This window comes from Urechidicola vernalis, from assembly GCF_031846385.1.
Taxonomy (GTDB): domain Bacteria; phylum Bacteroidota; class Bacteroidia; order Flavobacteriales; family Flavobacteriaceae; genus Urechidicola; species Urechidicola vernalis.
The window spans coordinates 749728-807398 of the sequence record NZ_JAVRHV010000001.1 but is presented as its reverse complement, the minus strand read 5'-3'; the positions used below and the strand labels follow the sequence as shown (position 1 = coordinate 807398).

Below are 57671 nucleotides of genomic sequence, written 5' to 3'. Positions count from 1 at the left end.
CCATAAGTCCAAAATCTGAAATGCGTCCATCTTTTATCAGGATAAAAGCATTTTTAATAGTTGGCAAAATTTTCATTTCTGCTCCTGAAACTTTAGATATATTAGATGCTCTAACCTGTAAAAGTTCTTTGATGTTAATTATTAATGTTATCATAGAAAATTGTTTGTTCAAAAGTACAAAAAAGGCGCAATGAATATTCATTACGCCTTTGATTAAGATTTGAATTGAAGTCTTTTATTTAAGACCTCCGGTCATGCCTTCTGGTTTTACCCATGCATCATAGTCTTCGGCAGAAACATAACCTAATCTAATGGCTTCTTCTTTTAAAGTAGTGCCATTCTCGTGTGCGGTATTTGCAATTTCTGCAGCTTTATAATATCCAATTTTGGTGTTTAATGCAGTAACGAGCATTAGTGAATTATTCAATAACTCTTTAATTACTTTGTGATTTGGTTCTATTCCAATAGCGCAATTATCACTAAAAGAAACACAAGCATCTCCAATTAATCGAGCAGATTGTAAAAGATTAGCCGCCATCATTGGTTTAAATACGTTTAGTTCATAATGGCCTTGAGTACCGCCAACAGTAACAGCAACGTCATTCCCCATTACTTGTGCACAAACCATCGTTAATGCTTCACATTGAGTTGGGTTTACTTTTCCAGGCATAATTGAAGATCCTGGTTCGTTTGCCGGAATAATTAACTCTCCAATTCCAGATCTAGGCCCTGATGCCATCATTCTAATATCGTTAGCAATCTTATTTAGTGAAACTGCCAATTGTTTTAATGCACCATGCGTTTCTACAATTGCATCGTGTGCCGCTAAGGCTTCAAATTTGTTTTCTGCAGTTATAAAAGGTTGCCCCGTAAATTCTGCAATGTATTTTGCAACTAACACATCATAACCGGCTGGAGTATTTAAACCAGTTCCAACAGCCGTACCACCTAATGCTAATTCTGATAAATGCTCAAGTGTGTTATTTAACGCTTTTAGCCCGTGATTTAGTTGTGATACATAGCCAGAAAACTCTTGTCCAACAGTTAATGGTGTTGCATCCATTAAATGAGTTCTTCCAATTTTCACTACATCTTTAAATGCTTCTGCTTTTTCTTTAAAAGTATCACGTAATTTTTCTACTCCAGGAATCGTAGTTTCAACCACCATTTTGTAACAAGCAATATGCATTCCGGTAGGGAAGGTGTCATTAGACGATTGAGATTTATTCACATCATCATTAGGTTGAATGGTTTTTTCTCCTTCACCAATAACTTTACCAACAATTTCATGTGCTCTGTTGGCAACAACTTCATTAACATTCATGTTACTTTGTGTTCCAGAACCAGTTTGCCAAATCACTAAAGGAAACTGATTGTCATGTTTACCTTCTAATATTTCGTCACAAACTGCCGCGATTAAATCTCTTTTTTCTGATGGTAATACACCAAGATCACAATTTGTATAGGCCGCAGCTTTCTTTAAAAAGGCGAAACCATACACTACCTCTAAAGGCATAGATGCTTCTGCACCGATTTTAAAATTGTTTCTAGAACGTTCAGTTTGTGCGCCCCAATACTTATTAGCAGGAACATTTACGGTTCCCATTGTGTCTTTTTCTATTCTGTATTCCATCTTAATTATACTAAAAAATTGTGATGCAAATTTAAGGATATTGGAATTAAAAAATTGTAAAAATCTATTGGATTAAATAAAAAATAAATAGTAATTTTGACGCATCATAAAAACGAAACAAATGGACTTTTCTCAATATTCAGGATTTTTACTTTTTTTAGGCATTTTCACGATGGGATTTTGGCTAATGATTTTCTTATTAACTTTTGTAATTCCATATTGGATTATAGGTTATTTAAGAGAAGAGTGGAAATTGAAGAAAACAGAAAAAGCGGTTATTGAAGAATAACTAATATTGAAAAATAATAATAAAAAAAAGGCTCGCAAATGCGAGCCTTTTTTTTATTTCAATTGAATTTAGTTTTTAGATTCTGCAAAATTCTTGAAGTCCTTCAGGAATTTCATTGAATATTTTTTAAAGGTTCCTGGCATAATAAGTGTCATTAACTTTACGATTCCTCTGGCATAGCATTTGTTTTCTGAAATCCACCTTGTTGTATTTTCATCAACTTCAATAAAATAGTTGTTAATATAATTTGTCATTCCTGTTGTTTTATATGATGCAGAAAATTCATCTGGGAAATTATTAACAATAATAGTTTCGACAAGTTCAAATGCTCTTTTCCCGGTTTTATATTTAAGTTCTGCTGTTGACCCGACTTCTCCTGGCACTCCGTCTAATGGTGTAAAACTTATAAAACCTTCTTGCCAGTGCTTCATGTTTTCTGGATTGTCAAAAAGATCTATAACTCTTTTTCTTGGAAGGTTTATTTCGATTTCTATCGTGTATTTCATTTGTTAATATTTTGGACGACACTAAGTTAATCATAAAAAGTGAAAGTTTATGGCATAAAAAAGCCTTCTAATTAAATCAGAAGGCCATTATTCGTTTATGATCACGTTTTTATTCCACAGGGTTCTTACCTTTTTTAATTTTTATGGAAAGTTCATTGCTCTTTTCGTCCAACTCCATAGAAATAATATCACCTTCAGAAAGTTTAGAATTTACTATTTCTTGTGCCAAAGCATCTTCTATATATTTCTGAATTGCTCTATTAAGAGGGCGTGCCCCGTACTGTTTGTCAAATCCTTTATCTGCAATAAAGTCTTTCGCCTTGTCAGATAGATTCAGCGTATAACCAAGACCTGAAATTCGTTTTAATAATTTTTCCAATTCAATATCGATAATGGCATGAATGTCATTTTTCTCTAAAGCATTGAATACAATTACATCATCAATTCTATTTAAAAACTCAGGAGCAAACGATTTCTTTAACGCGTTTTCAATAACACTCTTTGCATGAGCATCTGCTTGCTCTTTCTTCGATGCTGTTCCAAAACCTACACCAGAACCAAAGTCTTTTAATTGGCGTGAACCAATGTTTGAGGTCATAATTATAATGGTGTTCCTAAAATCAATTTTTCTTCCAAGGCTATCGGTAATGTAACCATCATCCAAAACTTGTAAAAGCATGTTAAATACATCTGGATGCGCCTTTTCAATCTCATCTAAAAGAACAACAGCATAAGGCTTGCGTCTTATTTTTTCAGTTAATTGTCCTCCCTCTTCGTATCCTACATAACCTGGAGGTGCACCAATTAACCTAGAAATCGCAAACTTCTCCATATATTCACTCATGTCAATTCTAACTAAAGCATCATCACTATCGAATAATTCTCTTGCTAAAATTTTTGCCAATTGTGTCTTTCCAACTCCTGTTTGTCCTAAGAAAATAAACGAGCCAATTGGTTTATTTGGATCTTTTAGACCAACTCTATTTCGTTGAATTGCTTTTACGACTTTTGCCACGGCCTCATCTTGTCCAATAACCTTCCCTTTAATAAGATTAGGCAATTCGCTTAAACGAGAACTTTCTGCTTCAGCCACTCTATTAACGGGAATACCCGTCATCATTGAAACAACCTCTGCAACATTATCTTCAGTTACAATTTCTCTGTTCAGTTTAGAGGCTTCCTCCCATTCTTTTTGCGCCTTTTGTAAAGTAGTTTCGATACGCTTTTCATCGTCTCTTAACTTCGCGGCTTCTTCATATTTTTGTCCGGTTACAGCACTCGTTTTATCTAAACGAACTTGTTCTAACTGACTTTCTAATTCAAGCACATCTTTAGGGACAACAATGTTGGTGATATGAATTCGAGACCCAGCTTCATCTAAGGCATCTATGGCCTTGTCCGGTAAATAACGGTCTGTCATATATCTATTTGTTAACTTAACACATGCCTCAATTGCATCATCTGTATAATCAACATTATGATGTGCTTCGTATTTGTCTTTTATATTGTGAAGGATTTCTACAGTTTCTTCAACAGATGTAGGTTCGACAATTACCTTTTGGAAACGTCTTTCTAAAGCTCCATCTTTTTCAATATTTGTTCTAAATTCATCTAATGTTGTAGCACCAATACACTGAATCTCACCTCGAGCCAATGCTGGTTTCAACATGTTAGACGCATCGAGTGAACCAGTTGCACCTCCAGCCCCAACAATGGTATGAATCTCATCAATAAATAAAATGATGTCAGAATTTTTTTCCAATTCATTCATTAAGGCTTTCATGCGTTCTTCGAACTGGCCTCTGTATTTTGTACCTGCTACCAAGCTGGCTAAATCTAGAGAAACTAATCGTTTGTTAAATAGTATTCTAGAAACCTTACGTTGCACAATTCTCAAAGCCAATCCTTCAGCAATTGCAGATTTTCCAACTCCTGGCTCTCCAATAAGCATTGGGTTATTTTTTTTACGTCGACTTAAAATTTGAGAAACACGCTCTATTTCCTTTTGTCTGCCAACTACGGGGTCTAACTTGTTTTCTTCGGCTAAGCGCGTTAAATCACGTCCAAAATTATCGAGAACAGGTGTTTTGGACTTGGCTTTGGCTTTCTCTTTCGGTTGCTGTTCAAATGGATTTGATTTTTCTTCTTCAAACTCGTCATCAGAAGGAGTTTCAGCTATTGGTATATCCGGTAAAGTTTCATCTAAAAATAATTGTTGAAAAAGTGCTTTGACTTCTTCATAATCTACTTCAAATTTTTGAAGTAATTTTGTTGTTGGGTCATTCTCGTTTCTTAAAATACACAATAATAAATGCGCCGTGTTTATAGCGTCACTTTTATATAATTTGGCTTCAAGAAATGTAGTTTTTAATGCTTTTTCTGCTTGCTTTGTTAAATGCAAGTTCTTTTTTTCGTTGCCAGATGGTACTATTGGATTAGCCGGACTTAACAACTCTATTTTATTTCTTAAATGTTCCAAATTAACACCAAGAGAATTAAGAATATCAATGGCCTTTCCATCACGTTTTCTTAACAGTCCTAAAACAAGATGTTCTGTTCCTATAAAATCATGTCCCAACCTTAATGCTTCTTCCTTGCTGTATGCAATTACATCTTTAACCTTTTGTGAAAAATTATCATCCATATACCCTCGATTTTATTGTAAATTTAATAGATTTTTTTATTTAATTATTGCAAAAACAATTCCGCTTTTAGTTAGGTACTGAAATTATGTCAGTGAAGTCCTCGGAACCCTTTGTAAATCAAGGGTGTAGGGTTGTTGATTTCTCCTGTCATATTGTTGATAACTATTCCTAAAAAGTGATTCAATTTTATTCGCTAAAAATGCTAAAAAGTGTATCTTGCTGTTCTGTAATTTTGAATTAAAAAACAAAACTTTATATATGACTGACGGAGAAAAACTGATACCGATTAATATAGAAGATGAAATGAAATCTGCTTACATCGATTATTCGATGTCTGTAATTGTTTCTAGAGCATTGCCGGATGTACGAGATGGACTTAAACCTGTTCATAGAAGAGTATTGTTTGGAATGCATGAACTGGGTATTAAAGCAACGGGATCATACAAAAAGTCTGCAAGAATTGTTGGAGAAGTTTTAGGAAAGTATCACCCACATGGTGATACCTCTGTATACGACTCAATGGTACGTATGGCTCAAAATTGGAGTGTTAGGTATATGATGGTAGATGGGCAAGGGAACTTTGGTTCTGTTGATGGAGATAGCCCGGCCGCAATGCGTTATACTGAGGTTAGAATGCAGAAAATATCTGAAGATATGTTGTCAGATATTGAAAAGGATACAGTAGATCAGCGTTTAAATTTTGATGATACATTATATGAGCCAACTGTACTTCCAACACGAATTCCGAATTTATTAGTAAATGGAGCATCTGGGATTGCTGTTGGTATGGCAACGAATATGGCACCTCATAATTTAACTGAAGTCATAAATGGAACAGTTGCTTACATAGATAATAATGCTATTGAGATTGATGAATTAATGCAGCATATCAAGGCGCCAGATTTCCCAACGGGAGGTATTATTTACGGATATGACGGTGTCAAAAGTGCATTTCATACTGGTCGAGGGCGTATTGTTATGCGTGCAAAGGCGACCATAGAGGAAGTTAAGGGGCGTGAATGTATTATCGTTACCGAAATTCCATTCCAAGTGAATAAAGCAGATATGATTAAGAAAACTGCGGACTTGGTTAATGAAAAGAAATTAGATGGTATAGCTAATATTCGCGATGAATCTGACCGTAAAGGAATGCGAATTGTTTATGTGTTAAAACGTGATGCGATTCCGAATGTAGTATTGAATAAATTATTCAAATATACCGCGTTACAAACCTCCTTTAGTGTAAACAATATTGCCTTAGTCAATGGTAGACCAGAGCAATTAAACTTAAAAGAATTAATTCATCATTTTGTTGAGCATAGACATGATGTAATTTTAAGAAGAACGCGTTTCGATCTTAAAAAAGCTGAAGCAAGAGCACATATTTTAGAAGGCTTAATCATTGCTTCAGATAATATTGATGAAGTAATTAAAATTATTAGAGCATCTTCGAATCCTGATGAGGCTAGAGCAAGTTTAATGGAGCGTTTTGAATTAACTGAAATTCAAGCCAAGGCCATAGTAGAAATGCGTTTGCGTCAATTAACTGGACTAGAGCAAAATAAGTTACGTGCTGAGTATGATGAAATAATGATTCGAATTGCAGATTTAAAAGATATTTTAGCAAACGAACCAAGACGCTACAATATTATTAAGGAAGAATTAATTGCAATTAGAGATAAGTATGGCGATGATAGGCGTTCAGAAATAGAGTATGCTGGAGGTGACTTGAGTATTGAAGATATGATTCCAGATTCTAAAGTTGTAGTTACTATTTCACATGCAGGTTATGTAAAGCGTACAAATTTAGATGAATATAAGGTGCAAAATAGAGGAGGACGAGGACAAAAAGGTGTGGCAACTAGAAATGAGGATTTCTTAGAACACCTATTTGTAGGAACGAATCACCAATATATGCTATTCTTTACGCAAAAAGGAAAAGTTTTCTGGATGCGTGTTTATGAAATTCCTGAAGGAGGTAAAACTTCTAAAGGAAGAGCAATTCAAAATCTTATAAACATTGAGCAAGATGATAAAGTTAAGGCGTTCTTAGTTACGAAAGACTTAAAGGATGAGGATTATATCAATAGTCATTTTGTTATTATGGCTACGAAAAATGGTCAGGTTAAAAAGACGTCTTTAGAGCAATATTCTAGACCAAGAACAAATGGTATTAATGCCATAACTATTAGAGATAATGATGAGTTGTTAGAAGCAAAATTAACAACTGGAGATAGTCAAGTTATGCTTGCTCTTAAATCAGGAAAATGTATCAGATTTGAGGAAAGTAAAACGAGACCAATGGGTAGAAATGCTTCTGGAGTTAGAGGAATTACGTTAAAAGATTCTAAAGACGAGGTGATTGGCATGATTGCTGTAAATGACGAAGAGAGCAATGTGTTAGTGGTTTCAGAAAATGGGTATGGAAAACGTTCTAGTCTAGATGATTATAGAATTACCAACCGTGGAGGTAAGGGTGTGAAAACCATTAATGTAACCGATAAAACGGGTGGATTAGTTGCGATTAAAAATGTGACAGATGACGATGATTTAATGATAATTAATAAATCTGGAATCACCATTAGAATGGCAGTCTCTGACTTACGTGTAATGGGAAGGGCAACACAAGGAGTAAAATTAATAAATATAAAAGATTCAGATTCTATCGCTGCGGTTGCAAAAGTAATGCACGAAGAAGATGAAGAAAATGAAGAAATAGTTGAAGGGGCCGAAGGAGAAATTTCTAAAGGAACGGATACTACTGAGAACAATTCAGAAGAAAATCAAGAATAAATTTAAACTACTATAATAATGAATACAAAGATCGCAACGTTGGCAGTATCGATGTTAATGACATTGTCAACAATAGCACAAAAGAATGAAATTAAGGCGGCAGAAAAAGCCTTAAAAAAGAAAGATTATGCAACAGCCTTAACAGAAATTTCTAAGGCAGATGGATTAATTTCGAATGCAGATGATAAGTCGAAAGCAAAGTACTATTACATAAAGGGAATGGCCTTATATGCAGAGGGTAGTGATACGGGAAATATTGATGATGTGATTACATCTTTTAATGCTTTAAAGGCTGCAGAAGAGGCAAGTGGTGTTTCTAAATATTCAATTGAGGTATCGGGAATAATTACTACAATTATCGAAAAAATTAATACAGAATCTTTTGCTGCGTATCAAGCTGGTTTGAATGGCGAGATGGACAAATACGGAGAAGCTGCTGTTGGGTATGATAAAATATATAGATTAATGCCTCAGGACACGTCATTTTTGTATAATGCTGCATTAGTCAATTCAGTAGGCAAAAATCATGAAATGGCGATTAGCCAATACCAAGAGTTATTAGATTTAGGATATACAGGAATTACAACAATCTATACTGCAAAAAGTACTGTAAACAATGAGGTTTTGAATTACAGTTCTTATGGAGATATGATGGGGCAAGTAAAATTAAAAATTGCTAAAGATCCTAAAACTGAGATAACGAAATCTAAGTATATGGATATGATTAAAGCAATCGGATCAAATTATTTGGCATTAGATAACAATGAAAAAGCTCTTGAATTTATTAGACAGGCTCGTGCTGAGAATCCAACAGATTATAATTTAATTATTGAAGAAGGTACGATCTACTTTAAAATGGGAGATAATCAGAAATACATGGAGAAATTGGAGGAAGCGGTGCAAATTAAGCCGGATGAGGCAGAATTACACTATGTAATTGGGACTATTATTTTAGAGTCTGAGGAGAATTTAGACAAGGCAAAGGAGCACTTAGAGAAGGCAATAGAATTAGATCCTAAACATTCAAATGCATATTTAAATATGGGCGCAGTATTTTTTAAAGAATTAAAGCCAATTGAGGATGAGATGAATGCCAATGCTACAAATTTTGCAAAATATGATAAAATTAAGGCTGAAAAATATGATCCAATATTAAAGAAAATGTTGCCATTTATAGAAAAAGCATATGGATTAAATCCATCAGATGATGTTAAAAATCAATTGAATAGTATTTACGAAACTCTTGGAATGGAAAAGAGAGCAGAGTAAGAAAATGTATTTAGAATTCAATTATAAAAAAATCCCGATTTTAATCGGGATTTTTTTATATCACTTTTTTAATAACGCGTAGTTTATGCGTGTGCCGTTTTGTATCGATATTATAAATTCCACTATGATCAATTCGATCTATTCTTACCTTTCCATGGGCATGAATAATATAGTTGTCTCTCATAATAAGACCTACATGAACTATATTTCCATCTCTATCATCAAAAAAGGCCAAATCACCAGGTTCACTTTCTTCAATAAAACTTAAAACTTCACCTTGTGTTGCTTGCTCTGCAGCTCCACGTAATAATTTATAACCACATAGTTTGTAAACCATTTGAGTAAGTCCAGAACAATCAATTCCAAATGGTGTTTTACCACCCCATAAATAGGGTGAGTTTAAGTACATAAATGCCAATTCTATAATTTTTGACTTATGCTTTATTCCAACGGTTACATCACCTTCAAAACTAAAGTCTGTAGTCCCAATTTTTAAAATATTTTTATTTAAATAAGGTAAAGAGGCCCCCAACGGAATTGGAGTCAAGTTTTGATCTGAATCTGAAATAAAATTTATGAGTTCATTAGAGGTTTTAATTTCTGAATTTGAGAGTTCGTCGTATTCTTCGTTAGTTATTTCTATGAATTGTTTATTATCTATCCATCCTTCAAACTTGTCAAAAGCAAGTCTAACCTTGCTCCAATGAGTCCTTCTTTCTAATACCTTAAAAAACTCACCAAACAAAACTTGAGATATTAGTTCGCTTTGATCACTAGGCTCCAAACGAAGTGAAACGATACTTAAATTACAAATTCCGTAAAGCATGAGGTTGTTTTAGTCTTTAATATTATAGGTTTTCGATGACCATTGCCGAAGCACCTCCGCCGCCGTTACATATTCCCGCTGCACCTAATACACCTTTGTTTTGTTTAAGAACAGAAATTAATGACATAATTATTCTAGAGCCTGACATTCCTAATGGATGACCAATAGAAACTGCTCCACCATTTACATTAACGGTTTCTGGCTTTATGTCTAAAAGTTTTATGTTTGCTAAACCTACAACTGAGAATGCTTCATTTAATTCGAAATAGTCAATTTTATCTAGCGTTAAATTTGCTTTATCTAAAGCTTTTGGGACAGCTTTTGCAGGCGCAGTTGTAAACCATTTTGGTTCATGTGATGCATCTGCATAAGAAACAATCTTTGCCAGTGGTTTTAAGTTTAATTCGTCTGCTTTTTCCTTACTCATAAGTAATAACGCTGCAGCTCCATCGTTTAGCGTGGATGCATTGGCTGCTGTAACAGTTCCATCTGCAGAAAACACAGGACGTAAATTAGGAATTTTATCCATCTTCACATTTTTGTATTCTTCGTCTTCTGAAAAAATAATTGGATCACCTTTTCGTTGAGGTATTTCAACAGGAACTACTTCGTTTTTAAATTTTGATTCTCCCCAAGCTTTTGCTGTTCTTTTGTAAGATTCAATGGCGAAATTATCTTGATCTTCTCTTGAAAACTGATGTTCAGTAGCGCATAAATCGGCACATGTTCCCATATGTTTTTGGTCGTAAACGTCAGTTAATCCATCAATTAATAACCCGTCTTCAGATTTGATAGTTCCTAACTTAACACCAGAACGTCCATTTAAGTAATGGGGAACTCTACTCATGCTCTCCATTCCTCCAGCAATCGCTACATCAGCATCTCCACATTGAATGGATTGTGCTGCCAACATTACAGATTTCATTCCTGAAGAACATACTTTATTTATGGTAGTACACGGAACTGTATCTGGAATTCCGGCAAATATGGCTGCTTGCTTAGCAGGAGCCTGTTTTAGTCCAGCAGAAATTACATTTCCCATAAATACTTCATCCACAAGGCTCGGATCTAAATTAATCTTTTCCAATGCACCTTTAATTGCAGTAGCCCCTAATTTTGGAGCAGGAATACTTGCTAATGATCCTAAGAAACTTCCAATAGGAGTCCTTGCCATCGAAACAATTACAACTTCTTTCAACATAGTTTTTGAGTTAATTTATGCTGCGAATTTAATCATTTTTGATGAGAATTATCTCCTTTTGAAACACTATAAATTCTCTATTGTTATCAGTTTTATTTTCCTATTTTTGAATCATGAAGAATTTCCTGAACAAAGTACTGCAGCAACATTCCTTAATTTACAAACTCATATTATATGTTTTGACCGTAGTACTAATTGTATTTCTTTTTCCGAAAGGAGGAAAGTTTAAATATGATTATTTTAAAGGAAAACCTTGGTTGTATGAAAATTATTACGCCCCATTTAATTTTGCCATTCAAAAATCTCAGGAAACGATTGATGCTGAAATTTTAGAAATAGAAAAGAATTCAACCTTGTATTTTAAGTTCGATGAAGCACTAGTACAAGATGTTCGTTCTAATTTTGATGAACGAATTCGACAAGAAAATTATACGTCAGAAATTGTTGAGGAAATATTACCAATCGGTCAAAAAATTATTTCTTCCATTTACGATTTTGGTTTTATTGACTCACAGTCAGAATCAAAATTAACAAGTGAGACATTAGAAATTACGTTGCGAAAAGGGAATTTGGCATTCAATATTCCTCCTGATAAGTTTATTACTTCTACAGAACTGCTGCAATTTATAAGTAGTAGCCTGGCCAATTCTGCCCCGGTAGAATTGCGTTCATCAATGTTAAATATTCTTTCAGAAGTTATTCGCGCTAACATCCATTTCGATGAAGAATTTACAGAGAAGGCAAAGGAAGAAAGGATTAAGAATTTATCATACACTACTGGTTTTGTTGCTGAAAGTGAGTTGGTTATACTAAAAGGTGATATTGTAGAGGGTAAGAAATTGGAGGCGCTGAACTCTATTCGAAGGGAATTAGAATCGCAAGTGTGGTCAGAGTCCAATTACAATTGGGTGGTATTCGGGTATTCGGTTTTAGTAGCATTAGCATTGTTAATGTTATTATTGTTTTTAAGAAAATATAGGAATGATATTTATGAGAATAGTACCAAAACGACGCTTATATTTCTCAATATAGCACTTATGGTGTTTTTGGTGACTGTAGTTGTAAAGATTGATGTTAAGTATGTATATGCCGTTCCTCTTTGTATTTTACCAATTATTTTAAAAGCTTTTTTTGATGCAAGGCTTGGACTGTTTGCGCATGTATTAACGGTTTTATTACTTGGGTTTATTGTGCCGAACAGTTTTGAGTTTATATTTCTTCAAATAATTGCGGGTATTGTCACTATTTTGACGGTTTCTGAATTGTATAGAAGAGTGAATTTATTTATTTCTATTGGCCAGATTACGATGATTTATATGATTGCTTATATCGCATTCACTATAATTCAAGAAGGGAATATTGAAGAGTTGAACTGGTTCTATTTTAGATTGTTTGCTTTTAACGGAGTATTGGCTTTTTTAGTTCCATTCCTTATATTTTTATATGAAAAGGTCTTTGGTTTGGTTTCCGATGTATCCTTATTAGAATTATCGAATACCAATTCTACTTTATTGCGCATGTTGGCAGAAAAAGCACCAGGAACTTTTCAGCATTCGATGCAAGTTGCAAATTTAGCAGAAGCAGCGGCCAATGAAATAGGTGCAAATGCAATGTTAGTTAGAACTGGGGCCTTGTATCATGACATTGGTAAAATGAATAACCCAATGTATTTTACCGAGAACCAATCTACGAATGTGAATCCACATTCGGATTTATCAAATGTCGACAGTGCAGGAATAATTATTAACCATGTTATTGAAGGTATTGAGTTGGCTAAAAAAAATCGTTTGCCAGATAGGATTATAGATTTTATTAGAACACATCATGGTACTAGTTTGGTGTATTATTTTTATATGCAAGAAAAGAATGAAAATCCAGAGCAAGTAGCAATTGAAAAGTTTAGATATCCGGGACCAAATCCTTTTTCAAAAGAAACGGCGATACTGATGATGTGTGACGCTGCAGAAGCGGCATCTAAGAGTTTAAAAGAACCAACTGCACAAGCCATTGATAATTTAATAGAAAAAATAATATCAAAGCAAATGGAAGATGGGCAATTTATGAATGCCGATATTACATTTAAAGATATTGTAGTTGTTAAAAAGGTATTAAAAAAGAAAGTTAAGAATATTTATCATGTAAGAATCGACTATCCAGAGTAATGACTAATTTTATTCTAAAATAATTAAAAAAATGTTGTGAAATAATAAGTATAATCTTACATTTGCACTCGCAAAAATAAGTTCATTGCAATAAAATTAATGGAGAGGTGCCAGAGTGGTCGATCGGGGCTCCCTGCTAAGGAGTTGTACCTTTACGGGTACCGGGGGTTCGAATCCCTTCCTCTCCGCATTATTTTTTATAATTCAGTTTAAAAACTGTTCTCGGGGTGTAGCGTAGCCCGGTTATCGCGCCTCGTTTGGGACGAGGAGGTCGCAGGTTCGAATCCTGCCACCCCGACAGAGAACTTATTTAAATGTACTTCGAATCGAAAGATTTGAAATGGTCGCGTAGCTCAGCTGGATAGAGCATCTGCCTTCTAAGCAGACGGTCAAAGGTTCGAATCCTTTCGCGATCACAAAAAGCCTTAACAATAATGTTGAGGCTTTTTTGTTTAGGTTCTTTCTTCAAAAGGAATAATGATCCCTTTCTCTACATAGTTTTTTAGTCCGTTTAAAAGCATAGCCCAGCAAAAAGAAGATGTTTTAAAGTGCGTGTTACATTTTGACCAATTTAAATGAGAGAATGACAATTGTGTCGAATTCCCATTTTTAATTAATTCAAAACCGAATGTTGTGTCTACCCAATCTGAATCAGCAGTGGTCATTTTAATAAAGAATTGCTTATTTTTTTCAATACTAACTACTTTTCCAAACCAGTTAAATTCTTCCGAAAAGTAAAAATTATAGGTATTATTTAATTCGGGGACACCTTGACATTTTAATGGCCACCAATACATAAGTTCATTAGGATTTGAAATCACATTGAAAACTTTATTTATGGTAGCATCCACAACTAAATCGTGATATATTGAATGTTTAGAACTCATGTTTTAAAGTTTTACTTCCATTGCTTCACATTTTCCTTGTTATAAATGACTTTTCTAAAGTCACCTGGTTTTTTATCATTTAACAATTTTAAAGCCCCTTTTTCCTTTATAAGTTCTTGAAAATGCGTTTCTCGTTTTTCATACTGTTGGTCATTTTCATAGGTAGTAACCAAAATAATATCAAAACCAGTCGAATCAGCAGTTGGAGATTCCATAACTTGATACGTTTGAATATATCCTTTTTTAACAGCCATTTCTCGTAGTACTTTCCAATTATTTTCATAATAGTAAATGAGTTCATCATAATTATTATCTACTATTTGTACAAAATCTATTGTACTAATTGTTTTATCCTTCTGACTAAAACTAGCCGTTGTTAAAATTGCAATAAAGCAAAACATTATAATTTTCATAATACATTTAGATATTTAAAATTTCGTTATAAATTCTCTTTACTTGAAGATCACCAAAGCCATAGTTTGGTTCTCTTTTACAGAACTCCTTAAACACACTAGAAAATTCTGTCGGATTTAAGTCATTCATTATATTAATTAAAGATGCTGCAGGTCTACCTTTAGATGATTTAGTAGGTAGCCTTTCTACATGTGCTATAACAGCATTTAGTATAAATGGAAATACTTGTTTTAATGTAGTGGCATGAGTTATTAGATTCTTAACTTTATTTTGTTTATAGGATGCCCATAATCCAACCAAGTCTTGGTTTAAGGAAATGCTTGTTTTGGTTTTTAACAATTCAATTAGTTCACCTGAATTATAACTTCCAAACCCAAATTGCGTATGCTTTTTTGGTCGGACTAAAAATGTTTCACAACCTTTATCTTTTAGTAAATACAGTATGAACCAGAAATTTACTTGGCAAAACAAATCATCTTCGAACCATAAATTTATTACGGAATTTTCTGGAATTGCATTGATTCTGTCAATTTCCTTAGCGGATTTGTTAAAGTAGTCATCTATTGAAATAGTTGGATAGTTTTTATTTAAAAATTTAGCCCGAAATTTATATAAATCTTCTAAACTGTTGCTGTCAACTGGACCGTCAACTAGGCATTCTCTAAAAACAATTCGTTCGCCTAAAATTTCTTGAGGAAACTGAGTCAGCAGTGCATCACCATTTAAAATATGAATATTTTGTTGCATGAATTTAGAAATTTCATTTAAATTCAAATTTAAGCATTGTTATTCATTTCTGAAGCAAAACAAAAAATAGAATAGTCTAATTAAATAACTAGTGGTCAATTGATATTGGAATTGCGGGTATTGTTACACCTTCAAATCTTCCTTTTAACAATGTAGCATTAAACTCATTTTGCTTGCCAGTAGGAGATGTACCTAGAACCGTAATTTTAGTTAAATCGCCACTCTGATTAATTGAAATCTCTTGTTTTCTCCCGATAGTAGGAAAAGAAAAAAGATATTCTGGTTTAGAGTAGCCAAAGCTGTTATTTTTAACCATATAGACTCTGCCTTGATTTTTTTTAACAAAAACGCCTGCAACAATAACATCTAAATCGCCGTCTTTGTCGAAGTCGATTTTAATCTCATCGATGGTTTCTTCATCTAAATGTTTAATTACTGGGACTTTTTGAGAGTATCCAATAGCAGTAAATGCTAAAATAAATGTGGGGATTATGAATTTTTTCAGGGTGACTTTGGAGTTCATTTAAAAAATTTTATAATCGTAAAAAATAAAAATGCCTTTAATAAATCTAACTAAAATTAGATTTAACAAGGCAATTTTTTTGAATCTCTCAAATGTAATAAAAAATAATTAAATTAAATTATTTCTTTTTTGAAAGAAGTGAAGTACAAGTAAGTTTTGTGTGCTGTAATATCTTCAATAAACTAAATTATTTAAAAATAAAACCAATTAATCATATTTTGCATCAAATTTATCATTCCATTTTCCCTGTACTTTTAAAACTTGCTGTACTACATCTCTAACGCAGCCAGATCCTCCTTTTTTATGTGATATGTATTGAGAGACCTGTTGTATTTCAGGAGCAGCATCTTTTGGACAACATGCAAGTCCCACCAGTGACATAACAGGATAATCAGGAATGTCATCACCCATATAAAGTACATTTTCTGATTTTAAATCATACATATCTTGTAGTTCTTGATATTGCTCAATTTTATTATGTGCACCTAAATAAATATCTGTAATACCCAATCCTTTTAATCGAGATCTAACGCCTTCACTGCTTCCTCCAGAAATAATACAAACACGCAATCCTGCATCAACAGCACATTTTAACGCGTAGCCATCTTTCACATTCATTTTTCTTATCAATTCACCGTTTTCAAAAACGTGAACACCACCATCGGTTAAAACGCCGTCAACGTCGAAAATTAATGTGTCTATTTGGGGTAATATTTCTTTATAACTCTTATCCATGATTTTTATAGGTGTTAATTATTGAGTTTGTTAAACTCATATATATTTTTTGTTGTGCTTCACTAAGCTGCCCTAGTTGCAAAGTTATCGTTTTTTGATCATTTCTTTTGGCAGGTCCAGTTTGTGAATCTAATGGAGGAATTCCCTTAATTTTGTTCAACGTCTCTTCCATAAGTGGGTGTAAAATTTCAAATGGAACTGTGTTTTCTTCACATATAGTATATCCAATATGATACAGATGATTTGCAAAGTTATTTACAAAAACAGCAGCTAGATGCATTTTTTTTCTTTGACAAGAATCTAAAATAAAAGAGTTATTCGAGATTTTTGATGCCAATTTTTCTAGTAAAATAAGATCGGAGTCGTTGTTGGCTTCGATACACAATGGGATGTTGCTAAAATCGATTGATTTATTCTTAGTGAAAGTTTGCAAAGGATAGAAGACACCTTTTCTATTGGAATTTAATATATTCATATCTACACTTCCTGAGGTGTGCACAACTAACTTGTTATCTATTTTGAGTGCTTTAGAAACAGTACTGATTTCATCGTCGGAAACGGCAATTATGTACACATCGGCTTCTAAAATTTCATCAAAACTGTTAGTAATAGGGCATTTAGATAAAAGATGTTCAATTTTTTCGATACTTCTGTTATAAACTTGTTTAAGGTTTATAGATGTATTCGAAAGTAGTACTTCGATTAAATGACTTCCTACATTTCCATATCCAATTACTATTATTTCAATCATAATGCGAAGATACTTATTATTGGTAATTTTAAATAAACGATTCTATAATTTTGTAAATTGCCGATATTAAACATATTTAAAATGAAAAAAAAAATAATAATTTTAGTGATTACATTTTGTGCAGGAGGGGTTTATATGAATGCATTTATGAAAAAAATTAACAGTGAAGAAATGAATGTTAAAAAAGAAAGTTTACATCAGTTTAAGATGGAGGATTTATATGGAGATGAATTCGATTTTTCTCAATTAAAGGGGAAAAAAGTAATGCTTGTAAATACAGCTTCTAAGTGTGGATTAACACCACAATATGAATTATTACAAGAATTGTTTGATACTTATAAAGATAAAAATTTTGTAATAGTTGGATTTCCGGCTAATAATTTTGGAGGGCAGGAGCCAGGGACGGTTGTTGAAATAGCGGCTTTTTGTAAAGAAAATTATGGTGTTACCTTTCCAATGATGAATAAAATTTCAGTGAAAGGTGATGATATGCATGATCTCTACAAATTTTTAACGTTGGCATCTAGAAATGGTGTTCAAGATTCAGAAGTAGCATGGAATTTTCAAAAATATTTGATTGATGAAGATGGGTATTTAGTTGGGTCTAAAAGCCCTAGAACATTACCAAATGATGCGGAAATAATCGAGTGGATTGAGAAGTAGTATTGAAAAAATTTAAAAAAAAAATGCCATCCACAAGGATGGCATTTTTTGAATTCAATAAAAATTAATCAAAAACAATTACATTCTGAATTCCTTTCGTGTCTCTCGGGGTTGAGATAAATTTAAAGTTTTTTAATGTTGCAATTTCAGTAATCCTTGAATCGATATTCGCTTCAAAGAAGTTATTATTCAGCATTAATGTTTCAAGTTTAGTTAGTTGTGCTATTTCTAAAGGAACTTCTCCTTCTAATGAATTGTTAGCCAAGGATAACTCTTCTAAATTCTTAAGGTTTCCAATTTCAATTGGAATAAATCCGATCATTAGATTGTCGAATAAACTTAAAGTCTTTAACTGGACTAAATTGGACACCTCATTTGGTATAACACCACTAATTCTGTTGCTGCTTAAATGTAATTCTTCTAAACTATCCATATTTCCAATAGTAGTTGGAATTGAACCATTTAAGTTGTTGCTATAAAGAACTAATTTTTTTAAATTTTTTAATTGCCCTATTTCCTGAGGGATAGAACCTTCCAATCTATTCATAAACAATATCAAATCATTTAATGAACTCAATTTGCCTATGGTCTTAGGAATTCCACCATTTAATTGATTGAATGACATGTTTAGAGACTCTAGTTCTGATAAATTACCTAAACTAACCGGAATTGCTCCAGTTAATTTATTCATGTGAAAATTAATAGTTTTTAAAGATGTAAGATTACCAAGGTTAATTGGTAGGTTTCCTTTTAAATTGTTAAAACTTAGATCTAGCGCAACAACTTTATTTTCTTCCAAAGTAACACCATGCCAAGTAGAAATTGGACTTTCTAAATCCCATTTCAGATTCCAATTGGCTCCGTCTGTTGCATTATATAAATCAATTAATGCATCCTTTTCAGAATTAGATACCAAAGCAAATGTAATGTTTGAAACTGTTAAAAACAGTATTGATAGTAGGACTTTAGTTTTCATTTTCGTGGGGATTAAGGGTTAAATTCTAACTAAATTGCTCAGCTAAACTATACTAAAAAATAGAACTGTGCAAATTTTATTAGAAAAAAATTACCATTTGTTTGAGTTTTAGTACCATTTATTCAATTTTTTCGCAAATTATTTTAAAGTCTATTTTTATTACCTTTGTATTAAATCAATTATATGAAATTAGATATTTTGGCTATTGGGGCACATCCAGATGATGTTGAATTAGGATGTGGAGCTACCATAGCAAAAGAAATTTCTCTTGGGAAAAAGGTTGGAGTTTTAGATTTGACCCGAGGAGAATTAGGTACGAGGGGTTCTGCTGAAATTAGAGATGCGGAGGCAGGGAATTCTGCAAGAATTTTAGGTATTGAGGTAAGAGAGAATTTAGGTTTGGCAGATGGGTTTTTTCAAAATAGCAAAGAGAATCAATTAAAGATAATCGAAGTTTTACGAAAATACAAACCTACTGTAGTGCTTTGTAATGCTATTGATGATAGACACATAGATCATGGGAAAGGAAGTAGATTGGTTTCAGATGCCTGTTTTTTATCTGGTTTAAGAAAGATTGAAACAGTGTTAGATAATACAAAACAAGAGTCCTGGAGGCCAAAGCAAGTATATCATTATATTCAATGGAAAAATATTGAACCTGATTTTGTGATAGATGTTTCTGGTTTTATCGATAAAAAAGTGGAATCTGTTATGGCCTATAGTTCTCAATTTTTTGATGCTAATAGTAAGGAGCCAAGTTCTCCAATTTCTAGCATGAACTTCTTAGAAAGTATTACATATAGGGCTCAAGATTTAGGAAGGTTAATTGGAGTTGCTCATGCAGAAGGGTTTACGGTAGAACGATTTGTTGCCATAAATAAATTAGATGATTTAATTTAAATTTTATTTAAAAAAGGCTTGTAATAATTAAGAAAAAACTTAAATTTGCACCCGCAAGTTACACGGTGGTTGTAGCTCAGTTGGTTAGAGCATCGGTTTGTGGTACCGAGGGTCGCCGGTTCGAATCCGGTCTTCCACCCAAAAAGGCTTTCTTAATTTTAAGGAAGCCTTTTTTATTTCATAATCTTTAAGATAGATTTAGGAGATTATTCCTGTAGAAATTAATATTTTAGCGCCCTTACAATTTAATATTTATAAAATGAAGAAAAGTATAATTGCCTTTGCTCTATTAATTTCGGCTACAGCAATGGCACAGAATGTTACAGGAGTGGCTTTGGAAGAAGCAAAAATGAAGCAAGCCTTAAAATTTGGAGATAAAGATGTAGCGAAAGGAGCATTGTATAATATTATTACAATGCAAGGAGAAACAAGTACGTATAAAGATACATTAGCGTATCTTTATTTTAATAAAAGAAACTTTCTTTCTTGTTTTCTTGTAACCAATGATATATTGGAAAGAAGTCCTAATAACTTAGAGATATTAGAAATGAATGCAATTTCATTGGAATCAATTGGAGCGATGGAAAAAGCCCTGGAAGGTTATGAAAAATTATTAGCAACATCAAACAGAGCATTTCATGCCTATAAAATTGCTGGATTGCAATTCGGAATGAACAAGTTTGATGATGCGAATACTTCTATTAAGAAAGCGGCACAATTACCAGAAGAACCTAATGTCAAAGTTTCTTTCGCTGTAAATGCAAACTACACACAAGATGTGAATTTAAGAGCTGCTATCGCTTATTTAGAAGGTTTAATCGCTGTGACTCAAGAGAAAAAAACGGAAGCAATTGTAGCTTTTGAACGCGCAGAGCAGTTTTTTCCGGGTTTTGTTTTAGCAAAAAGCCAATTGGATAAATTAAACGAACAATAGAGAACTACCTTAGTTTTCCTTTTAAGTAATGAGCAGTGAAACTATTTTTATTGCTCATTAATTTTTCAGGTATACCCTGAAATAATAATTCTCCACCTTTTTTACCACCTTCCAGGCCAAGGTCAATAATATAGTCGGCACATTTTATTAATTCTATATTATGCTCAATTACCACAATGCTATGACCATTATTAATTAGAGCGTTGAAAGAAGTTAGTAATTTCTTGATATCATGAAAATGAAGGCCAGTTGTTGGTTCGTCAAATATAAATAAGGATTTACTTTGTCGTGTTCCTTTTACAAGGAACGAAGCCAATTTAATACGTTGTGCCTCTCCACCTGAAAGTGTTGAAGAAGACTGACCTAAAGTTACATAACCTAAGCCTACATCTTGTAAAGGTTGTAATTTTCGAGCAATTCTTTTTTCCTGTTTTTCAGTAAAGAAAGAAATGGCATCATCAATCGTCATGTTTAGTATGTCACTTATGGAATTACCGTCTATTTTAACTTCTAAAATCTCTTTTTTGAACCGTTTTCCTTTACATACTTCACATTCTAGGTGAACATCTGCCATAAATTGCATTTCTATCGTTACTTCGCCATCACCTTTACATGTTTCACAACGACCACCCTCTACATTAAAAGAGAAATGTTTGGGTTTGTAATTTCTAATGGTTGCAATTTTTTGCTCAGCAAATAAACTTCTGATGTCATCATAAACTTTTATATACGTAACCGGATTTGACCTACTTGAACGACCAATAGGGTTTTGATCAATAAACTCTATATGTTCCAACTCATTAAAGTCTCCTTTAATTTCTGTAAACTGTCCTGCTTTTTCTCCAAATCCACCTATTTTCTTCTGTAGAGCAGGATATAATATTTTCCGTACTAATGTACTTTTTCCACTACCAGACACCCCTGTAATAACACTAAGTGTATTTAATGGGAATTTTACATCAATGTTTTTTAGATTGTTTTGACGCGCCCCAATAATTTCGATAAACTTTTTGGATTTTCTTCTTTTTTCAGGAACGGTAATTTCTAAAGTTCCATTTAAATATTTGGACGTTAAAGAATCAGAACTAAGAATATTTTTATAGGATCCTTCCGCGACAACTTCTCCTCCAAATGTACCGGCTTCAGGCCCTATGTCTATAATTACATTCGCGGCTTTCATTATATCCTCGTCATGCTCAACTACAATAACCGTATTCCCTAGATCACGTAAATTAAGAAGTACATTTATCAATCGTTCCGTATCTTTTGGATGCAATCCAATACTTGGTTCATCTAATATATACATTGAGCCTACTAAACTACTGCCTAGAGAAGTTGCTAAATTTATACGTTGGCTCTCTCCACCTGAAAGCGTATTGGAAGTTCTATTTAATGTTAAATAACTCAAACCAACATTGGTTAAAAACGTTAAACGATTATTAATTTCTGTTAATAGTCTTTTCGCAATTTCTTGGTCATTTTCTGATAAACTTAAGTTTGAAAAGAACTGTTTCAATTCATCTAATGGCATTTCAACCATTTCTGAAATGGTTAAGTTGCTAATTTTGATAAAATCTGTTTCTTTTCTAAGTCGTCTACCATCACAGGTTGAGCACTTTGTTTTGCCTCTATAACGCGATAGCATTACGCGGTACTGGATTTTATAACTCTTTGCTTCTAAATGTTTAAAAAAAGCGTGTAAGCCGTCAAAATATTCATTTCCATTCCAAACCAATTCTTTTTGTTCTTCACTTAATTCAAAATAAGGTCTATGAATTGGAAAGTCGAATTTATATGCATTGTCTATTAGGGCATCTTTATATTCTCTAAAAGAATCCGATTTCCATGGAATTATAGCATCTTCAAAAATTGATAATCCAGTATTTGGAATAACTAAGTCACGATCAATTCCTATAATATTCCCATATCCTTCGCAAGATGGGCAGGCTCCGTATGGATTGTTAAAACTAAATAGATGGGTATTTGGTTCTAAGAACTGCATTCCGTCTAATTCAAACTCATTACTAAAATTTGTAATAGAATTATCATTTATGTTTTCTAAGGAGCATTTTCCTTTTCCTTCATAAAAGGCGATTTGAACTGCATCTCCTAAACGATTGTAAAAATCTTCGTTTTGTTTTACAATAACACGGTCTACCACCAATTCAAAATCATGTCCAAACTCTATAGGACTTACCTTAGCTGTTTTTGAAAATTCTTCGATACGAATAATTTTTCCATCGTGTTTTATCCGAGCATATCCCTGTTGAGAAAGAATAGTTAGCGATTTCTCAACACTTCTTTCTTCGGGTATATGCACAGAGGCAAGCAGTAATAATTTAGTGCCTTCCTCTAATTTTTTAATATAATTTACAACATCAGAAACCGTATCTTTTCTAACCTCATCACCAGAGATAGGGGAGTAAGTTCTGCCAATTCTGGCGAATAATAATTTAAGATAGTCGTAAATTTCTGTAGATGTGCCAACTGTAGATCTTGGATTTGTACTATTTACTTTTTGCTCAATTGCTATTGCGGGAGCAATTCCTTTTATATAATCTACATTTGGTTTATTTAAGCGACCTAAAAATTGCCTTGCATATGACGAAAGACTTTCAACATATCTTCTTTGTCCTTCAGCATACAACGTGTCAAACGCCAAACTAGATTTACCCGATCCAGATAATCCAGTTATTACAACAAGTTTGTTTCTTGGAATAGCAACATCAATATTTTTTAAATTGTGCAACTTGGCACCTTTTATTAAAATATTTTCTTTTGGACTTAAAGAGGCTAAATTTTTGGTCATTTTTATTTTAAAAAGGAATAAAGGCAAAGGTAAAATAAAGATTTATCAAAACTAAACATGTTGAGAACTAATCGACTATTCAATTATCTAATAAGCAATAAAAACCTAAAAAAAATGCGAAGAATTTGGTGAATTAAAAAAAATATTTAATATTTGTCTCTGACTTAACTAAACCCAACTGCTTATTACATACTATTACTTTTTAAAATTTATTGTTGAATTAAGGCTTACTTACTACCGAAATTCAGTTGTATTAAAAATTAATGGTTATGGACAAACTAAAAGTATTAGATGGTGAACTTGTTAAAAATTACTTAGCAGGGAACGAAAAATCTTTTGAGATTCTTATCAAAAGACACAAACAAAGAGTTTACAATTTTATTTTTTCGAAAGTATTGGATCGAGATATTACCGAAGATATCTTTCAGGATACCTTTATTAAGGTGATAAATACATTGAAAAGAGGTAAATATAATGAAGAAGGAAAATTTTTACCTTGGGTAATGCGAATTGCACATAATTTAATTATCGATCATTTTAGAAAATCGAATAGAATGCCAACGTTTAAAAATACAGATGAATTTGATATTTTTTCTGTATTAGGTGATGGAGAATTGAATGCGGAGAAGCAACTGATAAAAGAACAAATTTTATCTGACGTTCGTAAATTGGTTGATGAACTTCCCGAAGATCAGAAAGAGGTATTATTGATGCGTATGTATAAGGATATGAGTTTTAAAGAAATATCAGAAAGTACTGGTGTTAGTATCAATACGGCACTAGGAAGAATGCGTTATTCATTAATTAATATGCGTAAGCTAATTGACAAATACAATGTTATTTTAGTGAATTAACAATAAAGTTAAAAATTCATCGTTTACTTTAGTATTACAAACAATAATTTGGGGTATATGATGAAACTTTACACTGAGAAGTCTTCTTTTAAGAAGCAACCTAAAAGAGAGACAGTTCAATTTTTACTGAACTATTCAAAATCTTTAAGAATAGTAAAAACGAGAAGTAAAAAACACATTGAATTGCATTTGAATTAAGAGAGGAAAGACTCAAACTTTTAAGTTTGAGTCTTTTTTTTATACTTTAATTGATTTCCTTCCAATTTTTTTGAAAATAGGATCATTTTCTACCTTCCAACCACGCGCAGGTGAGTACTCTCTTCCATAAAAAATGATTTGTAAATGCAATTTATTCCATAATTCTTTAGGGAAAAGTCTTTTTGCATCTTTTTCCGTTTGTTTTACGTTTTTTCCGTTACTTAAGTTCCATCTAAACATCAGTCGTTGAATATGTGTGTCTACAGGAAAAGCAGGGATATTAAATGCTTGACTTACCACAACACTCGCAGTTTTATGACCAACAGCTGGAAGTTTTTCTAATGCGTCCAAATCCTTTGGAACTTCTCCATTATGCTCTTTAATTAATATTTTGGAAAGTCCATGAATTCCTTTTGATTTCATTGGCGATAGTCCTACTGGTTTAATGATCTCTCTAATTTCATTAACAGAAAGTTTTACCATATCATATGGATTATCAGCTTTTGCAAAAAGAATAGGTGTAATCTTATTTACGCCTTTGTCAGTGCTTTGCGCCGAAAGTAATACAGCAACGAGCAATGTGTACGGGTCTTTATGGTCTAATGGCACCGGTGTTTTAGGATACAATTCCTCTAATGTATCGATAACAAATTGTACCTTTTCTTTCTTCGTCATTTTTAGTAATTTTACAACACAAAAATAAGAATTATGAATACATTAAAAGTAGGGGATAAGGCACCAAATTTTAGCAGTAAAGATCAAGATGGAAATTCAGTTTCTTTATCAGATTATAGTGGTAAAAAATTGGTTGTATTTTTTTACCCAAAGGCTAGCACACCAGGCTGTACGGTAGAGGCTTGTAATCTTAGAGATAATTATCAAACATTTGTATCTAAAGGATATGATATTTTAGGGGTTAGTGCAGATTCTGAGAAAAGACAGCAGAATTTTAGAAATAAACACGAATTTCCTTATCCGTTATTGGCAGATGAATCTAAGGTAGTGATCAATGCTTTTGGAGTTTGGGGACCAAAAAAGTTTATGGGTAGAGAATATGACGGTATCCATAGAACAACTTTTGTAATCGATGAGAATGGGATAATTGAAGATGTTATTCTTAAAGTAAAAACAAAAGAACATACAAGTCAGATTTTGAAATAAAAAAAAGCGCTAATTATAGCGCTTTTTTTATTCTTTTTGAAGTGGATTATTCCAATTCTTCCAACTCATCGAGTTCCTCTTCTAATTCCTTAACTGCATCTTCTTCTGACTGCTTTTCTTTTTCAATAAACTCGGTATCTATTTCTACTTTATTATCCGTGAATAGTTGTTTTCCAACCGATATAATAATTGCAAACAAGGCAAGTATTACCACTATTCTTGGGAAATTAAAATTTTGACCTTGTTTTTTAGCACTGTTAAAGGCAATAAAACCTAAAATTAAACCGACAGCAGCAGGAAAAATTGCCAAATTTGATATTGGTAAAAAAGAAAATATGAGACCTAAAATTGCTCCGATAATTCCTAAAATTGCAAAAAGTTTTATAATTGACTTGTTCATTGGTATATAATTTTGGTTGATTTATTTAGTGTAATTACTTAATCTTATTTGAATTGATCCTACAGGAATGTCAGCCTTAATTAAAGCTGGTAATCTATCATTATCAGCGGTAATCCAAATGTATTTACCACCTTTAATATCTTCTATTTCTTTTCCTCCAAACGCTAAAGAAAGTTTATAACACTCTTTTTTACCATCTTTAGCTACTTGAACTGACTCTTTTCCTAAATATTTAATGGATACTGTTTGTACTTCAGAATCTACAATTACATCAAGAACTGAAGTTGCTCCTTTAGGCATTGATTCATAATCTAAAATGCGAGCATTGTAGATTGAAGAAACGATATCTAAGGTTTTACTATCAATTGGAACATCTACCTTATAATCTTTATATCCTTTTTTATTTAAGGTTGAAACGGCAATTCCGGATTTTCTCTTGAATAAATATTTTAGTTCTTTTTTATATGTTCCTTCTTCAATACTTCTTTTATATAGGGAAGGCTTTAAAGAATTAGGGTCTACATAAGATTCGTATAAATCACGAACTTTAAAGAAACTATCCCAATTTGTATATGTAGATGCAGTACATTTTAACCTCAGTAATTCTCTTGTTTTTGTTTTAATTGTTGATGTTACCATTTTAACCTCAGCAATATCAGTCATAATTCCAGACATGCTATAAGATGCAGTAAAGGTTAGGTTTTCGCCACTTTTAATATATCTATTATTACTTGGCGTGTTTGTACCTTTTGTAAAGGACATACACATTATAATACTTGTAAATAGAATAAGTTTTTTAATCATTTTTTTAATTTTTATTTATAACGAACTGATTTCTCCATAAGTATACCAAGGTTAAAATAACATACCAAGTTTTACATTAAAGACACGTCCAGTCATATAATTTGGAATTCCATAGGATTGTTTCGAATAGACATCTCTAACCCAAGTATTTGTTATAGAATTTTGTACATCGAACATATTAAAAATTTCTACACCGAAAGTCAATTCTCTAAAATTACTTAACAAACCTGAATTAAATTGCTTGTTTTGATCTACGAACACATATGATATGCCAATGTCTGCTCTTTTATATGAGTTTAATTTATTTTGATATTGATACGGGTCTGCATAAGAAGGAGAGCCTCCCGGTAATCCAGTATTAAACACAAGATTTAGATAGGCCTTTAAATCAGGAATTGTAGGAACATAATCTTGAAAAAGCATGGCAAATTTAAACCTTTGATCAGTTGGTCTTGGAATATATCCTTTGTCATCTATATTTTCCTTAGTGGTCATAAAGCCCATGCTAATCCAACTTTCTGTTCCAGGAACAAATTCTCCGTTCAACCTTAAATCTATACCAGTAGCATACGCAACAGCATTATTTTTGGCTTCGTATCTTATTCTAACATTGTTAATCGTATACGGATTAACATCCGTTAAGTGTTTATAATATACTTCTGAAATTAATTTAAATGGACGGTTCCATAAATCAAAACTATAATCATTTCCCAAAACAAAGTGAATTGATTTTTGTGCTTTTACATCTTTTTGAACTTCTCCAATAGAGTCTCTTAATTCCTTATAAAATGGAGGTTGATGGTAGAAGCCTGTTGAAAAACGGAACAACATGTCGTTTTTCCAATCCGGTTTAATAGCGAATTGTCCTCTAGGACTAATCGTAGATTGGGTGCTGTTTCCAGAAATAGTTGCACCCGAAACATTCCAATTCTGAGCACGGATTCCTAGATTATACCAGACCTCATTGGTACCCCATTCCTCTTTTTTACTCCATTGTGCAAAGCCAGATATACGCTTAATTTGAACATCATTATATGCTCTTATATTTTGATAAGGAATAATTTTACCTTCGTAGGGCTCATATGGCTGGTTATTAAGAGTATGATTTGGTGGTCGAATTGAAAAACCAGCGGAGTCTATTACTTCCCATTCTATCAAACGATCTCGAATATCTTCTATTTGGTATTTTGCACCGAATTGAAAATTATTGCCATTTGAAATGTATGTGCCTTTTAATTGGACATTACTTATTAGTGCGTCTAGATTGTTTCTAGCATGATTTAACTGTGAGCCAATTCCTTTAGAAAACGATACTTCACCAAAATTTTCAGAACCTAAATTTGAATCAACTTCACCTAAATTATACGAGGCTAAAATATCATAATGTTCAGCTTCTTGCGTATTGTACGTTGACGTAGTTAAACTTAGTTGCAATTTGTCGTTAACTAAATAAGTTCCTTTAAGTGCTCCAAATGCAGTGGTGTAGTCGTCTTGTTCCTGTCCGTTATAATACACAATTAATTCTAAAGGCTCCGCTAATGTTCCAAACTTAGTCCTTCTAGAAATAGGGGTGTAGTTGTATTCGTTTTTAGAGAAATTTCCTAAAAAATCAATTTTTAGACGCTCATTTATTTGATATGATAAGAATGTTTGAACATCGGCGAATTTTGGTTTGTAATTGGTTTCAACATCTTTACTATTTACAAAAAGACTGTTGTCTCTGTAACGAACACCTACCAATGCAGACAGTTTATTGTTTAAAATTTTTCCCTCAACAGTAGCACTTCCACCAAGTAAACTTAAATTAACTGCTGCTCCAAACTCAGAAGGAGTTCTATAAGTAATATCTAAAACTGAGGATAACCGATCTCCATATTTTGCTTGAAACCCACCCGCAGAGAAATTTACATTTTGAGTCATGTCAGAATTCACAAAACTCAAACCTTCTTGTTGACCGGATCTCACTAAAAAGGGTCTATAAACTTCGATACCATTTACGTATACCAAATTTTCATCAAAATTCCCTCCTCGTACATTGTATTGTGTACTTAATTCATTGTTGTTGTTTACGCCAGGCAAGGTCATTAATACATTTTCAACTCCGGCATTAGCTCCAGGAATTTTTTTAACTTTTGCGGCATCTATTGAAATTATGCCTTGAGCATCCTTATTTCTATTTTTAACATCAACTTCGGTTAATTCTTCAGTTTTTAATTTTAGTCGAGGAGAAAAGCGAATGGTTCTTCCTTCAGGAACGGTTAAAGTTTTCGAATAATTGATAAAAGAAATATGACTGAAGACAATCGAAATTTCTTTTTTAGCAGGTATTTTTAATACATAATTACCGTTTTTATCACTTGTTGTTCCTTCTGGACCGGCCAAAACAGAAACATTCTCAATAGGGTTTCCATTTTGATCTTTAATAACACCAGCAACCATTCCAGTTTGTGAAAAAGTGGTGGCTACAAATATTAATATAAACAGAAAGGTTAAGTTAGTTTTCAAATGAGCGAACTATGAATTATTTTTTCCTGTAAAATGTGGATTCTAAAGTTTTAGTGTTCCCAACGTTGTCCTCAACAATTACTTTTAGTTTGTGTTCTGCCGTATTGAATTTAATATCGGCAAAGTCATAGGTAAGTGTTCCATGTTTTGGACTGTATTCCAATAAAATCCAGTCCCCATCAACTTCACCTCTATAGGATTTTAGGCCAGATAAATCGTCTGATACTTTTAGAACCAAACGTTTAAAATTAGTTACCCATTGTTTATCTTTAATATTGTGTAATCTTAATTTAGGAGGAATAGAATCTTTTAACAATTTAAACTTACCTAAGCTTTTAGTTTTTGTGTAAAAAGTTTTATCCTTTTTTTTAGTATCGACATAGTTTGGATAACCTTTACTACTATAGTTTGCTATAAAAAGTTGCTTTTTTTCTGAAGCAGTGTATTGATCAACATCAAAAGTAAGGGTGTAACTATTTTTTAGTAACACTTGATTCGAATGAATAGAGGCTTTTCCGTCTTCAACCTTAAATTTTAAATAAAGATCTTTATAAAATGTGTTTTTAGGAAAAGCAATGGTAACACCTTGTTTGGTAAATTTATTAAACTCCTTTGCTGAAATTTTGTAATCCGTTACCTCTTCTTCTGATCGAATTAAAATGGAATCCTTTTTACCTTGAATGGGTACAAGCATTTTCTTTTGATTGCCCTTAAAATCTTTCGCAATAATCTCTATGGTATAGGAATTGTTATCTTTAATATCTAGTTCCCCTCTGTTTTTAACGTTCTTGTATAAACTTAATGGATTCTCCTCTACAACAAAGCATCGTTGAATTTTTTCACCCAGCTCAATATATCTATCATAATCAATTAATAAATTTAGATGTTTGGTTTCTGCAAAAGAAAAGGTTTCAACATCATGATAGTAAATTCGAGACCCGTTAACATTCATCTCTAAACTATAAATTCCATTTTTATTAGCAGCTCCTGTTAAGCGATCATAGCTGTAAACTCCAAATCCAATTTTTCCAAAAGCGGTAATTTTGTCCGATAACAGAACACCTTCTTTTTGAGTTCTAAAACCAATTTTTAAAGGAATATTTGAAGTGTTTATTTGCGATAAACTATCAAGGGGGTATGCCACTAAGGTATTTATACTTGGTCTTTTATCGTCTTTTACTTTGATGCCAAAAAGAAGAGGGTTAATGGGATTAGATTTCCCATCTCTAATTTCAAAATGTAAATGTGGACCTACAAACCCGCCAGTACTTCCTGAAAAAGCGACAATTTCTCCCTTCGCAATTTGCAATTCATCGGATTTAGGGTACAATTGTATTTCGAAACTTTCTTTTTGATATTGTTTCTGTTTTAAATAGGATTCAATTTTTGGACTAAACTTCTTTAAATGAGCATAAACTGTAGTATATCCATTTGGGTGCGTAATATAAAGTGCTTTGCCATATCCCCAATGAGAAACTTTAATTCTTGAAACATATCCTTCAGCAGAAGCAAAAACATTAAGACCTTCTCTTTGTTGCGTTTTTAAATCTAATCCTGAATGGAAATGATTGGTTCTTAATTCTCCGAAAGTGCCGGATAAATACAAAGGAATATCCAATGGATTTTGAAAATAATTTTGTGGATATTTTTGCTGTGAAAAACCAGCAATCACAATAAATAGGAAAAAATAAAAACTGTGAATTTTCAATGGAACTAATTTGTGCTAAAGTAATAAATAAATTATTTAATACGTTATAAAAACCTAAGCATTTGCCAGTTAGTATATTAATTATTTTTCATTTTAAAAAGGTTAAATAGTTGTTAAATTGCGATAAGAATGCTACATTTGAAACATAGTTTTGATATCTCTGAAAATAGATGAGTAAAATAATTGAAGTTGCTAATTTACTGGAAGATAAACTCGAAAAACTTTTAGAAACATATACCTTTTTAAAGGAAGAAAATGAGTTACTACATTCTAGATTGGTATTATTAGAAAATCAACTAGCAGAGAATAAAGAACAATTGGAAGCAAAAGAAGCGTCATATCAATTGTTGAAAATTGCCAAAACTATCGAAGGCAGTAATGAAAGTACAAGAGAAACAAAACTCAAAATAAATGCTCTAATTCGCGAAATTGACAAATGTATCGTTCAAATAAGCGAATAAGTTCTTTGTAAATGGATAAGCTCAAAATTAAAATCACAATTGGTGGTCGTGTATACCCTTTAAGCGTTAATAGTGCTAATGAAGAGGAAGGTATGCGAAAAGCGGCTAAGAAAATTAACGATTTGATTCAAAAATTTGAACAAAACTATGCGGTAAGTGACAAACAAGATGTATTGGCAATGTGTGCCTTGCAATTTGCTGCTGCGTTAGAAATACAAACCATTAACAAGGATTCCGATTTAGAGGAAGCAACAAAAAAAATAGAGACTTTAAATCAGTTGGTTTCAAGTCATTTAAAATAAGTTCTTTAAAATAAATAATAATACTGCCTACATTAGTCATTGTTCGTCGAACTCAACAGGAATTAATTCTGAAGGATGAGTCGTAGTTGTAAAAGCAAGCCGTAAGTACTGTTCATTCAGAAACTAGATCGGATCCTTGACCATCTCGTTAGTCCTATATTTGTATAAATTGGAGTTTGTAGAAACTTCACTAATGTGGGCTTTTTTATATCTAATAATTAACCAAAATGGAAGAAATGATCATACCAATTGTTATTGGTTTACTTATAGGATTGGCAATTGGCTATTTAATTGCAAAATCTTTAGAGAAAAATAAAGCTTCTGGAACCATAAAACGCGCCAATAAAAGTGCAGCCTCAATTTTAAAAGAGGCAAAAATGGATGCTGAAGGGATTAAAAAAGAAAAAATACTACAAGCAAAAGAAAAATTTATTGAATTAAAATCGGAACACGAAAAGGTCATTTTATCAAGAGATAAAAAGATGAATGAAACCGAGAAACGAATAAGAGATAAGGAATCTCAGGTTTCTCAATTGCTCGATAAGAATAAAAAGTTGGAGAAAAATTTAGAGCAGAAAAGTTCTGATTTTGATCATAAATTAGAGTTTGTTGAACGAAAGGAAAATGAACTTGAAAAGGTTCATAAAAAACAAATTGAAAACTTAGAAGTAATTTCTGGGTTGTCTGCTGAGGATGCTAAAAAGCAATTGGTAGAGTCTCTTAAAGAAGAGGCTAAATCTGACGCAATGGCATTTATACAAGAAACTCTAGAAGAAGCGAAGTTAACGGCAGACCAAGATGCGCGAAAGGTTATTTTAAATACAATACAACGTGTAGGAGTAGAGCAAACGGTAGAAAACTGTGTGTCTGTATTTAATTTAGAGTCTGATGATGTTAAAGGTCGTATCATTGGCCGTGAAGGAAGAAACATTCGAGCGTTAGAAGCGGCCACTGGTGTAGAAATTATAGTTGATGATACTCCCGAAGCAATCATCCTTTCTTGTTTCGACCCCGTTCGTAGAGAAGTTGCAAGATTGTCCCTGCATAACTTAGTAACGGACGGAAGAATTCACCCTGCAAGAATTGAAGAGGTTGTTCGTAAGACAGAAAAGAAAATCAATCAAGAAATTATTGAAGTTGGAAAACGAACTGTAATCGATTTAGGAATTCATGGATTGCATCCAGAATTGATTAAAACGGTTGGAAGAATGAAATTCCGTTCTTCTTATGGGCAGAATTTATTACAGCACTCTAGAGAAGTTGCAAACCTTTGTGGCTTAATGGCTGCAGAATTAGGTTTAAATGCTAAAGTTGCTAAACGTGCTGGTTTGTTGCATGACATTGGTAAAGTGCCAGATACAGAGTCTGAATTACCACATGCATTGTTAGGAATGGAATGGGCCCAGAAATATGGTGAAAAACCAGACGTTTGCAATGCTATTGGAGCGCACCATGACGAGGTTGAAATGAAAACATTAATTGCACCAATTGTTCAAGTGTGTGATGCTATATCAGGAGCAAGACCAGGAGCAAGACGTCAAGTATTGGATTCTTATATTCAAAGATTAAAAGATCTAGAAGATGTTGCATTTGGATTCTCTGGTGTGGAAAAGGCGTATGCCATTCAGGCGGGACGTGAATTACGTGTAATTGTACAAAGTGAAAAAGTAAACGATTTGAAGGCTGCGGAATTGTCATTTAGTATTTCTCAAAAAATACAGAATGATATGACTTATCCGGGGCAAGTAAGAGTTACGGTAATCCGTGAAACGAGAGCTGTGAATATTGCGAAATAGTAATAATTTAGTGTAAAAAAAAGCGCCCAATATGGGCGCTTTTTTTATGAATTTTTTGTAAGAAAATTTTAAATGTAGCTCTAACTCCTAGGATGATATTGCTCCATTACATTTTGCAAATGACTTCGGTCTAAATGCATGTATATTTCTGTTGTAGTAATGCTTTCATGCCCTAACATTTGTTGTATTGCCCGTAAATCGGCACCTCGTTCGAGCAAGTGCGTTGCAAATGAATGACGAAACGTATGCGGACTGATTTTCTTTTTAATTCCTGCACTTACAGCCGTATTTTTTACAATAGTAAATATCATATTCCGAGTTAATTGTTTTCCTCTTCTGTTTAGAAACAAGGTGTCTTCAAATCCTTTTTTTACATCAATAAGTTTTCGAATGTTCTCAATATAAAACTGAATGTATTTTTGGGTTTGTTGGTTAATAGGGACAAATCGTTGTTTGTCTCCTTTTCCTATTACTCGAATAAAGCCTTCCTCAAAGAATAAATCAGACAACTGTAGCGTAATTAATTCTGTTACCCGAAGTCCGCAGCTATACAAAGTTTCTAAAATTGTTCTATTGCGTTCTCCTTGAGGTTTGCTTAAATCTATTGACTGAATAAGTGTATCAATATCTTCAATGGCTAAAGTGTCGGGCAGTTTCCTTCCTAATTTTGGAGATTCTATTAAGTCGGTCGGATTGTCGGTTCGGTAGTTTTCAAATATTAAGTAATCGAAAAAACTCCGCAAACTAGAAATAAGGCGTGCTTGAGATCTTGCCTCAATAGATTTAGATGCTTCATAAATAAACCGCTGCACCTTCTCAAAAGAAATATTAATGGGACTAGAGGCGTCTGTGTTTTCGTCTAAATACTGAATTAATTTGTTGATGTCTCTTGTGTATCCGTCTAAAGAGTTTTCAGAAAGACCCCTTTCAATCTTGAGATATAATTGATAATCTTTTAAGGCGTGATTCCATTTCATTAGGGTAAAGATAAACTTATCTGAATATTTTTAGAACGAAATAAATAATTCATTGAATTTATTCTATTTTTGAATTATGAAAATAATTATTCTTAACGGACCGAATTTAAACCTACTAGGGAAGCGTGAACCTGAAATTTATGGTTCTAAAACTTTTGAAGACTATTTTGAAGAGTTGAAAGAAAGATTTCCGGGCATTGACCTTTCGTATTATCAATCAAATATTGAAGGAGCGTTGATTGATAAGTTACACGAAGTTGGCTTTTCTTATGACGGAGTGGTATTTAATGCAGGCGCCTATACACATACATCTGTTGGATTAGGTGATGCAATTAAAGGGATTGAAACACCAGTAATTGAAGTACATATATCCAATGTGCATGCACGAGAAGATTTTAGACAGGTTTCTTACATTGCACCCAATGCAAAAGGAATTATTGCCGGATTTGGCTTGAAAAGTTATGATTTAGGCATTCAAAGTTTTATTTAGATCTTAAGCCACAAGTTAAAGCTAACCTTAAGCACTCATGCGTTAAATTATTAGTTAGCAAAGTGTTGAATTGATAAGGTTATCTATTTTCAATTAAAGATGGTGGTATTTGAATAAATACAATCCTTCAGTTTTAAAGCTAAAACTCAAAACACACCTATTAAAACACTAAAAATCAGAACACTAGAACACGCATAAGCGCATAATTCAATATTAATAAATTAACTGGTTTAGCTTAATAAGCATTCGGCGAAACATTAAAGCTAAAAATCAACATCTAGAGGTTAAATATCAGATTACCATACAGTTAAAAAACACCTTCCCCGATTTAGTTACTAATAAATAATCCAACTATCTAATCATCCAAATGCAACACCATTTTAATATCTCCACGGCTGTAGGGAGAATTTCCTAAAGCAACTTCTTTAAACCCAAATTTTCTGTAGATATAGAGCGCATTTTTTAGAATGGTACTTGAATACAATAAAACTTCATTCCATCCTTTTTTCTTAGAAAAATCAATACAGAATTCCATCATATGCTGCCCAATTTTACGCCCTCTATAATTTGGAGAAACAGCCATTTTACTCAATTCCCAACCTTCCGATTCATTCATTAAGGCAAAGGTTCCAACAATATCAGCACCAATTTTAGCAAAAAAAATGAATCCTCCATTGTCCAAAATATATGATTGCGGATTTTCTAGTACTTCTTTGTCATGTTCTTCCACATAAAAGTGAGTTTCAAGCCATTCTATATTCAAGTCGTAAAAGTGTTGTTTGTACTTTTCTTGATATGCTATTATTTCTAACTCCATTAAATTTTTGAATCTAATAAGGCAATTATGTTGGCTTCTCTTTCTAAAGTCTTGGTATAAATATCGGCGGCATTTTTTAATAAACTTTCGGCATAAGCTCTGTCAGTTATATCTTTAACGTTTATACGTACATTAAAATACGCTCCAAGAACAGCAGTTCTAGCGCAAATTGCACCAACCCCGGCATCAGACAACGAACTTTGCAGTCCGTGTTCTAGCATGGCTTCCATTACTTCCATAGATTCAAACGCCGTTTTCATTACTTCAAACGGAATTTCCGATGCGTATTTTGTAGCATCTTGAATGGCAGTTTTTCTAAGTTGTTTTTCTTCGTTGGTAGATTTTGGCATTCTAAAGCCATCAATAATTTTATTAAACGCATTGGTATCTTCATCTACTAGAAACAGTAGTTTGTTTTTATAAGCTTGTCCTTTTTCAGCCCATGTAGAAAAGAACTCCCAATTGTCATCCCATCCCGCTTTGTGTGCCGATAAATTGGCTACCATAGTCCCTAGAGAAACGCCAAGTGTACCAACATATGCAGAAATAGAGCCACCTCCAGGAGCCATTGATTCACCTGCGGTTTCTTCGGCAAATTCAGAAATAGATAAATCCACCAATTTCTTAGAGTCTTCTTCCATCACATATTCAATGATTTTTTCCTTGGGATGGAAAGGCTTTAAATCATCTAGCCCAAGAGATTTCACCGCGATTTTAATTTTTTCACTTTCAGAAATCCCCTTGGATCTTTGTTGCTTTTCTAAAAAATAATCTGCGGCTGCTAACATTGCCTTTAACGGTATTAAACCTATCAATTCAGAGCCAGTAACTCTAAGACCCCTGCTTGTTGCTGCTTTCACCGTTTCATCAAATGCTTCATGAACTGAAGTAATGCTGATATTTGTGAGATTGTATGAAATTTGAGCGATACCATATTCTTCTATATACCAACCAATTCCTTTAACGGCTTTTAATTTCCCCGGAATCCGAACTGGTTCTCCGTTCGCGTCTAAAACTTTTTTTCCAGTAATAGGATTTCCTTCTCGTTTTACGCGCCCACCTTCTCTTATGTCAAAAGCAATGGCATTTGCTCTGCGTGTTGAAGTAGTATTTAAGTTGATGTTATATGCAATTAAAAAGTCTCTTGCAGAAATAGCAATGGCTCCGGTTTTTGCAACAGCATCATTAAACTTAGCTGGACCAAAATCAGGTTTCCAACTTTCATCTTCAAACTTTTCTTTTAAGCCTTCGTACTCACCCGATCTGCAATTGGCTAGGTTTTTTCGTTTTTCTTCTTTAGCAGCATTTTCATAAAAATAACCAGGAATTCCAAGTTCTTTTCCCACCCGTTCTCCAAGTTTATGTGCATATATGGCAGTTTCTTCCAAACTTATTCCTGAGATAGGAACTAATGGACACACATCAGTTGCACCAAAACGCGGATGTTCTCCGGTTTGTTTGCTCATATCAATTAGTTCGGATGCCTTCTTAATCAATCTAAAAGCCGCTTCTATCACCTTTTCAGGTTCGCCAACAAAAGTAATTACCGTTCTATTTGTAGCCTTACCAGGATCAATATCTAGAAGTTTTACGCCCTCTATAGTTTCTACAGTATCAGCAATAAGTTGAATCTTTTCAGGATCTCTACCTTCACTTATATTTGGTACACATTCTATTAGTTGCTTGTTCATGCTAAAGTTATTTCCTTCAAAAATAAGAAGATTGAAGTTTAGTATCAATGCTTATGTTTAAATTTTAAAAACTTAATAATCTGTTTACAACTTCGGGAAATTATAAAGCAGATTTGAATCATTTTCTTGAATAAATTTTAAATTTGTGTAGATTCAATTACAATGAAGAATATAAAGATTGCAATTATTGGCCTTGGTTATGTAGGCTTGCCTTTAGCGGTAGAATTTGCAAAGAAATATAAAGTAATCGGTTTTGATATCAACGCATCTAGAATAGATGAGTTAAAAACAGGAAAGGACCATACATTGGAAATTTCAAAAAGTGATTTACAGCATGTTTTGGTGGCTGATAGTGCTATGAAAGGACTTTATTTAACCAATGAATTAGATGAATTGTCTAGAGCATCTGTTTACATCATAACAGTACCAACTCCTATAGATGAAAATAAAAAACCAGATTTAAATCCTTTGTATAAAGCAAGTAAAACAGTTGGGAAGGTGTTGCAAAAAAATGATGTGGTTATTTATGAATCAACTGTATATCCTGGAGCAACTGAAGAAGAATGTGTGCCTATCCTCGAGAAGCATTCGGGCTTGGTTTTTAACAAATATTTTTTTGCAGGTTATTCTCCGGAAAGAATTAATCCGGGTGATAAGGAGCGTACTGTTAGTAAAATATTAAAAGTGACTTCTGGTTCCACACCTGAAATTGCAGATTTTGTAGATAAATTATACGGTTCAATAATAGAAGCTGGCACGCATAAAGCAGAATCGATTAAAGTGGCTGAGGCTGCAAAAGTGATCGAAAATGCACAACGAGATATTAACATTGCCTTTGTAAATGAATTGTCAAAAATATTCAGATTAATGGATATTGATACCAACGAAGTGTTAGAGGCAGCAGGTACAAAATGGAACTTTTTACCATTTAAACCCGGATTGGTTGGTGGGCATTGTATAGGAGTAGACCCTTATTACTTGGCGCAAAAGGCGATTAGTTTAGGATACAATCCAGAGATCATATTATCAGGTAGAAGATTGAATGATAGTATGGGAGCCTTTGTTGCCGTAGAGACTGTAAAGTTGATGGTAAAGAAGGATATTCCTGTTAAAAACGCCGATGTGTTGGTATTAGGAATTGCATTTAAAGAAAACTGCCCAGATATTAGAAATTCGCGCGCCATAGATATTATAGAAGAAATTAAATCATACGATATAAATGTAGATGTTTACGATCCATGGGCTACCGTTTCCGCAGTTAAGCATGAATACGGAATTGATTTAATATCATCTTTAAGCGATATAAAGAAGAAATATGAAGCCGTAATTATTGCAGTGGCACATGATGAGTTTAAAGAAATTAAGTTAGAGGAATATTTAGAGGATTCGCATGTGATTTTTGATGTGAAATCTATGTTGCCTAAGGAAAAATCACATTTAAGATTGTAATAAATAATTATCATGCTGAGCCTGTCGAAGCAGGTCTTAAAAAGATATGAAGAAAAATAAAAAGGTATTGATTACCGGAGTGGCTGGGTTCATCGGATTCCATTTAGCAAAGAAATTAGTTGCTGAAGGACTAGATGTTGTTGGTATTGATAATTTAAATGATTATTACGATCCAAATTTAAAATTAACACGTTTACAGGAATTAGATGTTGATACGGCGGACCTTAATGATTTAGATCGAAGAGAAGGGCTGGTTTCATTTGTTAAAATGGATTTACAAGATAAAGAATCCATGATTCAACTGTTTGAAAACGAAAGATTTGATTTTGTTGTGAATCTAGCGGCGCAAGCAGGCGTACGACATTCATTAACGCACCCTCAAGATTATGTTGACAATAATATAACAGGGTTTTTAAATGTTTTAGAGTGCTGCAGAGCATACCCAATAGCGCATTTAGTATTTGCATCCTCAAGTTCTGTATATGGCTTAAGCGAAGCCATACCTTTTAATGAAGATGATTCTACCGATCATCCTTTGGCTATTTATGCTGCGAGTAAAAAGGCCAATGAAATGATGGCACATTCCTATGCACATCTGTTTAATGTACCAAGTACGGGCTTAAGATTCTTTACAGTGTATGGGCCATGGGGTAGACCAGACATGGCATTGTACATTTTTACAAAAGCAATGACAGAGGGGAAAGAATTTGAAGTGTTTAACAATGGAGATATGAGTCGAGATTTTACCTATGTTGCTGATATTGTAGAAAGTATCAAGCGTTTATTACCAAAGCCTCCTCAAAAAAACAATCCTAATTTTGATGCCGAAAAACCAACGCCATCAAAAAGTAAAGCAACCTATCAAATCTTTAATATTGGAAACAATGCACCAGTGCAGTTAATGGATTATGTACATGCCATAGAAAAGGAATTGGGTGTAAAAGGAAAGATTGTGTTTAAACCTTTACAACCAGGAGATGTTACCAGAACGTATGCCAATGTAGAAAGCCTATTTGAGTATATAGATTTTAAACCAGAAACGAAAGTAGAAGAAGGCATCAAGAAGTTTGTGGAGTTTTACAGAGAATATCATAACTTGCAATCATGAACGAGGAGTCCCCAAAAGAAGAATGGTTGTATGAAATCACACCTAAAAACAGTCTTTTCAGTCTAAATCTAAAGGAAGTTTGGCAGTATCGAGATTTGCTTTTTCTGTTTGTAAAACGCAATATAATAACAACCTATAAGCAAACAATATTAGGACCTCTTTGGTATCTAATTCAACCTGTTCTCACGGCCTTAACCTTTACATTAATTTTTAATAAAATCGCCAATATCGATACAGGCTCTGTACCTCCGTTTTTATTCAATATGGTAGGAATTACTACTTGGGGTTATTTTAAGTCTTGTTTAACAGGGACTTCAGATACATTTAAGGGCAATGCAGGGATTTTTAGCAAAGTGTATTTCCCCAGAATGATTATGCCACTGGTGACTGTCATCACCAATTTGTTCCGATTTGGAATTCAGTTATTAATCCTTTCTGGATTTTATTTGTATTATTTTTATAATGGAGCGTCAATTAGTTTAAATAGTTATAGTTTATTGTTTCCGGTATTAATTATTTTAATGGGACTTCTTGGACTTGGCTTAGGTATGATTATTTCTTCTATGATTACTAAATATCGCGATTTAAAGTTTTTATTAAATTTTGGAGTACAATTACTAATGTACGTTTCGGCTGTGATGTATCCCATCAGTTTGGTACAAGAAAAATTACCCAAGTTCGCTTGGTTGGTAGAGTACAATCCTATGGCATATGTAATAGAGGCAGCTAGATATATGATATTGTCGGATGGAAATGTTGTAATGAGTGGATTGGTTTATACCGCTTTAGTTACTTTGGTTGTCCTATTTATAGGAATTTTAATATTTAATAAAACGGAAAAAAGCTTTATAGATACGATATGATAATTGACCTTATTAAATAGTAAGATGAGTAAACCATTAATTTCTGTTATTATTCCAACTTTTAATCGTGCACATGTAATTAGGACTACTCTTGATTCAGTTATAGCGCAGTCCTATGAAAATTGGGAGTGTTTGGTTGTGGATGATGGTTCTTCTGATGAAACAATAGAAGTGTTGAAGGAATACCATCAAATTGATGAAAGAATAAAAGTTTATTTTAGACCTTCAGATCGACAAAAAGGTGCTAATTCTTGTCGAAATTTTGGTTTTGAAAAAAGTAATGGAGAATATATTAATTGGTTAGACTCTGATGATTTATGGCATCCAAACATGTTACAATTTCATTTAAATTTAATGAAGGGAAATGAAGGTAAAATTACAGTAACTCAATCTTCTTTTTTTTATAATGAGAAAGAATTAAATAAAGGGCGACTTTGGAAAGAAAATAAAAAAGAAAATCTTTCAATGGTTGGAATGATTAGATTTGACATTGGATGGCAAACAACTTCATGTTTGTGGTTAAGAGAATTATTACCTAGCAAACCTTTCGATGAAGATTTGCTTGCGGCACAAGAATGGTTATTTCATTGTAAACAAGTGTATAGTCTGGGTATAGAATCTTTTATTTTTTCAAATAAAGTTTTGTCATTTATTCGGAGATCTGACACATCATCTATTAGTAATACTTTGGTAGTTAAGAAAAGAAACCCAAATTATTTAAGAGCTAGGAATAAACTTCTAAAGTTTTTTTTAGATTCAGGAGATAGTGAAAATATTCAAATTGTTTTAAATAGTTTGAGTAGTCTTCTGCTAAAAATACTTAGTCATAATGCTTCTAATCAAGATTTGATAGAGTTTGAGAATTTGTTAAAAAAGATTAATTCTAGAAAATGGTTTTTTTATAAATTATCGAAAAGGTGTATTATTAAGTTTAAGTTAAATACTAATTTTTCGAAGAGATTATTACTTAGAGTGTTAAAAAGAGTTTAATGCAGAGCAATTTAGTATCAATCATAATTCCAACTTATAACAGGGCTCATTTAATTACTGAGACTTTAAATTCAATCATAGATCAATCCTATCATAATTGGGAATGTATTATCGTTGATGATGGGTCTACAGATAATACCCATGAATTGTTAGAGTCTTTTAATAATGATGATCGAATTTTATATGTTAAAAGACCAAAAAAAAGACCTAAAGGGGTTAATTCTTGTAGGAATTACGGATTAGAAATTGCGAAGGGAGTTTTAATACAATGGTTCGATTCGGATGATTTAATGCATCCCAATAGGATTGAGGTTATGGTAAGAATATTAGAACATGGTAGTTATAAATGTGTTATCAGTAATTTTTCCTATTTCCGAGGGAATCTGAATAATAAGGATTATCAAATAAAACCATTTAACAATTTCAATAATAATAGTTTGCAGCAAGGTATTGTTTCGGGATTAATTACAATAAACTTGCAATCAATACTATGGGATAGAACTTTTTTAAGGGAAGGAAAATTTAATGAAAAACTTAGTTATGCAGAAGATATTGAGTTTATATTTAAAGAAGTAATTAGAACAAATTTCACTTTTACCATTTTCGATAAAGTTCTTGTTTATGTTAGAAAACACGATAGTTCATTAACTGATGCTTTTAAAAATAGAAAAATTGATTTGATTAATGATGAAATTAAAGTACGATATTACATTCTTAATCAGGTTTACAAGATGAAACTAAATAGTGAAACTCTCAAGGGGGCTTTAAAGATGTATTTGAAATCCATAAAATACTTACTGTATATTAATAGATCTAAGGATTTCTATTTTGAATTCATAAAAGTATTTAAAATTACCAAGTTTAATTATTTACCACATTTAATATTATTATTAGTAATTTCAGTTTCGTATTTGTTTGCACAAAGAGGAATGTCATCATATCAAAAAGTTATTAATCAATTATAGTTATGATGTTTAAAAAGAAAATTAGGATTATTTTAATAAAAATAATCCTTCAATTTAAAAGATATCAATTAAACGATTCAATAATTATTTCTAGTGAGCCTAGAGGAGGTAGTACTTGGCTTATGGAGTTAATAGGAAAAGTTCCAAGAACAGTAATTAATTGGGAACCTTTACATATTGATTTTGGTGTTGTGCCTTTACAATTAGGTTTTGGGTGGCGTCCCAAAATTAAAGAAAGTTCTCAAAATAGAGCTGAATTTGAATTGTTTAAGAATATATTTAAGCTAACGGTATATTCAGATTGGACTATTAGGTATATCTCATTAAAGCAATTGATTTCTTCAAAATTGGTAATTACAAAATTTGTTAGAGCAAATCAAATTTTGCCCTGGTTGACAACAACTTTTGATTTTAATCGTAAACCAATTTATTTATTGCGGCATCCAATAACTACTAGTAAATCTCAATTAATAAATTTTGGAAAGTTTGAAACACAGCAATTAATAGAAGAACTAGATCAAAGTTATAAATTTCGAATACCAGTTGGTAAAAACAATGATAGGTATGCTAAAAATGCTGAATATATTAATTCCTTGCCTACTAGATTAGAACGTCAAATTGCTATGTGGTGTATAAATAATGTGGAAATATTAAATCACAAACTAAGTCATAAATGGTTAACAATTTTTTATGAGGATTTGGTAATAAATCCTCAAGACGAACTCAGCAAAATTTTGAAAGAATTAAAAATAAAGTCAAGTCTCGAAATAATTTCAAGTATTAATTTTAGAAGACCAAGTTCATCAGACTTTAAAGGAAATTATAACAGTAATAGTAATGAACATCTAGAAGGATTTTTAAAGGAGTATGATTTAGATTACTTAAATAAAATACAGCGAATATTTGATCACTTTGGTTTGACTAAATATACGGCATATGATGCTTATCCACAGAAATAGAATTACCTTTACAGAAGAGTGCAAAAAGAAAACAGTCAATTAAACTAATAATGAATCCGGAACAAGAAGAAGTTATTCTAAAAGTCGCAAATCTTTCCAAACAATATAGGTTGGGAGTTGTAGGTAATGCTACGATTAAAGAGGATATAAAAAAACTTTGGTATAAGGCAATGGGGAAAGAGGACCCCTATTTAATGGTTGGAGAGTTAAATGATAGAACAACATCTAATTTGTCAGATTATGTATTAGCATTGAATAACATAAATCTAGAAGTTAGAAAAGGAGAAGTTTTAGGTATTATTGGAGCAAATGGAGCAGGGAAGTCGACTTTGTTAAAGATTCTTTCAAAAATCACTTCTCCTACAGCTGGTACTGTTAAATTTAAGGGCCGTATTGCTTCCTTGTTAGAAGTAGGAACAGGATTTCATGGTGAATTAACAGGAAGAGAAAACATTTATTTGAACGGAGCCATTTTAGGAATGACAAAACAAGAGATTTCTAATAAAATGGACGAAATAATTGAGTTCTCAGGTTGTGATGGTTATATAGATACTCCAGTAAAACGCTACAGCAGCGGAATGACGGTACGTTTAGCATTTGCAGTAGCAGCTTTTCTAGAACCAGATATTTTAATAATTGACGAAGTACTAGCGGTAGGGGATGCAGAATTTCAAAAAAAAGCCATTGGAAAAATGAAAGATATTTCTAGGGGCGAATTAGGAAGAACAGTTTTATTCGTAAGTCATAATATGCAATCTGTAAAAAATCTATGCACAAAGGCAATTTTAATGGAGAAAGGCTGTATAGTTAAGGAGGGAGAAGTTGATGATGTAATAAATCAATACTTGAGTACTGATAATTTTAATTCAAAAAACTATGCAAAATTTGATGATGAACACAAAAAGGACATCTTTAAGATTAACGAAATTGGAATAAGAAATACCGGTAAAAGTTATGATGACCCCATAATTGAGGATGAAGAAATCGAGTTAAATTTAAATATCAATTTTTATAAAGAACCAGAGAAGTATCATATTACATATCATTTATTAGATGAACTTGGAGAATCCATTTTTTCATTTTATGATTTAAAAAGTATAAACTTTGTTGAAGGTGTGAATCAAATTAAATGTTCTTTTTACAAAGAGTTTTTTCAATCGGGTAACTTTGGAATAGCCTTATACATTGTTTATAATCATGAAAAGTCAATTTTTGCAAAAAAAAATATTGTAACTTTTTCTGTTATGGAAAGGAAAAGAGAATTAGGAACTTATCAAGGAAGAGAGCCAGGATATATTAAACCTCAATTTAAATGGGAAAGACAAAAATAAACGTTACGAAGACATTTCTTCCACCTCAAATTGAGTTTAATACCAAACTTGAAAATGCTTGGAATGAGAATTGGATAACAAACAGAGGGGAATTGGTAGTTAAATTGGAAAATGAATTAAAGAGTTATCTTTCAACAAAGAACATAATTGCAACAGCAAATGGTACCCTACCATTACATATTGCTATAAAGGGATTAGGATTAAAAGGTGAAATTATTACCACTCCTTTTTCTTATGTAGCAACGACTTCAAGCATTGTTTGGGAAGGTTGCACTCCTGTGTTTGTTGATATTCATCCTGAATTCTTAACGATAAATGAAACTAAAATAGAAAGCGTAATAACTAAAAATACTTCTGCTATTTTGGCCACACATGTTTTTGGGAACCCATGTAATGTTGTAGCAATAGACCGTATAGCAAAAAAACACAATTTAAGAGTAATTTATGATGCTGCACATTGTTTTGGAGTTAAGTATGATGGACAATCTATTTTTAATTTTGGAGATGTGAGCACCTGTAGTTTTCACGCAACAAAAGTGTTTCATACTGGTGAAGGAGGTGCCTTGTTTTGTTCGGATGATTTGTTTCATAAAATGTATTATCATCATAATTTTGGACATGATGGCGCTGAAAATTTTTTTGGCTTGGGAACCAATGCAAAAATGAGTGAATTGCAAGCAGCTATGGGCCTTTCTGTATTACCTTATTTTGAAACGATAATCTCAGAGCGTAAAAAGGTTGTTCAATTTTATAATAAGCAATTGAATTTTGAAAAATTGAAAACGTTAAAAACTAGAAATCATACGGAATGGAATTACAGTTATTACCCAATTATTTTAGAATCTGAAGAAACTCTACTAAAAGTAAAAAACGTGTTGAATAAGAATAATATTTTTCCAAGACGTTATTTTTACCCTTCGTTAAATAGACTTCCCTATATTAATTCGTATTCAATGCCAAATGCCGAAAGTATAAGTACAAGAGTTTTATGCCTACCATTATATGTTGGTCTAAATGAAAAAATATTAAGTACTATTGTCTCATTAATAAATAAGCAGTTATGTTAGTTGTTGGTGCAAAAGGTTTTGCAAAAGAAGTACTTGAGGTTATAATGGAACAAGATGATTTAAAGAAATTGGTTTTTTATGACGATATTAATAGAAATAAAAAGAAACTCTTTAATGAATTCTCCATTTTAAATACAGTAAAACAAGTTGAAGAATTTTTTGATAAGGTAGATAATAGATTTACAATAGGAATTGGTAATCCAGAACTTAGAAAAAAGATGTATGATAAATTTTCATCTAAAGGAGGTGTTTTTACATCAGTAATTAGTGCTAATATTACTGTGGGGTCTTTTGATATTGAATTAAAAAATGGAATTAATATATTACCCGGTGCTCGAATTTCAAATAGTGTATGTATTGGTAAAGGGAGCTTGATTTATTATAATGTAGTTATAACACACGATTGTAAAATAGGAGCATTTGTAGAAATTGCTCCGAATGTCACTGTTTTAGGAAGGGTGATAATTGGGAACAATTGTTCTATTGGAGCAAATACAACTATTTTACCAGATATTGTAATTGGTAACAACGTTGTTATAGGTGCGGGTAGTGTAATTACAAAAAGTATTCCAGATAGTGTCATGGTTGTTGGAGTTCCAGGAAAAATAATTAAGAGAATTAATTAAAAAGGAGTGATTAAGGCAATTCATATTTTTGATGATGACAAGTTTGTAGATTATGCAATAAAGTTATTTGAGGCAAGTAATACTTCTAATTTTGTTTATAAATACTTCGTTATAGGAAATTCTAATACATTCGGATACGTTAATTCGAGTTTAGCAATTCCTCTTGATTTATCAGAAGAGAAAGCTTCAAAAAATTTTGTTCAAAACATACATAAAGAAAAAATACAAGTGGTGCATATTCATGTATTAAATCAACGAAAATTTGAAATCATTGAATTGCTTAATCCAGAAGTTCTAATTGTTTGGTACTGTTGGGGCTATGATTTATATCAGCAATGGTTTCCGTTTAAACAAAGAATTTATGAAAAAGAAACGTTCAAATACATTCATAGGCATGAACCAATTAAAAGAAAAGTTTTAAATAAAGTAATCCAAAATAGTGTAATTTACAACTGGCTCAGAAAAACTGATTATAAGAATAATAAAAGAAATAACTGGTTTTTAAAAAAAATATATGAATGCCACCCTAAAAGGTATCAGGATTGTTTTAATAAGGTGAAAATTGTAGTTCCTGTATTGGAAACTGAGATGACCTACCTCCATCAATTGAATAATGAATTTAAATTTAGTCCATTTGCTTATGGTACTTTAAGAGAATTTTTGAATAAGGAGAATTTTGAAGTATTTAATTATAGTTTAGGAGATAACATATTAGTAGGAAATTCTGCAAATCCAACTAATAATCATGTTGAAGTTTTTATTAAACTCTCTAAAATTAATTTAAAAAACAGAAAAGTAATAGTGCCGCTAAGCTATTCAGGAAGTGAGGATTATATAACTTATGTATTGTTAAAAGGCAAAGAGTTATTAGGGGCTAACTTTAGTCCTATATTGAACTTTATTGAGTTAGAGGAGTATAATAAAATTTTATTATCCTGTAGAATAGTATTTTTTAATCATATCAGACAACAAGCCATGGGAAACATAATAACATTAGGTTATATGGGGGCGACATTATTTATAAATAAGAAAAGTCCAGTGCATAAATTTTTAAAGGACAATGAATTTATACATTACACTATAGACGACCTTAATATTGTTTTATTAAATGCCGAGTTAGAAGAAAATATTAAAAAGAAAAATCGATTGGTGTTGGAAGATTTGTATTCGTTTGAAAAGGTTTTGAAAAAAGTTCAAAGTTTAAATAGAATAGTCAAATCAAATCTATTTACTGCTTAAAATTTGTTAATGAATATGTTTGATTTTATAATAAAATTAATTCCTTATAACTTTAAAAAGACCATCATTGATGCCAAATTAAAGGATTTAGAGAAAAAAAGGAAATTATCTGAGAGTATACCTAAATTTGATTTAAAAGAATATCATATTTCTAATTTGAAAGTTCAATTAAATCGTATTGAAATGATTGATTTACTACCAAAGAATGCAATTATTGCTGAAATAGGCGTTGATAAAGGTGAATTCTCGCAGTGTATAATAGATAAGGCGAAACCTCGTAAATTGCATTTAATTGATGTTTGGGATACAGAAAGGTATGATAGTGCAAAGAAAGAATTGGTTTATGAAAAATATAAAAAGCATATTGAAAAGGGTATTGTGGAAATAAATCTGGGGTATTCAACTGAGGTTCTAGAGAAATTTGATGATCATTATTTTGATTGGGTATATATTGATACTGACCATTCTTATTCAACTACAAAAAAAGAGTTAGAAGTGGCTTCAAGAAAAGTGAAAATCAATGGTATTATTTGTGGTCATGATTATTTTATTGGAAATTGGGTGAAAATGTACAAATATGGCGTGATTGAAGCAGTTCACGAATTTTGTGTAACCAATAATTGGGAAATTGTATTTTTAACAATAGAACAATCTATTCCACCAAGTTTTGCTATAAGAAGAATTCAATGAAAAAAACTCTAGTTTCAATAATAATCCCAGTTTTTGGTAGGATCGAGTTTTTTAAGTTAACTCTAGAATCTATTAAAATGCAAACATATAGTAATTGGGAATGTATTATAGTAGATGATGGATCAGAAAAGGAAGAACTTGAAATTATAAAAGCACTAATTTCTCAGGACAGTCGAATAAGTTTGTTACTTAGACCAGAGCATAAAAGGAAAGGGGCTAATGCTTGCCGTAATATAGGAATAGAAAGAGCGAAAGGAGATTTTTTAGTATTCTTAGATTCAGACGATGTTTTAGCAAGTTTTTGTTTAGAAGATCGATTAAAAACAATTGAAAAGTTTCCTTCTAGAGATTTTTATGTTTTTAATATGGCATATTTAAACAATCCAGATGTATTGGTTAACAAATATCACAATTCCAAACAAGAAAATTATTTGGCTCAGTTTCTATCCAATAGCCCTGCTTGGCCAATTACATCTTTGTTGGTAAGTAATAATGTAAAAGTAACATTTGATGAAGGATTAAAGCGATTTCAAGATGTAGACTATTCGATTAAGTTAATACTAGGTAGATTGCAATATCATTTGTTTAAAGACATTACTCCAGATTGTTATTATAGAGTAACTGAAGATTCCTTGAGCAGAGTTAATAATAAGGGGTTTATTAAAAAGGTTGTAAAATCTTATTGTAGGTTATTAAATAATGTCTTCAAGTATGGGGATAATTTTTTAACAAAAGATGAGTTGAGAAAAAGTGTAAAACGCGGGTATATAGATGTTTTTAAAACCTTTATATTACCTCATAAAAAATGGATGCTGTTTTTAAGTATGCTGAGAGTTTCTTTTAAATTTAATATTTTAGATTTTTATTCTTATTATAATTTATTGATGATAATGATTTATCAAAGTATTGGAGTTCAAAATGTGAAAGGGATAGGGTATCATAGAATATCTAAAATAATACGAAATTAAAGATGAAGAATCCATTAGTGTCTATTATTATCCCTTGTTTTAATGTAACGGAATTTATTGAAGAGTCGGTTCAAAGTGCTTTAAATCAGGATTATAGTAATATTGAAATAATTATTGTAGATGACGGTTCTACAGAAGATGTTCATTCTGTTGTAAAACAATTTTTAACTGAAAGTGTTTCATTTTTTAAAAAAGAAAATGGAGGTTTGGCTAGTGCCAGAAATTTTGGTATTGATAAATCAAATGGAGAATTAATATTACCATTAGATTCGGATGATAAAATTCATGAAACGTATGTTTCAAAAGCAGTAAATATTTTTACTCAAAGATCAGAGGTTTCTCTTGTATATTCAAAAGCAGCTTTATTTGGTGCAGAGAAAGGTGAATGGAAGATGGGAGATTATTCTTTTAAACACTTATTGTTGGATAATATGATATTTTGCTCTGCAATATTTAAAAAAGAGAAGTTTTTAAATGTAGGGAAATATAACGAAAAGTTCAGGTTTGGAAGAGAGGATTGGGATTTGTGGTTAAGGTATCTAGATGAGGAAAGTATAGTAATTAAGATTCCAGAGGAATTGTTTTTTTATAGAAAACATAGCGGTAATTCCATGAGTGATCAGTTTTCTAATGCATTAGAGAATAATGTGAACCTATTTGATTTGTTTTATTTTAACAGAAAGTTATATGCAAGACATTTTGACAATCCAATAACTCAATTGCATAGGAATAAAGAATTAGAAATTAAGTATCAAAAATTACAATTAAAGTATTTATCATTAAAGAAATCATTTTATGAAAGATTAAAAGAGAAAATTAAATCTTTTATTAAATAAAAACTAGATGCTGGCCATAGTAATCCCATTTTATAATATTGATTTTTTTAAAGAAACGCTGGATTCATTGAAAAATCAAACCAATCAAAACTTTAGGGTGTACATTGGAAACGATGGTAGCATGAGTGATCTTAGCGAATTAATATCGTTTTATAATGAACATATTGAAATTCACTATCGAAATTTCCCAGATAATTTAGGAGCGGTATCGTTGGTAAGTCATTGGAATCGATGTATGAGCTTATTATCAAATGAAGACTGGGTTTGTATTTTGGGAGATGATGATATGTTGTCATCAACGGTTGTGGACGAATTCTACAGTCAGTTTGAATTGGTAAAAAAAAAGGGGGTAGCAGTTGTACGATTGCGGAGTCAATTGATAGATGATTCTGGAGGTGCTATAAGCGAAGTATATGAGCATCCGACAATTGAAAGTAGTATTGGTTCGTTCGAAAAGGTGTTTTATAAACAAAGTCGAAGTTCCTTGTCTGAGTACGTTTTTTCAAGAAATGTTTATGAGAGATTTGGATTTTTCGATTTTCCATTGGCTTGGCATAGTGATGATTTAGCATGGTTAACATTCTCAAATTTTGGAACTATCTATACACTTTCAAATTGTAAGGCAATGATACGGTTATCTTCAGTGAATATTTCGGGTCAATCGGACAATTTCCGCTTGAAACGAAAGGCAAGTGTGGCTTTTTACAGAAAATTATTAGGAAGATACCCTTTTAGGTTTAAACATTCATTTCGGGAAGAACTTCTCAAAGAATTGGTGTATTTAGTTGATAAAACTAAAAACTATACCTTGAAAAATTCTACATTGATTATTGTACATTTGCTTTGGATGCTAAAAGTAAAACTAGCCTTAGGTTTTTTGAAAAAGGCATTCAAATCTAATGTTTTATAATATGAATAGTCCGTTAGTTTCTGTGATAATGCCGGTTTATAATCGGGCACATTTAATCTCTGAATCCTTAGATTCAGTGTTAAGGCAATCTTATGATAACTGGGAGTGTATCATTGTTGATGATGGATCCATTGATGCTATCAAATCAGTTGTAAATGAGTATTTAAAAAAGGACGATCGATTTCAATACTATTATAAAGCCAATGGTGGAGCTGCTGCTGCACGAAATTACGGGATTCAAAGATCAGAAGGAGTTTATATTTTACCTTTGGATTCGGATGATATAGTAAATTCAAATTATATGGAAAAGGCAGTGGCTTGTTTTGAAAATAATTCTAATTTAAAACTGGTGTATGGACAAGCGGAATTAATTGGAGATAAAACTGGAAAATGGAATTTGCCGCCCTATTCATTTAAACTTTTTCTGATTTATAATATGCTGTTTAATTCCTCCATGTATAAGCGATCTGATTTTGATCGGGTTGGAGGTTATACAGAGGGTAATCGATTCGAAGATTGGGATATTTGGATCAAAATATTAAAGCCAGACGGGAAAGTGTTTCAGATACCAGAAGTGGTGTATTATTATAGAACACATACGTCCAATTCTATTACTAATTTATTGGATACAGAAAAAGAACTTTACGAAGAAAGTATGGGGCAATTGTATCAAAACCATATGGATACTTATATTAGTGTTTTTGGAAACCCAATTGATTTGGAGCGAGAACGTCGAGCCTTGTATAGCAAGGTTCATTCAGCAAATTATAAAAAAGCCGAACGTATTCTAAATTCTTCTCTTTTTCAATTAGGATTGCAGTTAAGACGAATGTTTAAAAGAAATAGTTAAAATTATTAAAGAGGAAAGTTTACATAATACCCCATTGGTTTCTGTTTGTATACCAACCTATAATGGTGCCCAATTTATTTTGGAAGCACTTGATTCTTTGAATCAACAAACCTATGATCATATAGAGATTGTGGTGTCGGATGACAATTCAAGCGATGGAACATTACAAAAGATAGCGGAGTTCAAACCACAAAGTAAATTTCCAATTCATATATTTCATCATAAGCCACGGGGTATTGCGGCAAACTGGAATTATAGTATTGAAAAGTCAAAAGGGAAATACATTAAGTTGTTGTTTCAGGATGATGTATTTGAACCTAGTTGTGTGGAGGAAATGGTGGAGGTTTTTGAAGAAAATGCAGGTGTTGGATTGGTTACTTCAAAGCGAAGTATTATTTCGGATTTGTCGAATAGGTTTACAGAAGGATGGATTTCAAATTTTCATGATTTACAGGTGAATCTTGATTTACCGGATAAAGATATAGTCGTAAGAAAAGGAAGATCGTTATTAAAATCACCTAACTTTAAATTAAAACCAATTAATATAATAGGAGAACCTTCTTGTTATATGTTTTCGAAAGAGTCTTTCAACACCATAGGTGGTTTTCATAAGGAGATGTTTCAGTTGGTAGATTATGAATTTTGTCTGCGTATTTTTAAAAAGTATGACGTTGCTTTCTTAAAAAAAAGTTTAGTTCGTTTTCGCTTACATCAAGATCAAGCGTCTTTTGTGAACCATCGTAACAAAAGTAATGATAAGGAGTTGTTTTATAGGCTATTGTATCGAGACTATTTTTGGTATTTACATGTTAATTTTAAATGGCTTTTGATAATGAGATTCAATTTATTGATAAAGTTATATCGTTATTTTCGATATGATATATTGAAAATTAAAAAGCATAAAAGTTCATGATTTATGTGATTATTGTAACATATAATGGTGAAAAGTGGATTAAAGCATGTTTAGATTCATTGGCATCGAGTTCCATGCCCCAAAAAGTAGTTGTGGTGGATAATTCAAGTACAGATGGAACAGTAGATTTGATTCAGCAATATTTTTCAAAAGTTTATTTATTAGAACAATCTGAAAATTTAGGTTTTGGCAAGGCCAATAATATTGGGATATCTTATGCATTAGATGCAGGAGCGGATTTGGTGTTATTGTTAAATCAAGATGCAAAAGTAGAAAAGCATACGCTTAAACGGTTGTTAGAATACTCTGATTTGAATTCTGAATATGGAATTATTAGTCCAGTGCATTATAATTGGAATGGCGATAACTTGGAGTATTATTTTGATTTGTTTTCAAAGTCCAATTCAGATTTAGTAACTGCACTTAAAAATCAAGAGGGAGGAATGTTTGAGGTGTCGTTTGTGAACGCAGCTGCATGGCTGCTACCAAAGAAAACATTGGAAGCCATCGGTGGTTTTGACCCTATGTTTTATCATTATGGTGAAGATAATAATTATTGTCAGCGCGTAATATTTCATGGTTTAAAGATTGGGGTGGTATCAGATGCCTGTATATATCACGATAGTACTGTTCGAAAAGGAAATAAGGCGCCATTGTTTTCTGAAGCATATTTTAATCAAGAAATCAAGCAATTATATGTTCAAGCAGCCGATATTAATAAAAATTTTGCGTTGAAAGAAAGAAATAACTTAAGATTACAACAATTAAAAGTTACACTACGAAATTTGAGAAAAGGTCACTTCAAAAATGTCTTCGGATATTTAAAAAAATACCTGATATTTGAGCGAAGATTTAATAAGATTTTGAGGAGTAGAGAGGTGAATAAGAATATGGGAAGGCATTATTTGTGAATAGGTTAAGTCGTAGAATTGTTAAGTTATTGAATGACAGAATACAAAAGGTAGATGACGGTAAATTGGTGATGACTGGATTCTGATAATGTTTGTTAAAAGAATGAAGAGTCCTGAAATAAGTTCAGGATTTAATAAAAGAATAAAATAAAATTTTTGGTAAAAAAACAGCCTTTGATAAGTGTGATTATTCCTACACGGAATCGTTATGACTACATTCGTTTAATGTTAGAAGATCTTAAAAATCAAGATGTTTCTAATTTTGAGGTAATTGTGGTGGATCAATCTGATATACCTGAGAATATAGATGGCTGTGCGCATTTTATTTCCAAAACCTTAGGTCCTTGTGTGTCTCGTAATATTGGTGCAAAAGAGGCCAAAGGAGAGGTTTTAGTTTTTTTAGATGATGATGCACGAATATATCCAGATTTTATACGAGAAATAACAAATCCGATTATCCATGATCGATTTGATGGGGTTGCTGGGGCAGTATGTGATCAGGAAGGTAATTTTAAAAGGAAGGACAGTGATATGTTAAAAGCATACGGGATTAATTTTATTAAAGTGCTTACAAGAAATCCAGATTCTCCTAGTTCTAGAATTACTTTGTCCTTCCCTGCCGGTTGTTCGGCCATAAAGAAAGTTGTTTTTGAAAATGTTAATGGGTTCGATGAGTCCTTTGATCCGACTGGTGCAGGAGAAGATCGGGATATGGCGTTAAAACTTTATATACAAGGCTATGCTATCTGGTATAATTCGTCAGCTAAGTTATTGCACGCGGAGGTACCTTATGGTGGGGCGAGAGAAATAGGGGAGCGCTCTATGATGCTAGATGCACATACTTATAGAATGTGTAAAAAGTATTTTTCAACTGAGTTGGCAAAATCTTTGAGAAAGAATATATTGAAACGATATAAAGACAATTTGAAAAACGCTCTATTAAACTTCAATAAGGTTAGAACTAAGTGTAGCTCTTATTTACGGATGATTAGACTTTTAAAATAATAGAGAATAGAATGTGTGGATTTTTAGGAGAATTTTTGATAAATGGGACTGCACCAATGAAGTCTAATGAATTTGAAATTTTGTTGTCACTATCCAAACAACGAGGACCGGACACTACCATTATTGAAAGAAGCGATAATTATCAATTTGGTTTTAATCGTTTGGCGGTATTGGATACCTCGGTAAACGGGAATCAACCAAAGTGTAGTCCGTCTGGACGTTACTTATGTGTGATTAATGGTGAAATCTATAATTTTAAGGAGTTGATTGATATCCATAATATAACAGGGCTTCGGTCAACTTCAGATTCAGAGGTTTTGGTTCATATGTTAGATCAATTGGGAGTTGAACAGACAATTCTTTGTTTAAATGGGATGTTTGCTATTGCAATTCTAGATACACATACCAATATGTTGTTTTTAACACGTGATTTTGCCGGGATTAAGCCTCATTTTTATGGAGTCTCAAAACATGGGGTTGTATTTGCTTCTCAGTTTAATCAAATTTGGAAACATCCGTTTTTTAAGGATGTAAAGGTTTTACGCCAAGACATAGTGAAGGAGTATTTTGGAGTTGGTTATATGCAGGCACCAAATACCATTTATAAGGATATCTATCAAGTAAATCCAGGTGAATTGCTATTCATAAATGGTGACGGAAACATCCAGCAAAAACAATTGATCACATTTAATAAAGATTATGAGTCATATTCTAGGGAGGCGTCTGAAAGTTTTGAAACGCGTTTACATGCCAAATTAAATGAAAGTATAAAAAGCCAGATGATGAGCGATGTATCTTTGGCTACATTTTTAAGTGGAGGTATTGACAGTCCACTGATAAGTGCAATGGCAAGGGAACATGAAAAAACAATTGTTTCGTTTACATTGGGTGTCGATTCGGAAAAATATGATGAACGTGAAGCTGCGCGTGCTTACGCCAAACATATTGGTACAGAACATCAAGAGGAAGTCTTAGAAGTGCAAATGGTGTTGTCATCAATTAATACTCATTTTAAGCATTTTACCGAGCCCTTTGGTGATTATTCTAGTATTCCGACTTATTTAATTTCAGAGCAGGCGAGGAAAAGACATACAGTGATGTTATCGGGTGATGGAGGAGATGAATTGTTTTTTGGATATCCAAGAATGACCGACGTACTTCAAAGGCAATGGTGGTTTTCGATTCCTTTTTTTATTAGAAAGCCTCTGGTTCGCTTGTTGATTAAAATGAAGATTTATCATTCTTGGGCGCCCTATACAAATAAAAGTCTTCAGGCATTTATTTTATCTAAACAATTACATATCCCGTTTAAATCGCTAAACAACTTATTTCCAAACACGTCATTTTCGGAGGAATTTAAAGAGTTGTATACATTTCAGAAAGGTTCTAAAAAGCAATTATTGCATCAATTGCGTTGGAATGAATTTTATGGGCATATGCAACGTGTTTTGATTAAAGTTGATCGAATGAGTATGGCACATGGTTTAGAAGTGCGTGTGCCTTTTTTAGAATTGAAAACAATACGAACGGCATGGAAATATTTGCCTAAATTCAAAAATGGTAAGTTTAGGTTGAAAGAAGTCTTAAAAAAGATGATGAGGGTCTATTATCCAAATACTTTGATATCACAGAAAAAAAAGGGGTTTTCTGTGCCTGTTGAAGATTGGTTACGGAATGAATTACTAGAGGATGTGACTGAAGCAGTATTGAAAAAACCTATATATGGGGTTTCGGATGAAAGCATACTATTGATGCACGAATATGTACATGATTTTTTGATAGATAAACATCATCAGGCATGGGGTGTTTGGCATATCTATGCTTGGCAAAAATGGGCGATATCAGAAGAACTAATTTAAAATGGCTAAGAAGTTAAAAATAGCAATATATTCGGGGAATATCCCGAGTACCACCTTTATTGAACAATTGATTTCGAGTGTATCACAGCATCATCAGGTATTGTTATTTGGGAGAAAAACTAAAAAATATCAAGTTCCAAAAAACAAACTCCAAAAAACAAATTCCAAATCGGTATTTTCAAAAGGGAAACACTCAGGTGAGGTTAATGAGACATTAGAGAAGGAGAGAGAAAGTGTTATTCGAGAATATGCTTATGGGACATCTACTTTTCAAAATATTTTATTAACGAGTATACGAACCTTAT

54 protein-coding genes and 4 tRNA genes (2 of these 58 only partly in view) are annotated in these 57671 nt (G+C 32.4%); 36 read left to right on the top strand and 22 right to left on the bottom strand.

Going from position 1 to position 57671, the window contains the following annotated elements:
• From hutI to RM519_RS03570, 4 genes are all read right to left on the bottom strand, one after another.
• On the bottom strand, positions 1 to 154 hold the beginning of the coding sequence (gene hutI / locus RM519_RS03585) for an imidazolonepropionase (protein WP_311592170.1). Its footprint begins 1082 nt before the window's first position; only the first 154 of its 1236 coding nucleotides appear in the window; the start codon lies at positions 152 to 154; its stop codon lies beyond the left edge, outside the window.
• Positions 155 to 235: 81 nt separating this feature from the next.
• Complete coding sequence (gene fumC, locus RM519_RS03580) at positions 236 to 1633, bottom strand: class II fumarate hydratase (RefSeq protein ID WP_311592169.1); 1398 nt, start codon at positions 1631 to 1633, stop codon at positions 236 to 238.
• 357 nt (positions 1634 to 1990) lie between these two features.
• Positions 1991 to 2428, bottom strand: coding sequence for an SRPBCC family protein (locus RM519_RS03575; protein WP_311592168.1), 438 nt, complete (start codon positions 2426 to 2428; stop codon positions 1991 to 1993).
• A gap of 109 nt (positions 2429 to 2537) precedes the next feature.
• Positions 2538 to 5072, bottom strand: a complete 2535-nt coding sequence (locus RM519_RS03570) for an ATP-dependent Clp protease ATP-binding subunit (RefSeq protein ID WP_311592167.1) — start codon at positions 5070 to 5072, stop codon at positions 2538 to 2540.
• 259 nt (positions 5073 to 5331) lie between these two features.
• Here RM519_RS03570 and gyrA point away from each other — a divergent pair, with 259 nt between their 5' ends.
• Together gyrA and RM519_RS03560 are read left to right on the top strand one after the other, a co-directional pair.
• Positions 5332 to 7866: a DNA gyrase subunit A gene (gene gyrA, locus RM519_RS03565; RefSeq protein ID WP_311592166.1), complete on the top strand. Its 2535-nt coding sequence runs from the start codon at positions 5332 to 5334 to the stop codon at positions 7864 to 7866.
• 18 nt (positions 7867 to 7884) lie between these two features.
• Positions 7885 to 9135, top strand: a complete 1251-nt coding sequence (locus RM519_RS03560) for a hypothetical protein (RefSeq protein ID WP_311592165.1) — start codon at positions 7885 to 7887, stop codon at positions 9133 to 9135.
• Positions 9136 to 9190: 55 nt separating this feature from the next.
• On the opposite strand, the gene RM519_RS03555 is transcribed toward RM519_RS03560, so the two are convergent.
• Together RM519_RS03555 and RM519_RS03550 are read right to left on the bottom strand one after the other, a co-directional pair.
• On the bottom strand, positions 9191 to 9961 hold the full coding sequence (locus RM519_RS03555) for a C40 family peptidase (protein ID WP_311592164.1): 771 nt from the start codon (positions 9959 to 9961) through the stop codon (positions 9191 to 9193).
• Positions 9962 to 9983: 22 nt separating this feature from the next.
• Positions 9984 to 11159, bottom strand: coding sequence for an acetyl-CoA C-acyltransferase (locus RM519_RS03550; RefSeq protein ID WP_311592560.1), 1176 nt, complete (start codon positions 11157 to 11159; stop codon positions 9984 to 9986).
• Between the two features lie 116 nt (positions 11160 to 11275).
• On the opposite strand from RM519_RS03550, the gene RM519_RS03545 reads away from it, so the two are divergent.
• The 4 genes from RM519_RS03545 (at position 11276) to RM519_RS03530 (ending at position 13740) form a co-directional block, all read left to right on the top strand.
• A complete protein-coding gene (locus RM519_RS03545) occupies positions 11276 to 13324 on the top strand; it encodes an HD family phosphohydrolase (protein ID WP_311592163.1) in 2049 nt (682 codons plus the stop codon).
• Between the two features lie 101 nt (positions 13325 to 13425).
• A tRNA-Ser gene (locus RM519_RS03540) sits at positions 13426 to 13512 on the top strand.
• 35 nt (positions 13513 to 13547) lie between these two features.
• Positions 13548 to 13622, top strand: a tRNA-Pro gene (locus RM519_RS03535).
• Positions 13623 to 13666: 44 nt separating this feature from the next.
• A tRNA-Arg gene (locus tag RM519_RS03530) sits at positions 13667 to 13740 on the top strand.
• Between the two features lie 36 nt (positions 13741 to 13776).
• On the opposite strand, the gene RM519_RS03525 is transcribed toward RM519_RS03530, so the two are convergent.
• From RM519_RS03525 to RM519_RS03500, 6 genes are all read right to left on the bottom strand, one after another.
• Positions 13777 to 14211 carry an SRPBCC family protein gene (locus tag RM519_RS03525; protein WP_311592162.1) on the bottom strand — a complete coding sequence of 145 codons (435 nt, stop codon included), beginning with the start codon at positions 14209 to 14211 and terminating at the stop codon, positions 13777 to 13779.
• Positions 14212 to 14222: 11 nt separating this feature from the next.
• Positions 14223 to 14624: a hypothetical protein gene (locus RM519_RS03520; protein WP_311592161.1), complete on the bottom strand. Its 402-nt coding sequence runs from the start codon at positions 14622 to 14624 to the stop codon at positions 14223 to 14225.
• Between the two features lie 7 nt (positions 14625 to 14631).
• Complete coding sequence (locus RM519_RS03515) at positions 14632 to 15372, bottom strand: DUF1835 domain-containing protein (protein WP_311592160.1); 741 nt, start codon at positions 15370 to 15372, stop codon at positions 14632 to 14634.
• A gap of 88 nt (positions 15373 to 15460) precedes the next feature.
• Positions 15461 to 15895, bottom strand: a complete 435-nt coding sequence (locus RM519_RS03510) for an FG-GAP repeat protein (RefSeq protein WP_311592158.1) — start codon at positions 15893 to 15895, stop codon at positions 15461 to 15463.
• A gap of 207 nt (positions 15896 to 16102) precedes the next feature.
• A complete protein-coding gene (locus tag RM519_RS03505; RefSeq protein ID WP_311592157.1) occupies positions 16103 to 16630 on the bottom strand; it encodes a KdsC family phosphatase in 528 nt (175 codons plus the stop codon).
• Entirely contained in the window at positions 16623 to 17381 is a 759-nt protein-coding gene (locus RM519_RS03500; RefSeq protein WP_311592156.1) for a Rossmann-like and DUF2520 domain-containing protein, read from the bottom strand. The genes RM519_RS03505 and RM519_RS03500 overlap by 8 nt, the downstream gene beginning before the upstream one ends.
• A gap of 135 nt (positions 17382 to 17516) precedes the next feature.
• Here RM519_RS03500 and RM519_RS03495 point away from each other — a divergent pair, with 135 nt between their 5' ends.
• On the top strand, positions 17517 to 18044 hold the full coding sequence (locus RM519_RS03495) for a glutathione peroxidase (protein ID WP_311592558.1): 528 nt from the start codon (positions 17517 to 17519) through the stop codon (positions 18042 to 18044).
• A gap of 64 nt (positions 18045 to 18108) precedes the next feature.
• On the opposite strand, the gene RM519_RS03490 is transcribed toward RM519_RS03495, so the two are convergent.
• Entirely contained in the window at positions 18109 to 19020 is a 912-nt protein-coding gene (locus tag RM519_RS03490; protein ID WP_311592155.1) for a leucine-rich repeat domain-containing protein, read from the bottom strand.
• Positions 19021 to 19203: 183 nt separating this feature from the next.
• Between RM519_RS03490 and bshB1 the strand changes: the two genes are divergently transcribed.
• The 3 genes from bshB1 (at position 19204) to RM519_RS03475 (ending at position 20854) form a co-directional block, all read left to right on the top strand.
• Complete coding sequence (gene bshB1 / locus RM519_RS03485) at positions 19204 to 19920, top strand: bacillithiol biosynthesis deacetylase BshB1 (RefSeq protein ID WP_311592154.1); 717 nt, start codon at positions 19204 to 19206, stop codon at positions 19918 to 19920.
• A gap of 64 nt (positions 19921 to 19984) precedes the next feature.
• Positions 19985 to 20060: transfer RNA gene (locus tag RM519_RS03480), tRNA-His, on the top strand.
• A gap of 119 nt (positions 20061 to 20179) precedes the next feature.
• Positions 20180 to 20854 carry a tetratricopeptide repeat protein gene (locus RM519_RS03475; protein WP_311592153.1) on the top strand — a complete coding sequence of 225 codons (675 nt, stop codon included), beginning with the start codon at positions 20180 to 20182 and terminating at the stop codon, positions 20852 to 20854.
• Between the two features lie 4 nt (positions 20855 to 20858).
• On the opposite strand, the gene uvrA is transcribed toward RM519_RS03475, so the two are convergent.
• On the bottom strand, positions 20859 to 23663 hold the full coding sequence (gene uvrA / locus RM519_RS03470) for an excinuclease ABC subunit UvrA (RefSeq protein WP_311592152.1): 2805 nt from the start codon (positions 23661 to 23663) through the stop codon (positions 20859 to 20861).
• A 269-nt stretch (positions 23664 to 23932) separates the two neighbouring features.
• Here uvrA and RM519_RS03465 point away from each other — a divergent pair, with 269 nt between their 5' ends.
• A complete protein-coding gene (locus RM519_RS03465; RefSeq protein ID WP_311592151.1) occupies positions 23933 to 24517 on the top strand; it encodes an RNA polymerase sigma factor in 585 nt (194 codons plus the stop codon).
• Between the two features lie 237 nt (positions 24518 to 24754).
• Here RM519_RS03465 and RM519_RS03460 read toward each other — a convergent pair whose 3' ends face one another.
• Complete coding sequence (locus RM519_RS03460; protein WP_311592150.1) at positions 24755 to 25390, bottom strand: endonuclease III domain-containing protein; 636 nt, start codon at positions 25388 to 25390, stop codon at positions 24755 to 24757.
• A 33-nt stretch (positions 25391 to 25423) separates the two neighbouring features.
• Between RM519_RS03460 and bcp the strand changes: the two genes are divergently transcribed.
• On the top strand, positions 25424 to 25876 hold the full coding sequence (bcp, locus tag RM519_RS03455) for a thioredoxin-dependent thiol peroxidase (protein ID WP_311592149.1): 453 nt from the start codon (positions 25424 to 25426) through the stop codon (positions 25874 to 25876).
• A 46-nt stretch (positions 25877 to 25922) separates the two neighbouring features.
• Here bcp and RM519_RS03450 read toward each other — a convergent pair whose 3' ends face one another.
• The 4 genes from RM519_RS03450 to RM519_RS03435 all read right to left on the bottom strand — a co-directional run bounded on the left by RM519_RS03450 (position 25923) and on the right by RM519_RS03435 (position 31293).
• Positions 25923 to 26276, bottom strand: a complete 354-nt coding sequence (locus tag RM519_RS03450) for an FUSC family protein (protein ID WP_311592148.1) — start codon at positions 26274 to 26276, stop codon at positions 25923 to 25925.
• 21 nt (positions 26277 to 26297) lie between these two features.
• Complete coding sequence (locus tag RM519_RS03445; protein WP_311592146.1) at positions 26298 to 27080, bottom strand: DUF3108 domain-containing protein; 783 nt, start codon at positions 27078 to 27080, stop codon at positions 26298 to 26300.
• 51 nt (positions 27081 to 27131) lie between these two features.
• Positions 27132 to 29519, bottom strand: a complete 2388-nt coding sequence (locus RM519_RS03440) for a TonB-dependent receptor (RefSeq protein WP_311592557.1) — start codon at positions 29517 to 29519, stop codon at positions 27132 to 27134.
• An 82-nt stretch (positions 29520 to 29601) separates the two neighbouring features.
• Positions 29602 to 31293, bottom strand: coding sequence for a M23 family metallopeptidase (locus RM519_RS03435; RefSeq protein WP_311592145.1), 1692 nt, complete (start codon positions 31291 to 31293; stop codon positions 29602 to 29604).
• Between the two features lie 170 nt (positions 31294 to 31463).
• On the opposite strand from RM519_RS03435, the gene RM519_RS03430 reads away from it, so the two are divergent.
• From RM519_RS03430 to rny, 3 genes are all read left to right on the top strand, one after another.
• Complete coding sequence (locus RM519_RS03430; RefSeq protein WP_311592144.1) at positions 31464 to 31754, top strand: hypothetical protein; 291 nt, start codon at positions 31464 to 31466, stop codon at positions 31752 to 31754.
• An 11-nt stretch (positions 31755 to 31765) separates the two neighbouring features.
• Positions 31766 to 32056: a cell division protein ZapA gene (locus RM519_RS03425; protein WP_311592143.1), complete on the top strand. Its 291-nt coding sequence runs from the start codon at positions 31766 to 31768 to the stop codon at positions 32054 to 32056.
• Positions 32057 to 32283: 227 nt separating this feature from the next.
• Positions 32284 to 33852, top strand: coding sequence for a ribonuclease Y (gene rny / locus RM519_RS03420; protein WP_311592142.1), 1569 nt, complete (start codon positions 32284 to 32286; stop codon positions 33850 to 33852).
• Between the two features lie 80 nt (positions 33853 to 33932).
• Here the strand turns inward: rny and xerD are convergent, their stop codons facing one another.
• A complete protein-coding gene (gene xerD / locus RM519_RS03415; protein ID WP_311592141.1) occupies positions 33933 to 34829 on the bottom strand; it encodes a site-specific tyrosine recombinase XerD in 897 nt (298 codons plus the stop codon).
• 76 nt (positions 34830 to 34905) lie between these two features.
• Here xerD and aroQ point away from each other — a divergent pair, with 76 nt between their 5' ends.
• Positions 34906 to 35319 (top strand): type II 3-dehydroquinate dehydratase, encoded by a 414-nt coding sequence (gene aroQ, locus RM519_RS03410; RefSeq protein ID WP_311592140.1) that lies wholly within the window; start codon positions 34906 to 34908, stop codon positions 35317 to 35319.
• A 355-nt stretch (positions 35320 to 35674) separates the two neighbouring features.
• On the opposite strand, the gene RM519_RS03405 is transcribed toward aroQ, so the two are convergent.
• Both RM519_RS03405 and ftcD read right to left on the bottom strand, forming a co-directional pair.
• A complete protein-coding gene (locus tag RM519_RS03405; RefSeq protein ID WP_311592139.1) occupies positions 35675 to 36136 on the bottom strand; it encodes a GNAT family N-acetyltransferase in 462 nt (153 codons plus the stop codon).
• Positions 36136 to 37827 (bottom strand): glutamate formimidoyltransferase, encoded by a 1692-nt coding sequence (gene ftcD / locus RM519_RS03400; protein WP_311592138.1) that lies wholly within the window; start codon positions 37825 to 37827, stop codon positions 36136 to 36138. The genes RM519_RS03405 and ftcD overlap by 1 nt, the downstream gene beginning before the upstream one ends.
• A 162-nt stretch (positions 37828 to 37989) precedes the next feature.
• On the opposite strand from ftcD, the gene RM519_RS03395 reads away from it, so the two are divergent.
• The 20 genes from RM519_RS03395 to RM519_RS03300 all read left to right on the top strand — a co-directional run.
• Complete coding sequence (locus RM519_RS03395) at positions 37990 to 39276, top strand: nucleotide sugar dehydrogenase (RefSeq protein WP_311592137.1); 1287 nt, start codon at positions 37990 to 37992, stop codon at positions 39274 to 39276.
• Positions 39277 to 39322: 46 nt separating this feature from the next.
• Positions 39323 to 40384 (top strand): NAD-dependent epimerase/dehydratase family protein, encoded by a 1062-nt coding sequence (locus tag RM519_RS03390; RefSeq protein WP_311592136.1) that lies wholly within the window; start codon positions 39323 to 39325, stop codon positions 40382 to 40384.
• Positions 40381 to 41247, top strand: a complete 867-nt coding sequence (locus RM519_RS03385) for an ABC transporter permease (protein ID WP_311592135.1) — start codon at positions 40381 to 40383, stop codon at positions 41245 to 41247. The genes RM519_RS03390 and RM519_RS03385 overlap by 4 nt, the downstream gene beginning before the upstream one ends.
• A 24-nt stretch (positions 41248 to 41271) precedes the next feature.
• Positions 41272 to 42237 (top strand): glycosyltransferase family 2 protein, encoded by a 966-nt coding sequence (locus RM519_RS03380; RefSeq protein ID WP_311592134.1) that lies wholly within the window; start codon positions 41272 to 41274, stop codon positions 42235 to 42237.
• Positions 42237 to 43202, top strand: coding sequence for a glycosyltransferase family 2 protein (locus RM519_RS03375; protein WP_311592133.1), 966 nt, complete (start codon positions 42237 to 42239; stop codon positions 43200 to 43202). Before RM519_RS03380 ends, RM519_RS03375 begins: the two co-directional genes overlap by 1 nt.
• 2 nt (positions 43203 to 43204) lie before the next feature.
• Positions 43205 to 44161 (top strand): sulfotransferase domain-containing protein, encoded by a 957-nt coding sequence (locus tag RM519_RS03370; protein ID WP_311592132.1) that lies wholly within the window; start codon positions 43205 to 43207, stop codon positions 44159 to 44161.
• A gap of 50 nt (positions 44162 to 44211) precedes the next feature.
• The gene (locus RM519_RS03365) at positions 44212 to 45492 is read left to right on the top strand and encodes an ABC transporter ATP-binding protein (protein WP_311592131.1); all 1281 of its coding nucleotides are present in this window, start codon (positions 44212 to 44214) and stop codon (positions 45490 to 45492) included.
• Positions 45474 to 46559, top strand: a complete 1086-nt coding sequence (locus tag RM519_RS03360) for a DegT/DnrJ/EryC1/StrS family aminotransferase (protein WP_311592130.1) — start codon at positions 45474 to 45476, stop codon at positions 46557 to 46559. Before RM519_RS03365 ends, RM519_RS03360 begins: the two co-directional genes overlap by 19 nt.
• Positions 46553 to 47185: an acetyltransferase gene (locus RM519_RS03355; RefSeq protein WP_311592129.1), complete on the top strand. Its 633-nt coding sequence runs from the start codon at positions 46553 to 46555 to the stop codon at positions 47183 to 47185. The genes RM519_RS03360 and RM519_RS03355 overlap by 7 nt, the downstream gene beginning before the upstream one ends.
• A gap of 6 nt (positions 47186 to 47191) precedes the next feature.
• Positions 47192 to 48424, top strand: a complete 1233-nt coding sequence (locus RM519_RS03350; protein ID WP_311592128.1) for a TDP-N-acetylfucosamine:lipid II N-acetylfucosaminyltransferase family protein — start codon at positions 47192 to 47194, stop codon at positions 48422 to 48424.
• A gap of 15 nt (positions 48425 to 48439) precedes the next feature.
• Positions 48440 to 49114: a class I SAM-dependent methyltransferase gene (locus RM519_RS03345; RefSeq protein ID WP_311592126.1), complete on the top strand. Its 675-nt coding sequence runs from the start codon at positions 48440 to 48442 to the stop codon at positions 49112 to 49114.
• On the top strand, positions 49111 to 50082 hold the full coding sequence (locus RM519_RS03340; protein WP_311592125.1) for a glycosyltransferase family 2 protein: 972 nt from the start codon (positions 49111 to 49113) through the stop codon (positions 50080 to 50082). The genes RM519_RS03345 and RM519_RS03340 overlap by 4 nt, the downstream gene beginning before the upstream one ends.
• A gap of 2 nt (positions 50083 to 50084) precedes the next feature.
• Positions 50085 to 50918, top strand: coding sequence for a glycosyltransferase (locus RM519_RS03335; protein ID WP_311592124.1), 834 nt, complete (start codon positions 50085 to 50087; stop codon positions 50916 to 50918).
• Positions 50919 to 50925: 7 nt separating this feature from the next.
• Positions 50926 to 51828, top strand: a complete 903-nt coding sequence (locus RM519_RS03330; protein ID WP_311592122.1) for a glycosyltransferase family 2 protein — start codon at positions 50926 to 50928, stop codon at positions 51826 to 51828.
• Position 51829: 1 nt separating this feature from the next.
• Positions 51830 to 52678, top strand: coding sequence for a glycosyltransferase family 2 protein (locus RM519_RS03325; protein ID WP_311592121.1), 849 nt, complete (start codon positions 51830 to 51832; stop codon positions 52676 to 52678).
• 34 nt (positions 52679 to 52712) lie between these two features.
• Positions 52713 to 53591 (top strand): glycosyltransferase family 2 protein, encoded by an 879-nt coding sequence (locus RM519_RS03320; RefSeq protein WP_311592120.1) that lies wholly within the window; start codon positions 52713 to 52715, stop codon positions 53589 to 53591.
• The gene (locus RM519_RS03315; protein ID WP_311592119.1) at positions 53588 to 54502 is read left to right on the top strand and encodes a glycosyltransferase family 2 protein; all 915 of its coding nucleotides are present in this window, start codon (positions 53588 to 53590) and stop codon (positions 54500 to 54502) included. Before RM519_RS03320 ends, RM519_RS03315 begins: the two co-directional genes overlap by 4 nt.
• A 156-nt stretch (positions 54503 to 54658) precedes the next feature.
• On the top strand, positions 54659 to 55507 hold the full coding sequence (locus RM519_RS03310) for a glycosyltransferase family 2 protein (RefSeq protein ID WP_311592118.1): 849 nt from the start codon (positions 54659 to 54661) through the stop codon (positions 55505 to 55507).
• 11 nt (positions 55508 to 55518) lie between these two features.
• On the top strand, positions 55519 to 57366 hold the full coding sequence (gene asnB, locus RM519_RS03305; RefSeq protein WP_311592117.1) for an asparagine synthase (glutamine-hydrolyzing): 1848 nt from the start codon (positions 55519 to 55521) through the stop codon (positions 57364 to 57366).
• Between the two features lies 1 nt (position 57367).
• On the top strand, positions 57368 to 57671 hold the 5' portion of the coding sequence (locus tag RM519_RS03300; protein WP_311592116.1) for a glycosyltransferase. It continues 983 nt past the right edge of the window; 304 of the gene's 1287 nt are visible here — the first part of the coding sequence; the start codon lies at positions 57368 to 57370; its stop codon lies beyond the right edge, outside the window.

Coding starts and splice junctions, on each gene's coding strand:
- fumC (WP_311592169.1), bottom strand. CDS start 1,633: ATGGAATACAGAATAGAAAAAGACACAATGGGAACCGTAAATGTTCCT.
- RM519_RS03575 (WP_311592168.1), bottom strand. CDS start 2,428: ATGAAATACACGATAGAAATCGAAATAAACCTTCCAAGAAAAAGAGTT.
- RM519_RS03570 (WP_311592167.1), bottom strand. CDS start 5,072: ATGGATGATAATTTTTCACAAAAGGTTAAAGATGTAATTGCATACAGC.
- gyrA (WP_311592166.1), top strand. CDS start 5,332: ATGACTGACGGAGAAAAACTGATACCGATTAATATAGAAGATGAAATG.
- RM519_RS03560 (WP_311592165.1), top strand. CDS start 7,885: ATGAATACAAAGATCGCAACGTTGGCAGTATCGATGTTAATGACATTG.
- RM519_RS03555 (WP_311592164.1), bottom strand. CDS start 9,961: ATGCTTTACGGAATTTGTAATTTAAGTATCGTTTCACTTCGTTTGGAG.
- RM519_RS03545 (WP_311592163.1), top strand. CDS start 11,276: ATGAAGAATTTCCTGAACAAAGTACTGCAGCAACATTCCTTAATTTAC.
- RM519_RS03525 (WP_311592162.1), bottom strand. CDS start 14,211: ATGAGTTCTAAACATTCAATATATCACGATTTAGTTGTGGATGCTACC.
- RM519_RS03520 (WP_311592161.1), bottom strand. CDS start 14,624: ATGAAAATTATAATGTTTTGCTTTATTGCAATTTTAACAACGGCTAGT.
- RM519_RS03515 (WP_311592160.1), bottom strand. CDS start 15,372: ATGCAACAAAATATTCATATTTTAAATGGTGATGCACTGCTGACTCAG.
- RM519_RS03510 (WP_311592158.1), bottom strand. CDS start 15,895: ATGAACTCCAAAGTCACCCTGAAAAAATTCATAATCCCCACATTTATT.
- RM519_RS03505 (WP_311592157.1), bottom strand. CDS start 16,630: ATGGATAAGAGTTATAAAGAAATATTACCCCAAATAGACACATTAATT.
- RM519_RS03500 (WP_311592156.1), bottom strand. CDS start 17,381: ATGATTGAAATAATAGTAATTGGATATGGAAATGTAGGAAGTCATTTA.
- RM519_RS03495 (WP_311592558.1), top strand. CDS start 17,517: ATGAATGCATTTATGAAAAAAATTAACAGTGAAGAAATGAATGTTAAA.
- RM519_RS03490 (WP_311592155.1), bottom strand. CDS start 19,020: ATGAAAACTAAAGTCCTACTATCAATACTGTTTTTAACAGTTTCAAAC.
- bshB1 (WP_311592154.1), top strand. CDS start 19,204: ATGAAATTAGATATTTTGGCTATTGGGGCACATCCAGATGATGTTGAA.
- RM519_RS03475 (WP_311592153.1), top strand. CDS start 20,180: ATGAAGAAAAGTATAATTGCCTTTGCTCTATTAATTTCGGCTACAGCA.
- uvrA (WP_311592152.1), bottom strand. CDS start 23,663: ATGACCAAAAATTTAGCCTCTTTAAGTCCAAAAGAAAATATTTTAATA.
- RM519_RS03465 (WP_311592151.1), top strand. CDS start 23,933: ATGGACAAACTAAAAGTATTAGATGGTGAACTTGTTAAAAATTACTTA.
- RM519_RS03460 (WP_311592150.1), bottom strand. CDS start 25,390: ATGACGAAGAAAGAAAAGGTACAATTTGTTATCGATACATTAGAGGAA.
- bcp (WP_311592149.1), top strand. CDS start 25,424: ATGAATACATTAAAAGTAGGGGATAAGGCACCAAATTTTAGCAGTAAA.
- RM519_RS03450 (WP_311592148.1), bottom strand. CDS start 26,276: ATGAACAAGTCAATTATAAAACTTTTTGCAATTTTAGGAATTATCGGA.
- RM519_RS03445 (WP_311592146.1), bottom strand. CDS start 27,080: ATGATTAAAAAACTTATTCTATTTACAAGTATTATAATGTGTATGTCC.
- RM519_RS03440 (WP_311592557.1), bottom strand. CDS start 29,519: ATGGTTGCTGGTGTTATTAAAGATCAAAATGGAAACCCTATTGAGAAT.
- RM519_RS03430 (WP_311592144.1), top strand. CDS start 31,464: ATGAGTAAAATAATTGAAGTTGCTAATTTACTGGAAGATAAACTCGAA.
- RM519_RS03425 (WP_311592143.1), top strand. CDS start 31,766: ATGGATAAGCTCAAAATTAAAATCACAATTGGTGGTCGTGTATACCCT.
- rny (WP_311592142.1), top strand. CDS start 32,284: ATGGAAGAAATGATCATACCAATTGTTATTGGTTTACTTATAGGATTG.
- xerD (WP_311592141.1), bottom strand. CDS start 34,829: ATGAAATGGAATCACGCCTTAAAAGATTATCAATTATATCTCAAGATT.
- aroQ (WP_311592140.1), top strand. CDS start 34,906: ATGAAAATAATTATTCTTAACGGACCGAATTTAAACCTACTAGGGAAG.
- RM519_RS03405 (WP_311592139.1), bottom strand. CDS start 36,136: ATGGAGTTAGAAATAATAGCATATCAAGAAAAGTACAAACAACACTTT.
- ftcD (WP_311592138.1), bottom strand. CDS start 37,827: ATGAACAAGCAACTAATAGAATGTGTACCAAATATAAGTGAAGGTAGA.
- RM519_RS03395 (WP_311592137.1), top strand. CDS start 37,990: ATGAAGAATATAAAGATTGCAATTATTGGCCTTGGTTATGTAGGCTTG.
- RM519_RS03390 (WP_311592136.1), top strand. CDS start 39,323: ATGAAGAAAAATAAAAAGGTATTGATTACCGGAGTGGCTGGGTTCATC.
- RM519_RS03385 (WP_311592135.1), top strand. CDS start 40,381: ATGAACGAGGAGTCCCCAAAAGAAGAATGGTTGTATGAAATCACACCT.
- RM519_RS03380 (WP_311592134.1), top strand. CDS start 41,272: ATGAGTAAACCATTAATTTCTGTTATTATTCCAACTTTTAATCGTGCA.
- RM519_RS03375 (WP_311592133.1), top strand. CDS start 42,237: ATGCAGAGCAATTTAGTATCAATCATAATTCCAACTTATAACAGGGCT.
- RM519_RS03370 (WP_311592132.1), top strand. CDS start 43,205: ATGATGTTTAAAAAGAAAATTAGGATTATTTTAATAAAAATAATCCTT.
- RM519_RS03365 (WP_311592131.1), top strand. CDS start 44,212: ATGAATCCGGAACAAGAAGAAGTTATTCTAAAAGTCGCAAATCTTTCC.
- RM519_RS03360 (WP_311592130.1), top strand. CDS start 45,474: ATGGGAAAGACAAAAATAAACGTTACGAAGACATTTCTTCCACCTCAA.
- RM519_RS03355 (WP_311592129.1), top strand. CDS start 46,553: ATGTTAGTTGTTGGTGCAAAAGGTTTTGCAAAAGAAGTACTTGAGGTT.
- RM519_RS03345 (WP_311592126.1), top strand. CDS start 48,440: ATGTTTGATTTTATAATAAAATTAATTCCTTATAACTTTAAAAAGACC.
- RM519_RS03340 (WP_311592125.1), top strand. CDS start 49,111: ATGAAAAAAACTCTAGTTTCAATAATAATCCCAGTTTTTGGTAGGATC.
- RM519_RS03335 (WP_311592124.1), top strand. CDS start 50,085: ATGAAGAATCCATTAGTGTCTATTATTATCCCTTGTTTTAATGTAACG.
- RM519_RS03330 (WP_311592122.1), top strand. CDS start 50,926: ATGCTGGCCATAGTAATCCCATTTTATAATATTGATTTTTTTAAAGAA.
- RM519_RS03325 (WP_311592121.1), top strand. CDS start 51,830: ATGAATAGTCCGTTAGTTTCTGTGATAATGCCGGTTTATAATCGGGCA.
- RM519_RS03315 (WP_311592119.1), top strand. CDS start 53,588: ATGATTTATGTGATTATTGTAACATATAATGGTGAAAAGTGGATTAAA.
- asnB (WP_311592117.1), top strand. CDS start 55,519: ATGTGTGGATTTTTAGGAGAATTTTTGATAAATGGGACTGCACCAATG.